We start from the raw sequence: 57290 nt of genomic DNA on the forward strand, positions 1-57290 counted from the left end.
GCACCGACTCCTACAGCGAGGCCCGCTGGGCCGTGGAGCGCAGGAAACGCATCGGGATCGTCTTCCAGTTCTTCAACCTGGTCTCCGACCTGTCGGTCGCGGACAACGTCGAGCTGCCCGCCCTGCTCGCCGGTGTGCCGCCGAAGCAGGCGCGGGCCGAGCGGGAGGCGCTGCTGGACGAGCTGGGCCTGACCGGCAAGGAGCGCAGCATGCCGGGCGAGCTGTCCGGCGGTGAGCAGCAGCGGGTCGCGCTGGCCCGGGCCCTGGTCAACCATCCGCCGCTGCTGCTCGCCGACGAGCCCGCCGGCAGCCTGGACAGCAAGGGCACCCGCGAGGTGATGCGCCTGCTGTCCCGCTTCCACCAGCGCGGCCAGAGCATCGTCCTGGTCACCCACGACGCCCGGCTGGCCAGCGCCGCCGACCGGGTGATCAGCTTCTTCGACGGGCGCATCGTCGACGACGCGGAACTCGACGGTACGCCGCCGCGCCGGGCCGGGGCCTCCGGCGTCTCCGGCGTGCTGGAGCTGAAGGACTGAGTGCGGTGCACGACCACCTGACCTGCTCGGGCGCCCTCCCGGGACCGAGGGACTGAGGCCGGTGCGAGCCACCTTGCGCTGGGCGCACTCCGATCTGCGCACGCACCGCGGCGAGGCCCTGTTCATGGTGCTCGCCACGGCCGGGATCGTCGCCTCCCTGCTGCTGGCCACGGCCCTGTTCGGGTACGCCACCAATCCCTGGCAGCGCATCTTCACGCAGGCGCGCGGAGCGCACGTGTGGATCCACACCGCGCGCTCCGCCGATGTGGCCCAGCTCACCCACCTGGACGGCGTCGAATCCGTCGCCGGGCCCTACGCGACCGAGTACACGACCCTGGCCTCCCGCGGCACCCGCGCCTCCGTCGAACTGCGCGCCACCACCGGGCAGCCCTCCATCGGCCGCCCACTGCTCACCTCGGGCCACTGGCTGGATCCGGCACACCCCGACGGTGTGGTGCTGGAGAGCCGGCTCGCCCGGGCGCTGCTGGCCGAGCCCGGGGACACCCTGACGGTGGCCGGTACGGCCCGGACGCTCACCGTGGTGGGCATCGCGGACAGCGCCGAGCCCCGCTACCGCCCCGGGGAACAGCCCGGACTCGTGTGGGCGCCGCCGTCCGCCGTGCGCGATGCCGACGGCCAGGTGACCGGGCTGCGCCTGACCGACCCCGGCGACACCGACTACACCGTCCAGCGCGCCGTCACCGTGCTGGGAGCCGGCGCGGTCAGCGAGGTCTCCACCTGGCAGCAGGCGCGGGCGGAGGCACAGGGCGACAACCGGCTGCTGGGACAGGTCCTCGGCCTGTTCGGTCTGGGTGCGCTGGTGGCGGCCGGGTTCGCCGTGCACGGGGCGATCGGCACCCGGGTGCGGGGGCACCTGCGGGACATCTCGGTGCTGAAGGCGATCGGCTTCACGCCCGGCCAGGTGGTCCGCGTCTTCCTGCTCCAGCACGTGGCGTACGCCCTGCTCGGCGCGGTGGCCGCGGCGGCGCTCACGCAGGGGCTGGGCCGCCGGGTGCCGGGGCGCTTCGGGGACGCGGTCGGTGTGTGGCAGGGCCTGCCGGGACACACCGTGGCGCTGTTCGCCGTTCCGGCCGGGGCGGTGCTGTTCATCGCCGCCACCACCGGGCTCGCGGCCTGGCGGGCGGGACGGGTGCCTCCGGTGCCGGTTCCACGGCCCGCGGCGCCGGCCGGCGGGCGTCTGACCGTCCTGGCGCGCGGCGCCCTCGGCCTGCGGCTGCCGCCCGCGCTGGTCCTGGGCTGGCACCGGGCGTTCGCACGCCGTCCACGGTCCCTGGCCACGGTCGCCCGGCTCGCCCTGCCGCTGCTGCTGATCGTGGTGGCGATGAGCGCGTGGACCACCATCGACCGCTTCCACTCCAGGCCCGACGAGGTCGGACTGGCCGCCGCCCTGACCGTCCGCCCCGACACCGGTCTCGGCGAGGCGGCCACCCGCGCCCTGCTGGCACGCGACCGGCAGGTCGCCGACGCGTACCCGGGCGTCGAGGTGGCCGCCCTGGTGCCGGGCCAGACGGCCACGATCGCCCTGCGCGGCCTGGGCACACGCCAGAACCCCTACCCCTACGCCCTCGCCGAGGGCCGTCCCGCGCGGGGCCCCGACGAGGCCGTGGCCGGGCAGGGGCTGCTCGATCTGCTGGATGTGCGGGTCGGCGACTGGGTGCGGATGACCGTGGGCGACCAGCCGCAGATCCTGCACATCGTGGGCCGCAGCATCGAGCCGGAGAACGTCGGCCGGGTCATCTCCACCTCGCTCGACACCCTGCGCGAGAACGACCCGGGCCTGCGCCCCACCCTGTACCAGCTCCGGCTGCGCCCGGGTGCCGACCCGCACCGCGTCGCCGACGACCTGGCCACGGCCGCCCACGGGCATCTGGACGTGCACCCGGTCGCGAACCCCGCGGACGGCCTCTCCCCGCTGCGCGGAGTCGTCGCCGGCCTGATCGCCGTCCTCGCACTGATCGGGATCGTCGAACTGCTGACCGCGATCGGCGGCACCGTCCGCGAGGGCGAACGGGACCTCCTGGCGCTCAAGGCGATCGGTCTGTCCCCGCGCCAGATCACGGCGATCACGGTCACGGCCACCGCCTGCACCGCCCTGGCCGCGGTGGTGGCCGGTACGGCGCTGGGTCTGCCCCTCGCCCACTGGCTGATCGACGCACAGGGCCGCTCCAGCGGTATCGGCGCGGGCCTGGCCCAGGGCCCCTCCCCCGTGCTCCTGTTGCTGTTCGGGGCCGCGGCCGTGGCGGGAGCCGCCGCGCTCGCCGCCCTGCCCGCGGCCCGTGCGGCCCGGCGCAGGCTCGCCGACACGTTGAGCGCGGTGGCCTGAGCGCAGAGCCGGAAGGCGGGCGGCCGGTGCCGCCCGCCCCCGCCGCCGCGGTCAACGTCCGCGCCACTCCCGGTACTTCGCGACCAGCGCCTTGCTGGACTCGTCCAGGCCCGGCACGTCAGCGCCCTCGGTCAGCGCGGGTTCGACGCGCTTGGCGAGGACCTTGCCCAGCTCGACGCCCCACTGGTCGAAGGAGTCGATGTGCCAGATCGCGCCCTGGACGAACACCTTGTGCTCGTAGAGGGCGATGAGCTGGCCGAGGACCGACGGGGTCAGCTCCTTGGCGAGGATGGTCGTGGTCGGGTGGTTGCCCTTGAACGTCTTGTGGGGCACCAGCTCCTCCGGCACGCCCTCGGCACGCACCTCCTGAGGGGTGTTGCCGAAGGCCAGCGCCTGGGTCTGGGCGAAGAAGTTCGCCATCAGCAGGTCGTGCTGGTCCTTCAGCTCGTCGGCGAGCTCGGCCACCGGCTCCGCGAAGCCGATGAAGTCGGCCGGGATCAGCTTGGTGCCCTGGTGGATGAGCTGGTAGTAGGCGTGCTGCCCGTTGGTGCCCGGGGTGCCCCAGACGATCGGCCCGGTCTGCCAGTCGACCTCGCGCCCGTCCCGGTCCACGTACTTGCCGTTGGACTCCATGTCCAACTGCTGGAGGTAGGCGGTGAACTTGGACAGGTAGTGCGAGTACGGCAGCACGGCGTGCGACTGGGCGTCGTGGAAGTTGCCGTACCAGATGCCCAGCAGACCGAGCAGCAGCGGCACGTTGGACTCCGCGGGCGCGGTCCTGAAGTGCTCGTCGACGATGCGGAAGCCGTCGAGCATCTCCCGGAAGCGGTCCGGGCCGATGGCGACCATCAGGGACAGGCCGATCGCCGAGTCGTAGGAGTAGCGGCCGCCGACCCAGTCCCAGAACTCGAACATGTTGGCCGTGTCGATGCCGAACTCCTCGACCTTCTCGGCGTTCGTCGACAGCGCCACGAAGTGCTTGGCCACGGCCTCCTGACCGGCCTTCAGCTCGCTCAGCAGCCACTTGCGGGCCGAGGTGGCGTTGGTGATCGTCTCGATCGTGGTGAACGTCTTGGAGGCGATGATGAACAGCGTCTCGGCCGCGTCCAGGTCGCGGGTGGCCTCGTGCAGGTCCGCGCCGTCCACGTTCGACACGAAGCGGACCGTCAGACCGCGGTCCGTGTAGGCGCGCAGCGCCTCGTACGCCATCGCCGGGCCCAGGTCGGAGCCGCCGATGCCGATGTTGACGACGTTCCTGATCCGCTTGCCCGTGTGGCCCGTCCACTCGCCCGAGCGGACCCGGTTGGCGAAGTCGGTCATCTTGTCGAGCACCGCGTGGACCTTGGGCACCACGTTCTCGCCGTCGACCTCGATCACCGCGTCGCGCGGCGCGCGCAGGGCGGTGTGCAGGACCGCGCGGTGCTCGGTGGTGTTGATCTTCTCGCCGCGGAACATGGCGTCCCTGAGGCCGAAGACGTCCCGTGCGGCGGCCAGCTCGCGCAGTAGCCGCAGGGTCTCGTCGGTGACCAGATGCTTGGAGTAGTCGACGTGCAGATCGCCGACCTGGAGGGCGTACCCGCCGCCGCGGCCCGGGTCCGCCGCGAACAGGTCGCGCAGCCGCACCTCGCCGAGCTCCTCGCGGTGCTTGGCCAGAGCGGTCCACTCGGGCGTCTGGTTGAGCCTGGTACGGCTGTCTGCGTTCATCTGAGACTTCAGCCTTCTTCCTTGCCTGTGCTGCTGCGTACCTCGCCCCGCTGCCGGTCCCAACCTAATTGATCCCGACGCGGCGTGACCTGTTGTCACGCCGTCCTGAGGGGCAACAACAGGTACGTCCGTCTTGCGCGCGCGTGTCAACGAGGTGACGGCGAGCGCGAAGAGCACGGCGGCGAGCAGTGCCGGCCCGTTCAGCCCGTACGTCCGTGCCACGGCCCCGCCGAGCAGGGCGCCGAGCGGGGCGCCGGAGGTGGAGGCCGTGCGGAAGGCGGCGGCTATGCGGCCCACCATGGCCTCGGGGCTGCGGTGCTGCATCAGCGTGACCTGGTTGACGTTCCACACCATGCCCATGGCGCCGAGCAGCAGCATCCCCGTGAGCAGCGCCCCGGTGTGACGGACCGTCCCGATGAGCAGCAGGCACGCCGTCTGGACGCCGCCGGCGACGAGCAGTGCGCGCAGGCGTCCGGTGCGCTGCGCGATCCGCTGGGCGGTGAACCCGCCGACGAGGCTGCCTGCCGAGTACGCCGTCATCGCGGCCGCGTATCCGGCGCTGCCCAGGTGCAGCCACTGCGTCACGTGCAGCACCAGCGTGGCGATCAGGGCCCCCATACCGATGTTGCACAGCAGCGTGGCCAGGCAGGCGGCGCGCAGCACCCGGTCGTGCCACAGGGCGCGCAGCCCTTCGCCGATCTCGGCCCGCAGGGTGCTGCCGGCCGGGCGCGGCTCCCGCTCGGCCGGTCCGGTCCGCAGGGAGGCGACGAGGGCGGCGGCCAGCAGATATGTGCCCGCGTCGGCCGCGTAGGGCATGAACGCTCCGGCGGCGATGAGCAGCGGCACGAACGGGCCCGCCAGCAGTCCGCCCGCGAGCTGCTGTCCGGTCATCAGCAGGGCGTTGGCGCTGCCCAGGGCTTCACGGTTGATCAGGGAGGGCAGCAGGGCGGTGGAGGCGTTGTCGAAGAGCGTCTGGAGAGTGGTGAGCGAGAAGGCGAGGACCAGCAGCAGCGGGATCGAGGCGTGCCCGAGCCCCACGGCGAGCGCGAAGGCCCCGACGAGCAGTCCGCGCACGGTGTCGACGGCCCACATCGCCCGCCGCTGGTCCACCCGGTCGGCCACGGCCCCGCCGAGCAACCCGAAGAGGAGCCAGGGGGCGTAACCGCAGGCGGTGACGGAGGCCACGACGAGCGGTTCGTCCGTGAGCCGCACGGCGAGCAGGGGCAGCGCGGCGGTCCGCAGCGCGTCTCCGTACCGGGAGACCACGGCGGCGGTCCACAACCGCCCGAACCCTCCCCGCCACGCGGGCCGCCGTACGGTGCCCGCGGCCTCGACCGTTGCCATCGTCCCCCCTCACGATTCGCCGATGCACAAACCGTAGAGGGCACCACTGACAATCGGGCTGAGCTGCGGAAACGGACCGCTCGAGGGCCTGGGCCCGCCCCTCGCCTCGCACGGCGGGGCCGCACGGGGGCACGCCCGCAGGCCACCCGCCGCGTCCGCGGAGTCGAACGGCACGAGCCCCCGGCGCCATCCCGTGAGGGGTGTCCCGTCGGCACGAGGCCCCGGCCCGCTCCGCGGGGCGGGACCGCGCGAGGCCAGGCCCCGGCCCGCACCCCGTCGGGATGTCCCGGCCGTACGGGGCATCGGCTCACGGCCGTGGGGTGCCGCCCCGGCGGCTCGCGCAACCGGGTACCGAACGCCCACCGGCCAGGTACCCGCAGGCACCCGGCCGGTTCAACTCCTAGATTTCGCCGCGCAGTTTGGCGAGCGCCTCGGCGAGGATCGCCTCGCCGTCCGCGTCGCTGCGCCGCTCCCGCACATACGCGAGGTGCGTCTTGTACGGCTCGGTGCGCGGCGGGTCCGGCGGGTTGTCCCGATCCTGTCCGGCCGGAAAGCCGCAACGGGGGCAGTCCCAGGTGTCGGGAACCTGCGCGTCGCTGGCGAAGCTCGGCTGTGTCTCGTGCCCGTTGGAGCACCAGAAGGAGACGCGCAGACGCGGCGCGGACTCGCCGCGCTCGGCCTCGCCCATCGGCCCCGCCCCGACCCGGCTTCCTCGGATCGCGTTGCCACTTGCCACGGTCGTAACTCCCTGCGTGATGGTGCCGCGAAGCGAGTCGGCGTTTCGCTTCGCTGCGAGCGCCTCAGTCTACGTAAGGCCCAACGCGCGTCCAGTGATGGGAGTTACCCCCGCCCCTAGACGCAAGCCCCATGATAGGCCGCGTCCGAAGACCCGTACCGAACATGGGGCGTTACGTGCTTTATGTGCGTTTTATGCGGTTTGCCGATGACGGTCGACGCTAGTGGCTGGTCTTCATCAGGATGCCGAGCACCACGATGCAGGCGAGCCAGAGCAGACCGATCACGATGGTGATCCGGTCGAGGTTGCGCTCGGCGACCGACGAGCCGCCGACGGAGGACTGCATGCCGCCACCGAACATGTCGGAGAGGCCGCCGCCCTTCCCCTTGTGCATCAGCACCAGCAGCATCAGCAGCAGGCTGAAGACGATCAGGGCGATCGAGAACCCCAAAACCACGGCTGGACCAACTTCCTCGGATTCGGATGGACGACGGGGGCAGGGTGGCGGACCACCTTGCCCCCGCAAGAGTACGACGGATCGCCCCCGGGAAGCACTTACTGGTCGCGGAAACGGACGATCTTGACGAACTCGTCGGCGTCGAGCGAGGCGCCGCCGACCAGCGCGCCGTCGATGTCCGGCTTCGCCATGATCTCGGCGACGTTCCCGGACTTCACCGAGCCGCCGTACTGGATGCGGACCTGGTCGGCCACCTCCTGCGAGTACAGCTCGGCGATCTTGCCGCGGATCGCCGCACAGACCTCCTGGGCGTCGTCGGCGCCGCAGACCTTGCCGGTGCCGATGGCCCAGACGGGCTCGTAGGCGATCACGATGGTCTCTGCCTGCTCGGCGGGGAGGTCCTTCAGGCCGCCTTCGACCTGGGCGAGCGTGTGGGTCACGTGCTCACCCGCCTCGCGGACCTCCAGCTCCTCGCCGACACACAGGATCGGGGTCAGGCCGTGCTTGAAGGCGGCCTTGACCTTGGCGTTCACCAGCTCGTCCGACTCGTTGTGATACTGCCGGCGCTCGGAGTGACCGATCACCACGAAGGTGCACTTCAGCTTGGCCAGCATGGAGCCCGAGATCTCGCCGGTGTAGGCACCGGAGTCGTGCGCCGAGAGGTCCTGGGCGCCGTACTTGATCTTGAGCTTGTCCCCGTCGACCAGGGTCTGCACGGAGCGCAGGTCGGTGAAGGGCGGCAGGACGGCGACCTCGACGGCCTCGTAGTCCTTGTCCGCCAGGGCGAAGGCGAGCTTCTGGACGTGGGCGATGGCCTCGAGGTGGTTGAGGTTCATCTTCCAGTTGCCCGCCATCAGCGGCGTGCGGGTGCTCAAGGTTCAGTCCTCCAGTGCGGCGAGGCCGGGGAGCGTCTTGCCCTCGAGGTATTCGAGGGAGGCGCCGCCACCGGTCGAGATGTGACCGAATGCCGACTCGTCGAATCCCAGGATGCGGACGGCCGCGGCGGAGTCGCCGCCGCCGACCACGGTGAAGCCCTGGGAGTCGACGAGGGCCTGGGCGACCGCCTTGGTGCCCTCGGCGAAGTCGGGGTGCTCGAAGACGCCCATCGGCCCGTTCCAGAAGACGGTGGCCGCGTCGGCGAGCTTCGAGGCGTACAGCTTGCGGGTCTGAGGACCGATGTCCAGGCCCTCCTGGTCGGCCGGGATCGCGTCCGCGGCGACGGTGGTGGGGTTGGCCGGGGCCTTGGTCTTCAGGTCCGGGAAGTCGGGCGAGACCAGCGCGTCGACCGGCAGCACCAGCTCGACGCCGGTCTTCTCGGCGCGCTCGATGTACTCGGTGACGGCCGGGATCTGGTCCTCCTGCAGCAGCGACTTGCCGACCTCGTAGCCCTTAGCCTTGAGGAAGGTGTACGCCATGCCGCCGCCGATGAGGAGCCGGTCGGCCTTGCCGAGCAGCTGGTCGATGACGGCCAGCTTGTCGGAGACCTTGGCACCGCCGAGCGCGACGACGTAGGGCCGCTGGACGTCCTCGGTGAGCTTCTTCAGGACGCCGACCTCGGTGGCGATGAGGTAGCCGGCGTAGTGCGGCAGCCGGGCCGGGAGGTCGTAGACGGAGGCGTGCTTGCGGTGGACCGCGCCGAAGCCGTCGCTCACGTACACGTCGGCGAGGGCGGCGAGCCGGTCCGCGAACTCGCCGCGCTCGGTGTCGTCCTTGGACGTCTCACCGGGGTTGAAGCGCAGGTTCTCGATGACCGCGACCTGGCCCGGCTGGAGGCCGTCGACCGCGTCGTGGGCGGCGGGGCCGACGGTGTCCTGGGCGAACGCCACGGGCGCGCCGAGGAGTTCACCGAGCCGCTCGGCGGCGGGAAGCAGGGAGAAGGCCGGGTCCGGGGCGCCCTTGGGGCGGCCCAGGTGGGAGGCGACGACCACCTTGGCGCCCGCCTCGGCGAGGGCCTTGACGGTGGGCAGAACGGCGCGGATGCGGCCGTCGTCGGTGATGAGGCCGTCGGCGAGCGGCACGTTGAGGTCGGCGCGGACGAAGACCCGCTTGTTGTCCACGCCTTCGGAGAGAAGTTCGTCGATCGTCTTCATGGGTCGGACTCCTGGGGAAGCTCTTGATCGTACGGGGCTGATCGATCCGGACGACCGATCGGCCGATCCATCCGTGGGCGCGCCTGGGCTCGCCGCACGTGCGTCAGGGCTCGGGCAGCGCGACCTTGCGCTGCCCGAGCCCTGCTACCGCATGAGATGCCTGCTGGAAGCGATCAGAGCTGGTTGCCGACGAAGACCGTCAGGTCGACGAGGCGGTTGGAGTAGCCCCACTCGTTGTCGTACCAACCGATGACCTTCACGTTCTTGCCCTCCTGGACCATGGTCAGGGAGGAGTCGAAGGTGCAGGACGCCGGGGCGTTGACGATGTCGGAGGAGACGATCGGGTCCTCGGTGTAGTCGAGGAGGCCCTTCAGCTCGCCCTCGGCGGCCTTCTGGAAGGCGGCGTTGACCTCTTCCTTGGTGACCTCGCGGGAGAGCTCGACGACCAGGTCGGTGACCGAGCCGGTCGGGACCGGGACGCGCATGGCGATGCCGTCCAGCTTGCCCTTGAGCTGCGGCAGGACCAGGGCGGTGGCCTTGGCGGCGCCGGTGGTGGTCGGGATGATGTTCTCGGCGGCGGCACGGGCGCGGCGCAGGTCCTTGTGCGGGAAGTCCAGGATGCGCTGGTCGTTCGTGTACGCGTGCACCGTGGTCATCAGACCCTTGACGATGCCGAAGTTCTCGTCGAGGACCTTCGCCATCGGCGCCACACAGTTGGTGGTGCAGGAGGCGTTGGAGATGACGTGGTGGTTCGCCGGGTCGTACTTGTCCTGGTTGACACCCATCACGATGGTGATGTCCTCGTCCTTGGCCGGAGCCGAGATGAGGACCTTCTTGGCGCCACCGGCGATGTGCTTGGCGGCGTCTTCCTTCTTGGTGAAGATGCCGGTCGACTCGATGACGATGTCGACGCCCAGCTCACCCCACGGGATGTCGGCGGGGTTGCGCTCGGAGAGCACCTTGATGGTCTTGCCGCCGACGGTGATGGTGTCCTCGGTGTGGGACACCTCCTCCTTGAGGCGGCCGAGGATGGTGTCGTACTTCAGCAGGTGAGCGGTGGTCGCGGTGTCACCCAGGTCGTTGACAGCCACGATCTCGATGTCTGCACCCTGCTCCAGCAGCGCGCGGAAGTAGTTACGACCGATGCGGCCAAAGCCGTTGATGCCTACGCGGATCGTCACGAACCGATCTCCTCGTTGGTACGCCGGGTTCGACGCCGGCGAGCTGTATGGGATGTCCCCGACCGCCTACGACCCTACCTCCCTGACGCCGCCGGAGTGACATCGAGATGCCCCATACACGGCAGGGCGGTCCGTACCCGCCAGTAGGGGTACGGACCGCCCGGGCACGAGGCCCCGGCCACTCGTTCCGGCGACACGGACCCAACTGCCGTTGACTACCGGCTGTCAGAGGCCGAGCGCGTTGAGTGCCTTGCCCATCAGGGTCGTCCGGCCGGCCGCGGAAGTCACGTGCTCCAGGCCGAAACCGAGCAGCACGGTGCGGTCCGTGGTGACCGCGCCGTAGGTGCTGAACAGCGTCCGGGTGCGCGCCCAGTCCTTGGGGACGGCCGGGCTCCCCGCGGGCGGTCCGGCCACGTGCCAGGCTCCGAGGGACGTCTCGAACCCCTCCGTCTCGACGGCCGTGCCGCCGACCACGAGCGAGGCCTCGTCGGCGAGGACGCCGTGGCCGCCGCTGCTCGAGTCGGTGATGTAGCTCAGCGAGACCTCGACCGTCTTCCCCGCGTACGCGCTCAGATCGAAGCTCACCTGCTGCCAGCCGCTGGAGGCGCCGGTCAGGCTGTGCCACGCGCCGGTGGTGCCTTTCGCGGCGCAGCCGCCGGACGCCACGGTCAGATAGTGCTTGAGCCAGGGGTGCTCGGCCACGAGGAACCCGGCTCCGCAGTCCGCCGGCACGGCGTCGTTGGTGGCGCCGCCGGCCTCCGGCAGCGTGGTCCAGTCGTCGGCCCCGACGGTGTGCGCCTCGACCACGGCGTGGTCGTAGCCCGGTTCGGTGTCCCACAGCAGCCGGGTGCGCAGGGCGGGTTGACCGGCCGCGGTCACCTTGGTGAGGTCGACGGTGCGGGTGAGCCGCTTGTAGGCGTTGTCGGTGTGGGCGGCCGCGGCCATGTACGAGCCCGCGTAGGGCTGGTACGGGTTGGCCGTCCCGGTCAGCAGGCCCGCGCCCGCACCGGCGAACTGGGGGTACTTGTCGGCGGGCAGTTGCTCGGAGGTGACGCCGTACGCCCCGGCCTTGTCCAGCGGGTTGCCGGGCGCGTCGCCGAGCGCGCCGGTGAACCCGCCGAGCTTCCCGGAACCGGTGAAGCCGGTGACCCCCGGGGTCGACGTACGCGAGTAGGCGCCCAGGTAGTACTGGCTGAAGTCGTCCGAGAGGTTGCCGCCGCCGAGGTCGACGACGCCGCCGGCCTGCTCGCCCGCCTCGATCAGCTTGCCGCCCTCGTTGAGGAAGGCGCGCAGTTGGAGCTGGGTGGCGTTGCCCGGGACACCCGCACCCGTGTAGTGGACGACCGCCTTGAAGTGGTCGAGGACGCCCAGGGCGTCGGGCGGGCCCTGGGTGGCGACGTCCCAGACCATCGCCCTGCGGCCCGCCGCCTTCAGGGCATCGGTGTAGGTCCGGGCCTGCGTGGCCTTGGCGCCCTCCTCGGCGACCACGAGGACGTCCGCCCGCGGCCGCTCGGCCACGGTGTAGGTGAAGTGCCCGCTGGAGGTCTTCCGGCCGCCGCGGTTCTCGCCCGTGAACCACACCTCGACCTTGTCGCCCGGGTCCGCGCCGCGGACCTTGGCCCGGTACTCGTCGAAGTAGAGGTTGTCGTCGCCGCCGTAGGTCCTGCCGCCCTTCCAGGGCCTGAGCGCCCGGCTCTGGACGCGGCCGCCGTTGACGCGGTACTTCAGCTCCTTGTCGCGTACGGACTTGCGTACGACGACCGAGACCTCCTGGTCGGCGCCGCGGGCGTAGGAGGTGGAGAACGTCCCCGGGGTGAAGTCCGGTGCGTGGATGCCGACCGACGAGGACGGCCGGTCGGGGTGCGAGGCGGTCTCGGCGACGGAGAGCGCGAACGGGATGTTCTTCCGGAACTCCTGCTGGATCAGCTTCTCGTCGTCGGGGAAGTTGAAGACGGACTCGCAGTCGGAGGCGTTCCAGGCGTCGTTCGGGTCGATGTCGGACGCGGTCTGGCAGGTCGACATCTCCGGGGTGAACATCGCCATGCCGTTGACGTTGGACGCGTGGCCGTCCGCCTCGCCGTTGGTGGTGTACAGCTCCGAGGACACCTGGGAGCGGTAGCCGGGGATGGCCGGGTTGTCCGGCGTGCCGGCCAGCGCCTTGTACAGGACGTCGTCGGGGGTCGGGGTCGCCACCTGCCAGCCGACGCCGTAGAGGAGCAGTTCGGCCGCGGAGTGGTAGTTGATCCCGTAGCTGAATCCGATGCGCCTCTCGAAGCTGTCGAGCGCCCGGGTCTCGGGTTCGGACTCCGGGCTCGCGCCGCGGTAGGTCTCACTGGTGGGGAGGGGGGACGAACCCTCGTCGTCGTAGCCCCACTTGTAGGCGAAGTTGCGGTTGAGGTCGACGCCGTCGCCGAGGCCGATGACGCCGTCGCCGTCGACGTCCCGCAGGTTCTTGCGCCACAGCCGGGTGTCCGGGTTCTTGAAGGTGTAGTCGTAGCCGTCCGGGTTGGCGGACAGGACGAACCACAGCTCGGTGGAGTCGACGATCTTCTTGATGCGCCGGTCCGTGCTGTAGTGGTCCAGGTAGTAGTGCATCAGCCGGCGGGTCATCTCGGGAGTGATCCACTCGCGCGCGTGCTGGTTGGACACGTACAGCACGGCGGGCTTGGAGCCGTCCCCGGACTTCTTCGCGTTCTTGGTCAGTTTGAGCGCGAGGATGTCCTGACCGTTGATCGTCTTGCCGATGGAGACGACCTTGGTCAGACCGGGGTGGGCCTGACCGGTTCTGACGATCTCCTCCTTGAGGCCGCCGCTCCCGCTGTACGGGCGGAACACGCCCTGGGCCGCGTTCTCGACGCGCGTCTCGGCCTTCGCCGACAGCGTGTGTTCGGTGAGGCGGACACCCTGTTTTCTGAGTGCTCCGGCCTGTTTCTCGGTGAGGTAGACCTCGACGGTGCTCCTCCCGCGGCCGGTCGCCTGCTCGCCGAGTTCGTGGCCGTCCTGACCCGCCTCGAGCAGCAGCGGTATCTGTTTCTGGGTGACCTCGGCGCGGAAGACCCGGACTTCGTCCGGGGCGGACCGGGAGGACGTCCCGCTCTGTGCCTGGGCGACGGGTGCGAGACCCGCTCCACCGAGCAGGAGTGTGCCGACAGCGAGGATCGATCTCGCTCTGTGTCTCATGGATCCCCCTAGCGATGGTTCGCCACAGCGGCGAATCAGGTGCCAGGCTCATGACAATCCATGATCGAGTCAAGGGCGCATCAAAGACGGACAAAGGCCGGTGCCGACGCCCGAAGTGGGCGCCCGCACCGGCCTGTTGGGCTTGCGGGAGTCACCCCGCCAGGTTGTCCGCCATCTCCTCGGTGAGGTTGGACTCCGTGCCCGGGATGCCGAGGTCCGCGGCGCGCTTGTCGGCCATCGCCAGCAGCCGACGGATTCGGCCGGCGACCGCGTCCTTGGTCAGCGGCGGGTCGGCGAGGGCGCCCAGTTCCTCCAGGGACGCCTGCTTGTGCTCCATGCGCAGCCGCCCGGCGGCCGCGAGGTGCTCGGGGACCTCGTCGCCGAGGATCTCCAGGGCGCGGGCGACCCGGGCTCCGGCGGCGACCGCGGCGCGGGCCGAACGGCGCAGGTTCGCGTCGTCGAAGTTGGCGAGGCGGTTCGCGGTGGCTCGGACCTCGCGACGCATCCGCCGCTCCTCCCAGGCCAGCACGGACTCGTGCGCGCCGAGGCGAGTCAGCAGGGCGCCGATCGCGTCGCCGTCCCGTACCACCACCCGGTCCACGCCCCGCACCTCGCGGGCCTTCGCGGCGATCGACAGCCGCCGGGCGGCACCCACCAGGGCGAGCGCGGCCTCGGGACCGGGGCAGGTGACCTCCAGGGACGACGAGCGGCCGGGTTCCGTCAGCGAGCCGTGCGCCAGGAACGCGCCGCGCCACGCCGCCTCGGCGTCGCAGGTGGCCCCCGAGACCACTTGCGGGGGCAGACCGCGGATCGGCCGGCCCCGGCCGTCGACGAGACCGGTCTGGCGGGCCAGCTGGTCACCGCCGGCGACGACCCGCACCACGTACCGGGAGCCGCGGCGCAGACCACCGGGGGCCATCACGATCAGCTCGGAGCTGTGGCCGAAGATCTCCAGAATGTCGCGCTTGAGCCGCCGGGCCGCCATCGCGGTGTCCAGCTCCGCCTCGATCACGATGCGACCGCTGACCAGGTGGAGTCCGCCCGCGAACCGCAGGATCGCCGAGACCTCCGCTTTCCTGCAGCAGGTCCGGGTGACGGGAAGCCGGGAGATCTCATCCTTCACCGCTGCCGTCATCGCCATGGGCCGATCCTTCCATGCATCCGAAAAATACGGTCGTACGCGGCGGCCAAGAGCTCCGGGTCGTGCCGCGGGGTTCCGTCGGTACGGGCCACCGGGGCCAGCTCGACCGCGGCACCGAACCGCTGGGCGGCCTCGGTGAGCAAGGCGCGGTCGGGCACGGCGGCCTGGTCGGCCAGCACCACATCCAGGGCGAGTTTAGGGGCGTGTCGTCCCAAAACCTCCAAATGACGCTGCGGGGAGAACCCCTCGGTCTCTCCGGGTTGTGGAGCGAGGTTCAAGGAGAGGACCCGGCGCGCCTTCGTCTCGATGAGGGCGTCCAGGAGCTCGGGCACGAGCAGATGCGGGATCACGGAGGAGAACCAGGACCCGGGCCCGAGCACCACCCAGTCGGCGTCCAGAACCGCTTCGACGGCCTCGGGGACGGCGGGCGGGTCGTTCGGCACCAGGTGCACGGACTGCACCTCGCCGGGGGTGAGCGCGACGGTCGCCTGTCCCCGTACGGTGACGGTCTCGTCCGGGCGCTCCAGGTCGTGGCCCTTGACCAGCGCCTGGAGCTCCAGCGGCACGGCGGACATGGGAAGCACCCGGCCGTGGGCACCCAGCAGCTTGCCGACCAGGTCCAGGGCCTGGACATGGTCGCCGAGCTGCTCCCACAGGGCCACGATCAGCAGGTTGCCGACCGCGTGGTCGTGCAGGTCGCCCTGGGACTGGAAGCGGTGCTGGATGACGCGGGCCCAGGTCTGGCCCCAGTCGTCGTCGCCGCACAGCGCGGCCAGTGCCTTGCGCAGGTCCCCGGGCGGGAGCACGCCCAGTTCGTCGCGCAGGCGCCCGCTGGAGCCGCCGTCGTCGGCGACGGTGACGACGGCGGTGAGGTCGCCGGTGATCCGGCGCAGCGCGGCGAGCGAGGCGGACAGGCCCATGCCGCCGCCGAGGGCGACCACCTTGGGCTGGGTGCCCCGGCGGCGCGCCCGACCGCCGCGTCCCTCGGGCACGACTCGGCGCAGCCTGCTCAGCCGCAGAGTACGTCCGGTCACTCGCGCCCCATGTCCCGGTGCACGACCACGGTCTCCACTCCCTCGGCCGCCAGGCGGGCGGCGAGCTTCTCCGACACGGCGACGGAGCGGTGCTTGCCGCCGGTGCAGCCGATGGCGATGGTCACATAGCGCTTGCCCTCGCGGCGGTACCCGGCCGCGATGAGCCGCAGCAGTTCGGCATAGCGGTCGAGGAACTCCTTGGCGCCGGGCTGGTTGAAGACGTACGCGGCCACCTCCTCGTTGAGCCCGGTGTACGGGCGCAGCTCCGGGACCCAGTGGGGGTTGGGCAGGAAGCGCATGTCGGCGACGAGGTCGGCGTCGACGGGGAGGCCGTACTTGAAGCCGAAGGACATGACGGTGGCCCGCAGCTCGGGCTCCTCCTCCCCGGCGAACTGGGCGTCCATCTTGGCGCGCAGCTCGTGCACGTTCAGGCTGGAGGTGTCTATCACCAGGTCGGCGTCGCCGCGCAGCTCGCGCAGCAGCTCCCGCTCGGCGGCGATGCCGTCGACGATGCGGCCGTCGCCCTGGAGGGGGTGCGGGCGGCGCACGGACTCGAAACGGCGCACGAGTGCCTCGTCGGAGGACTCCAGGAAGACGATCCGCCGGGTGACGTTCTTCGCCTCCAGGTCCGCCAGGGACTCGCGGAGGTTGTCGAAGAAGCGGCGGCCCCGGACGTCGACGACGACCGCGATCCTCGCGACGTTGCCCTGGGAGCGGGCGCCCAGCTCCACCATGGTGGGGATCAGCGCCGGCGGCAGGTTGTCGACGACGAACCAGCCGAGGTCCTCCAGACACTTGGCGGCCGTGGAACGGCCGGCGCCGGACATGCCGGAGATGATCACCAGCTCGGGGATGGCCGCGTCGGGGATCCCGGCCGTTTCACTGCCCGTACTCACCTGTGCTCCGTTGTTCTGAGCGGCCTGCTGCCGCCCCTGCTCCTCGCCCGGTTCCGTGTGATCCGGGCGATCCGGCCGGTTCTGCGCCGGTCGTTCTTCTGAGTGCTGGTCGTGCTCGGTCATGTCTCCTGCCCCCGTCGCTCGTGCGGGGCTCCCGTGGACACGGGTTCCCCGGAGGAACCCGCCGTCGTCCCGGGTTCCTCCTCTTCCATGATCTCTCCAGTCGCCGTGTTCACGGCGGGTGCGGCCGGGGCCGCCTGGGCGAGGGCCACGGCGATGGTCTCGGCCGTCTTGCGGCCGATGCCGGGAACCTCCTGAATCTGGTCGACCGTCGCGGAACGCAGTCTCTTCACCGAGCCGAAGTGCTTGATCAGCGCCTGCTTGCGGCTCTCGCCGAGGCCCGGCACGTCGTCCAGGGGGCTGGACCTGAGGCGCTTGGTCCGCTTGCTGCGCTGGTAGGTGATCGCGAAGCGGTGGGCCTCGTCCCGGACCCGCTGGAGCAGGTAGAGACCCTCGCTGGTGCGGGGCAGGACCACCGGGTCCTCCTCGTCCGGCAGCCACACCTCCTCCAGGCGCTTGGCGAGGCCGCACACGGCGATGTCGTCGATGCCGAGCTCGTCCAGGGCCCGCTTGGCGGCGGCCACCTGCGGCTGCCCGCCGTCGACGACGACGAGCTGCGGCGGGTAGGCGAACCGCTTGGGCCGCCCGTCGTCCTCGGTGAGCACCTCGCCGTCCGCCCACTCCCCCGTCTTCTCCTTCTCGGCCAGGTAGCGCCGGAAGCGGCGGGTGATCACCTCGTGCATGGACCGGACGTCGTCCTGCCCCGCGAAGCCCTTGATCTGGAAGCGGCGGTACTCGCTCTTGCGCTGCAGCCCGTCCTCGAAGACGACCATGGAGGCCACGACGTCCTCGCCCTGGAGGTGCGAGATGTCGTAGCACTCGATCCTGAGGGGGGCGCTGTCCAGCTCGAGGGCCTCGGCGATCTCCTCCAGGGCGCGCGAGCGGGTGGTCAGGTCGGAGGCGCGCTTGGTCTTGTGCAGTGCCAGCGCCTGCTGGGCGTTGCGCTGCACGGTCTCCATCAGCGCCTTCTTGTCGCCGCGCTGCGGGATGCGCAGCGACACGTTCGACCCGCGTCGGCCGGTGAGCCAGTCCTGGACGGGCTCTATGGGGTCGGGCAGCGCGGGGACGAGGACCTCCTTGGGCACCGAGTCGCCCGTCTCCTCGCCGTAGAGCTGCTGGAGGGCGTGCTCGACCAGGGCGCCGGTGGTGATCTCCTCGACCTTGTCGGTCACCCAGCCGCGCTGGCCCCGTACCCGGCCGCCGCGCACGTGGAAGATCTGCACGGCTGCTTCGAGTTCGTCCTCGGCGACCGCGATGAGGTCGGCGTCGGTCGCGTCCGTGAGCACGACCGCGTTCTTCTCCATGGCCTTCTTCAGGGCCTCTATGTCGTCGCGCAGTCGGGCGGCCCGCTCGTACTCCATCTCCTCGGCCGCCTCCGTCATCTGCTTCTCCAGACGACGGAGGTACGTCCCCGTGCGGCCCGCCATGAAGTCGCAGAACTCCTCGGCCAGTTCGCCGTGGTCCTCGGGGGAGATGCGGCCCACACAGGGTGCGGAGCACTTGCCGATGTAGCCGAGCAGGCAGGGGCGGCCGGTGCGGGCCGCGTTCTTGAAGACGCCGGCCGAGCAGGTGCGCACGGGGAAGACGCGCAGCAGCAGGTCCACGGTGTCACGGATCGCCCAGGCGTGCGAGTACGGCCCGAAGTACCGCACGCCCTTGCGTTTCTGGCCCCGCATCACCTGCACGCGCGGGAACTCCTCGTTCATCGTCACCGCGAGGTACGGGTAGCTCTTGTCGTCGCGGTACTTGACGTTGAACCGGGGGTCGAACTCCTTGATCCAGGTGTACTCCAGCTGCAGGGCCTCGACCTCCGTGGACACCACGGTCCACTCCACGGACGCGGCCGTGGTGACCATGGTGCGGGTACGCGGGTGGAGGTTCGCCAGGTCCTGGAAGTAGTTCGCCAGGCGCTGACGGAGGCTTTTCGCCTTTCCGACGTAGATCACCCGGCGGTGCTCGTCACGGAACCTGTAGACCCCGGGAGAGTCCGGGATCTCTCCTGGTTTGGGGCGGTAGCTGGAGGGGTCGGCCATGTCTCACACCCTACTGGCGGGGGCCGACAGCGCGGCGACCCTGTGGACAGCGGCCCGGGTCGGCCGGCGGGCCGGGGTGAGCGCGGGCACCGGGGCCGCGGGCACCGCACCGCGCCGGCCGGGAGCGGTCGGGGGCGGCGGCATTGGGGGCGGCCGTGGGCGTGGGACACCGGGCGGCGCCTGTCGGGCCCGGCGGGCGCTCGCCGGTGGCGGCGCCCGGAGGAGCCCCGGGCCCGCGACGGGTGGGGCAGGCAGGCAGGCAGGCAGGCAGGCAGGCGGATCGTACGGCGGTTCGACCGCGCGGGGCCCGGCACGCGACGGACGGCCGGGTCCTGCGTGGTACGGGCGTGCCGTGGTACGGCACGTCCGGCGACGCCCGCCGATGCCCGCCCCACCGAGTGCGATCCGGACACCGGTCGGCGAGGGGAGGGCGTCAGGTGTTGTCGGGGCTCGGTCAACACGCTTCAATGCGGGGAAACTTCGGGCCGCCACCGGAGAGGTTCGCTTGTGAACGAGCCTCGCACGCCCCGGGCGCCCCGGCACGACCCTGCGCACGGTCTGACCAGCCATCGCGCACATTCACAGAAAGGCCCCCCGGTATGCGGCACGGCACACAGCATGCGGACGTCGTCCCGGCGGAGTTGGAGGCGGCCCTGCGCGGCGGCCCCTTCCACGTCGCACTGCGCGCCGCGATCGCCGCCCGAGGACTGCCGCTGCAGCGCGTACAGCACCACCTGTCGCGGCACGGGGTCAGGGTCGGGGTGACGAGCCTGAGCTACTGGCAGCAGGGCGCGCGCCGCCCGCAGCGCCCCGAGTCCCTGCGCGCGGTGCGCGCCCTTGAGGAGATACTGCAGCTGCCCGAGGAGTCCCTGATCCGGCTGCTCGCCACCTCCGACGAGCGGCCCGGTACCGACCGTCCCGCGGGCCGTTCGTACCGCGCTCTGGTGGAGGCCTCCGGTGCCCTGGAACAGCTCCTCGCCGAGCTGGAGGCGCCGCTGGACGACGGACTGCTGACCATCGGCCACCACGACCGCGTGCGCATAGGACCGCGCCGGGAACTGCTGGCGCGCGAGTCGCATCACATCGTGCGCGCCGACAGGGACGGCGTGGACCGCTACATCGCCGTCCACCACGGCGACCCGGGGTGCGCCCCGGAGCGGATGGCGGTGCACGCCCTCGAGAACTGCCGCCCGGGACGTCTGCGCCGGCACCACGAGACGGGCCTGCTGGTCGCCGAGCTGCTGTTCGACACCCGGCTCCACTCCGGCGACACGTTCCTCTTCCGTTACGCCTTCCAGGACGGCACCGCGGGCACCTCCTGCGAATACGTCCGGGGGTTCCGCGTGCCGGGCGGGCAGTACGCGCTCCAGGTGCGCTTCGACGAGACGGCGCTGCCGGTGCGCTGCCACCGGTTCGCCCAGCAGTCCCCGGCCGCCCCGCGCACCGGCCGACAGGAGCTGAGGCTGAGCGGGCACCACCACTCGGTGCACCTGGTGGAGCCGAGGGTGCGGGCCGGGCTCGTGGGGATCGGCTGGGACTGGGAGTGACCGGGACCGGGTGAGCGGTCAGGCCGCCGGGCCCGCCACGATCCTGCCGCTCTTCACCTGGACGGGCAGCTCGTGCAGCGGCTCGGTGGCCGGGTCCCGCACCACCTTGCCGGTGAGGGCGTCGAACTCGCTGCCGTGGCAGGGGCACACGAGCGTCGTTCCCGAGAGCTTGTTGATCGGGCACCCGGCGTGCGTGCAGATCGTGCTGTACGCCTTCAGGGAGCCGTCCGCCGCGCGGCTCACCACCACGTTCTCGTCCCGGTAGAGCTTCGCGCCGCCCCTGGGGATCTCGCTCTCGGCACCCAGCGCGACCGGCGCGGTCGGGGTCGCGGCGGGCCCCGCACCACCGCTGCCGCCCGGTGAACAGGCCGTGAGGCCGAGCCCGGCGACCGGGGTGAGAGCCGCCCCGCGCAGGACGGTGCGACGGGTCGTGGAGGGACGGTTGGGCATGGCTTCTCCACTGGATCATGGCCGGCCTCGCCGGGGCGACGGGGCGACGGGGCAACGGGGCAACGGGGCACACCGACGATACCGGTATCAACCATTCCGCTTTCGGCCGGGGCAGTGTCCTCCGCACGGACACCGGCGGTATCGGGCGGCGACCGCAGGGCCGAGGCGCGGAGCGGTAACCGCCCCGGAGGGACGTAAACGCTTGCGCAAGCGTTTACGTCAGCCGCCGAATGGGATACCTTCGCGGCCGGACCTCCAAGGAGGGAAAGCGTCCGAGGAGGGGCTCGATGGCAACCATGGCCGATGTCGCACGGAGTGCGGGCGTGTCCGTCGCGACCGTCTCGCACGTCCTGAACGGCACCCGCCCGGTGCTGCCCCACACCCGCCAGGCGGTGCTCGATGCCATCGACGAACTGGGCTACACCCCGAACTCCCTCGCCCGCTCCCTGGTGACCTCGCGCACCCGGTCGATCGGGCTCGCCGTGTCGGCCATCAGCAACCCGTACTTCACGGAGATGCTCCAGGGCGTGGAGGCCGCCGCCCTGGAGCACGGCTACAGCCTGCTCATCGCGGACCCGCACGACGACCCCGAGCACGAGCGCAAGGTCGTCCAGTTGCTGCACGAGCGCCGCGTCGACGGCCTGATCGTCGCTCCCTCGGCGGACCCGAGCGCCCTTGTCGCCCTCCTGGGACGGCACGGCGTACCGACCGTGTTCCTGGACCGGCTGGTCGACGCCGTCCCCGACCCCACGGGTGATGCCCGGGACGCGAACGACGCCCGGGACCCCACTGACGCCCAGGACGCCGAGGACGCCGCCGAGCCGGACGATCCCTCCTCCGGGGCCTTCCTCTTCGACCAGGTCTGCGCCGAGAACGCCGAACCGATGGCCCGCCTCGTCACGCACCTCGCTCAGCTCGGCCACCGGCGCATCGGACTCGTCGCGGGCCTGCCCGGTCTCAGCACCACGACCGAGCGGATCAGCGGCTACCGGCACGCCCTCGCGGCCGCCGGGCTGCCGTACGACGAGCGGCTGGTCGTCCACGGCGACTCCGCGGCCGAGGGCGCCGAGCGCGCCACCGCCGCCCTGCTGGCGCTCGGGGCGCCGCCCACCGCGCTGGTCACCGCCAACAACGCGATGACCATCGGAGCGCTGCGCGCCCTGCGCGCGCGGGGCCTGTCCGTACCGGGCGACATGGCGCTCGCCTGCTTCGACGACTTCCCGTGGGCGGATCTGTTCTCGCCCCGGCTGACCGCGGTCTCCCAGCCGAGCAGGGAAATCGGCGCCCAGGCCGTACGGCTCCTCCTGGAGCGGCTCCAGGCTCCGGCCCGCCCGCCCCGCACCCTGCGGCTGCCCTGTGCGTTCGTCCACCGCACCTCGTGCGGCTGCTCCGACACCCCGTCCCAGAAGGGAACGCTCTCGTGATCGTCGTCGCCGGTGAGGCCCTGATCGACCTGGTCCCCCAGGACCGCGGCGCGCTCGCCCCGTTGAAGCCGGCGCTGGGCGGAGGCCCGTACAACACGGCCGTCGCGCTGGGCAGGCTCGGCTCCCCCACCGCCTTCTGCTCCCGCACCTCCCTCGACGCGTTCGGCGAGGCCCTGCTCGACGGGCTGCGCCAGGCGGGCGTGGACGTGTCGGCCGTGCAGCGCGGCACCGAGCCGACCACCCTGGCGGTCGCCACGATCGACGAGCACGGCTCCGCCAGCTACTCCTTCTACGTCGAGGGCACCGCCGACCGGCTCTTCACGGCACCGGCGCGCCTTCCCGAGGGAACGCGCGCCGTGTCGTTCGGCACGTGCTCGCTGGTCCTCGAACCGGGGGCGAGCGCGTACGAGGAGCTGATGCGCAGCGCCGCGGCGCAGGGCGTGTTCACGAGCCTCGACCCGAACATCCGCACAGGCCTGATCCCCGACCCCGACGCCTATCGGGCCCGTTTCAAGAACTGGCTGCCCTCGGTGTCACTGCTCAAGCTCTCCGCGGAGGACGCCGCGTGGCTGGGCGGCAGCCCGCGGGAATGGCTCGCCTCCGGCCCCGCCGCCGTGGTGATCACCCATGGTGGCGACGGGATCACGGCGTACACCAGGGACGGGGCGGAGCACTCCGTGCCCGGGGTGCGGGTCGATGTCGTGGACACGATCGGCGCCGGCGACACCGTGAACGCGGCCCTGCTGCACGGCCTGGCCGCCCGCGACGCCCTCTCCCCCGCCGCCGTGGCGAGCCTGGGCACCGAGGGCTGGACGGAACTGCTGGGCTTCGCGGCCCGCGCCGCGGCGATCACCTGTTCCCGGCCCGGCGCCGAACCGCCCTACGCGTCGGAACTCGCGGACGCCTAAGCCGAGTTCAGCCGCACATGCGGTTCGTGGGGCCTCGGGATCCTGCGGCCCCCTGTACAACGTGCGGTGCCCCGCGGGGAGATCCCGCGGGGCACCGCACGTTTCGGGATGTGTCAGGCCTTGCGTGTCCGCGTGGTCTTCTTCGCGGGTGCCGCCTTCTTCGTGGTGGCGGCGGCCTTCTTGGTCGCCGTGTTGTTGGCGGTCGTCACCGCCCTGGCCGTCGCGGTCTTCTTCGCCGTCGAGCCGGCCGCGACCGCCTTCTTGGCCGCCGTCCTGCGCGGCGCCTTCACCGAGGCCGCGTCGCTGATGCGCTCGGCGCCCAGGACCTCGCGCAGGAACTTGCCGGTGTGGCTGGCCGGGATGCCGGCGACCTCCTCCGGCGTGCCCTCGGCGACCACGAGGCCGCCGCCCGCGCCGCCCTCGGGACCCATGTCGACAACCCAGTCGGCGGTCTTGATGACGTCGAGGTTGTGCTCGATGACGATGACCGTGTTGCCCTTGTCGACCAGGCCGCCGAGCACCTTGAGCAGCTTGCTGATGTCCTCGAAGTGCAGGCCGGTGGTCGGCTCGTCGAGCACGTAGACGGTGCGTCCGGTGGACCGCTTCTGCAACTCGCTGGCCAGCTTCACGCGCTGTGCCTCGCCGCCCGAGAGGGTGGTCGCGGACTGGCCGAGCCGGACGTAACCGAGACCGACGTCGTTCAGCGTCCTGAGGTGACGGGAGATCGCCGGGACCGCCTCGAAGAAGTGCATGGCCTCCTCGATCGGCATGTTCAGGACGTCGGCGATGGACTTGCCCTTGTAGTGGACCTCCAGGGTCTCCCGGTTGTACCGGGCGCCGTGGCAGACCTCGCACGGGACGTAGACGTCCGGCAGGAAGTTCATCTCGATCTTGATGGTGCCGTCGCCGGCGCAGTTCTCGCAGCGGCCGCCCTTGACGTTGAAGGAGAAGCGGCCGGGCTGGTAGCCGCGGACCTTCGCCTCGGTGGTCTCGGCGAACAGCTTGCGGATGTGGTCGAAGACGCCGGTGTAGGTCGCCGGGTTCGAGCGCGGGGTGCGGCCGATGGGCGACTGGTCGACGTGCACGACCTTGTCGACGAGGTCGTCGCCGTCCACGCGCGTGTGCCGCCCCGGCACGTTCCGCGCGCCGTTCAGCTCGCGGGCCAGGTGCGTATACAGGATGTCGTTGACCAGCGTCGACTTGCCGGAACCTGACACGCCCGTGACCGCGGTGAACACGCCCAGCGGGAAGGAGACGTCGATGTCCCGCAGGTTGTTCTCCCGGGCACCGTGCACCGTGAGCTGCCGCGAGGGGTCGTGGGGGCGCCGGATGTCGGGCACCGGGATCGCCTTCTTGCCCGACAGGTACTGACCGGTCTGCGACTCCTCGTTGGCGAGCAACTCCTTCAGGGAGCCGCTGTGCACGACCTTGCCGCCGTGCTCGCCCGCGCCGGGGCCGATGTCGACGACCCAGTCGGCGGTCTTGATGGTGTCCTCGTCGTGCTCGACGACGATGAGCGTGTTGCCCATGTCGCGCAGCCGGACCAGCGTCTCGATCAGCCGGTGGTTGTCGCGCTGGTGCAGGCCGATGGACGGCTCGTCGAGCACGTACAGCACACCGACGAGGCCGGAGCCGATCTGGGTGGCCAGCCGGATGCGCTGGGCCTCGCCGCCGGAGAGGGTGCCGGCCGCGCGGTTCAGCGAGAGGTAGTCCAGGCCGACGTCGACCAGGAACCGCAGTCGCTCGTTGACCTCCTTCAGAACCCGCTCGGCGATCTTCTTGTCGCGGGCGTCGAGCTTCAGCTCGCGCAGGAAGTCCGCGCAGTCGCTGATGGACATCGCGGAGACCTCGGCGATCGACTTGCCCATGATCGTGACCGCGAGGACGACCGGCTTCAGACGGGTGCCCTGACAGCCGGGGCAGGGCACCTCGCGCATGTAGCCCTCGAAACGCTCACGGCTCGCGTCGCTCTCGGCCTCGCTGTGCCGGCGCCGTACGAAGGGCACCGCGCCCTCGAAAGGCGTCGTGTACACGCGCTCGCGCCCGTACCGGTTGCGGTAGCGGACCTCGATCTGCGTCTTGTGGCCGTAGAGGAGGGCCTTCTTGGCGCGCTGCGGCAGGCCCGCGAAGGGGATGTCCGTACGGAAGCCCAGTGCGTCCGCGAGGGCGCCGATGAGGCGGCCGAAGTAGTCCTTGGTGTGTCCGTGCGACCAGGGGTGGATGGCGCCCTCGTCGAGCGTCTTCTCCTCGTCGGGGACGATCAGCTCGGGATCGACCTCCATGCGCGTGCCGATGCCGGTGCACTCGGGGCAGGCGCCGAAGGGCGAGTTGAAGGAGAAGGAGCGGGGTTCCAGCTCCTCGAAGGACAGGTCGTCGTACGGGCAGTACAGGTGCTCCGAGTACATGCGCTCGCGCTCGGGGTCGTCCTCGGGAAGGTCGACGAAGTCGAGCACGACCATGCCGCCGGACAGACCGAGCGCGGTCTCCACGGAGTCGGTGAGGCGGCGCTTGGCGGAGTCCTTCACCGTCAGGCGGTCCACGACCACCTCGATGGTGTGCTTCTCCTGCTTCTTCAGCGCGGGCGGGCTGGACAACTGGATCGTCTCGCCGTCCACCCGGGCGCGGCTGTAGCCCTTGGTCTGGAGATCGGCGAAGAGGTCGACGAACTCACCCTTGCGCTCGCGCACCAGCGGCGAGAGCACCTGGAATCGGCTCCCCTCCGGCAGCTCCAGGACCTTGTCGACGATGGCCTGCGGGGACTGGCGCGAGATGGGGCGGCCGCACTCGGGGCAGTGCGGCTTGCCGATGCGCGCGAACAGCAGGCGCAGGTAGTCGTAGACCTCGGTGATCGTGCCGACCGTGGAGCGGGGGTTGCGCGAGGTCGACTTCTGGTCGATCGAGACGGCCGGCGACAGCCCCTCGATGAAGTCGACGTCCGGCTTGTCCATCTGCCCGAGGAACTGCCGGGCGTACGAGGACAGCGACTCCACGTAACGGCGCTGCCCCTCGGCGAAGATGGTGTCGAAGGCCAGCGAGGACTTGCCCGACCCCGACAGGCCCGTGAAGACGATGAGCGCGTCGCGTGGCAGGTCGAGCGAGACATTCTTCAGGTTGTGCTCGCGCGCTCCACGGACGATGAGACGGTCGGCCACGCCGGTCCGCACCTTTCTTGAGAGAAGCGACAGGGGCGAGGCCCCCGCTTTCCCAGACTAGGGGGAGCCACTGACAACGCCGGTCGGATTCCTGGGTTCACAACAACCCCCGGCCATCCAGCATGCCCGACGCCGCACTCGACCATATAGCACGCGCATTCGATTAGCGGCCCGGGTTCGCTTCCTTCACCCGAAGGAGTGGCCGGACTAAGGTCGGCCGCATGATGGATCACGCGCGCGACCTGGCGTCTGTACGTGACGCGACCGACCGGCTGCTCACCGCAGCCGCCGAACTGGACAACGCCGCCGTGGCCGAACCGTCACGGTTGCCCGGCTGGACCCGCGGCCATGTCCTCGCCCACCTCGCCCGCAACGCGGACGCCCTCGTGAACGTGCTGCAGGGGCGTCCCATGTACGCCTCGGCCGAGGCCCGGGACGCCGACATCGAGCGGGACGCCCGGCGGCCCCTGGACGCCCACCTCGCCGACCTGCGCGAGAGCGCGGACCGCTTCCAGGAGGCGGGGGCCGCGCCCGCGGACTGGTCGCGCACGGTGGAGCTGCGCAACGGGGTCACCGACTCGGCGTCCCGGGTGCCGTTCAGGCGCTGGGTCGAGATCGAGCTGCACCATGTCGATCTCGGCATCGGCTACGACCTCGAGCACCTGCCGCCGGAGTTCGTCGAACGGGAGATCGGCTTCCTCGCGGAGCGGTTCACCGGACACCCCGGGGTGCCGCCTACGCGCGTCACCGACGGCACGCGCGCGTGGAGCACGGGCCGGGAGGCGGCCGAGCCCGAGGTCACCGTCCGGGGCGCCGCACCCGACCTGCTCGGCTGGCTCGCCGGCCGCCGCGGCGGATCCGCACTCACCGCCCACGGAGGAGGGCTGCCGGCGCTTCCGCCGCTGTAGGTCACGGACGGCCATCGGCCCCCTCGCCGCTATAGGCTGCCGACATGACGTACAGCGGAGAGGTGACGGTCGGCGGCCCGGCGGACGTGCACGAGCTGAAGGACCTGATGATCACCAAGATCGCGGTCGGCCCGATGGACAACAACGCCTATCTGCTGCGCTGTCGCGCCACCGACGAGCAGCTGCTGATCGATGCGGCCCACGACGCCGGCAGGCTTCTCGGAATGATCGGTGACGACGGCGTCGCGTCCGTCGTCACCACCCACCGGCACGGCGACCACTGGCAGGCGCTCGCCGAGGTCGTGGCGGCCACGGGTGCGCGGACGTACGCGGGCCGGGACGACGCCGAGGGCATTCCGGTGCCGACGGACGTGCTGGTCGACGACGGCGACACGATCCGGGTGGGGCGCGTGGAGCTCACCGCCCGCCACCTGGTGGGCCACACGCCCGGTTCGATCGCCCTGGTCTACGACGACCCGCACGGCCACCCGCACGTGTTCACCGGGGACTGCCTCTTCCCGGGAGGTGTGGGAAACACGCACAAGGACCCGAAGGCCTTCGCCAGTCTGATCCACGACGTCGAGACGAAGATCTTCGACGTGCTGCCGGACGAGACCTGGGTCTACCCCGGGCACGGCAACGACACCACGCTGGGTGACGAGCGCCCGCACCTGCCGGAGTGGCACGCGCGCGGGTGGTGAGCGGCCCACCCGGTCGCGCGGGGCGTGACAGCCGGGCGCGCGCACCCCGTGTGAACGATTCGCACACGCTGGTCCCCTGCGCGCGCTCCCGGCGCACGTGGTGGTGCAGTCCACTGGAGACAGCCCCGCACAGGATGACGGCTCCTGCGCGGTGACGGGCCGCCGGTCCCCCGATCCCCGCCCTCGACCGGCGGCCCCGGCCCGCGTCCGGCCGGGCGTTCACAGGAATGCAACACTCGTTCCCATCATGCGGACAGTTGCTGACCTGACCTCGACAAAGAGGGCGTTGCGCTGCCAATCTCCCGCCATGCACCTTGCCCAACGCGCCCTGCGCCGCGCCGTGTCCGGCGCCACCGTCGCCCTGCTCGCCCTCGCCGTGGGCTGCGCCCCGCAGCCGGAGAGCAACGCTTCCGCCAAGGCCTCCGGGACGAGCACCGAGTCCTGCGCGAAGGGCAAGTTGGCCACCAAGACGTCGGGGAAGCTGACGATCGCGACCGACGAGCCCGCCTACGAGCCCTGGTTCAAGGACGACAAGCCGTCCAACGGCAAGGGCTTCGAGTCGGCCGTCGCCTACGCCGTGGCGCAGCAGCTCGGTTACGGCGAGAGCGCCGTCGTCTGGCAGTCCGTGCCCTTCAACAAGGCCTTCGCGCCCGGGGAGAAGACCTTCGACTTCGACATCAACCAGGTGTCGATCAGCGCCGAGCGCAAGAAGGCCGTGGACTTCTCCTCCGGCTACTACGACGTCCGCCAGGCAGTCATCGCCCTGAAGGGTTCCAAGGCCGCGAAGGCGAAGAGCATCGCGGATCTGAAGGGCCTCAAGCTGGGCGCACAGGTCGGCACCACGAGCCTCGACTACATCACCGACGTGGTGAAGCCGAACCAGCAGCCGGCCGCGTACGCCAAGAACGACCAGGCCAAGTCCGCGCTGAAGAACGGTCAGGTGGACGCCATCGTCACCGACCTGCCCACCGCCTTCTACATCACCGCGGCGAGGTGACCGACGCGAAGATCGTCGGCCAGTTCGAGAACCAGGGCGGGACGCCGGAGCAGTTCGGCCTCGTCCTGGACAAGGGCAGCACGCTCACACCGTGCGTGACCTCCGCCGTGGACGCCCTGCGCAAGGACGGCACCCTGGCGAAGCTGGAGAAGCAGTGGCTGTCCGACGCCGTCGACGCCCCGGTGCTCAAGTGACGGTCACCAAGGAGGAGTTCGGAGAGGGCTCCGACGACGCCGGCATGCCGGGCACGGACGGTGCGCCAGGTCGGGACGGCGCGTACGTCCCCTCACAGCGGCGGATCGAGCGCGAGCGCCACAAGCGTGCCCGCGCCCGGCGCGCCACCGCGATCGCGTCGCTGTCGACCCTCGTCACCGGCGCCGTCGTCTATCTGATCGTCGTCAACGCGCCCGGCTGGCCGCGTACCGAGGAGACGTTCTTCAACGCGCAGTACGCGCGCGAGGCGCTCCCGAAGGTCCTCGACGGGCTGTGGCTCAATGTGCGTCTGCTGCTGGTGTGCGGCGCCGCGGTCCTGGTCCTCGGCATGCTGATCGCCGTCGCCCGCACGCTGCGCGGGCCGGTGTTCTTCCCGCTGCGCGTCCTGGCCGCCGCGTACACGGACTTCTTCCGCGGACTGCCCCTGATCATCAACCTGATGATCGTGGTCCTGGGCGTGCCCGCGCTGCGGCTGCAGGGCGTGACCGTCGACCCGGTGCTGCTCGGCGGAACGGCGCTCACGCTCACGTACTCGGCGTACGTGGCGGAGGTGTTCCGAGCGGGGATCGAGTCCGTCCACCCCTCGCAGCGCGCCGCGGCCCGCTCCCTCGGTCTGACCAACCGCCAGGCGCTGCGCTACGTGGTGCTCCCGCAGGCCGTACGCCGCCAGGTGCCTCCCCTGCTCAACGATCTGGTGTCCCTCCAGAAAGACACCGGGCTGGTCTCGATCGGCGGCGCGGTGGACGCCGTCCGGGCCTCCGACATCATCGTGGGCCGCAGCCTCAACTACACGCCGTACATCGTCGCGGGGCTGGTCTTCGTGGCACTGACCATCCCGATGACCCGTTTCACGGACTGGGTGACCGCCCGGATGGACCGGCGGCGGGCGCAGGGAGGGAACCTGTGAGCGACATCCTCGAGAAGTCCGGGGCCACACCTGGCGCGCCGGGCGACGCCCCCGTGCTGCGCATGGAGTCCGTCCGCAAGACGTTCGGCGACGCGGTCGTCCTGCGAAACGTCGATCTGGAGGTCGCCCCGCACACGGTGACGGCCCTGATCGGCGCCTCCGGCTCGGGCAAGTCGACGCTCCTGCGCTGCGCGAACCTCCTGGAGGAGATCGACGACGGCGCCATCTGGCTGGACGGCGAGGAGATCACCGACCCCCGTGTCGACCAGGACGCCGTACGGCGCCGGATCGGTGTGGTCTTCCAGGCGTACAACCTCTTTCCGCACATGACCGTCCTGGACAACATCACGCTCGCCCCGCGCCGGGTGCACGGCGTGGACCGGGCGACGGCCGAGGAGCACGCCCGCGAGTTGCTGGAGCGGCTCGGACTCGCCGCCAGGGCGACGGAGTTCCCGGACCGGCTCAGCGGCGGGCAGCAGCAGCGCGTCGCGATCGTGCGCGCGCTGGCCGTACGCCCGCGGCTGCTGCTCCTGGACGAGATCACCGCGGCCCTGGACCCGGAACTCGTGGGCGAGGTCCTCACCGTCGTCCGGGATCTCAAGGACGACGGCATGACCATGGTGCTCGCCACCCATGAGATGGGCTTCGCACGGGAGGTCGCGGACCAGGTCTGCTTCCTGGACGGCGGCGTGGTCCTGGAGCGCGGTACGGCCGGGCAGGTCTTCGGCGATCCGCAGCACGAGCGCACGCGGCGCTTCCTGCGCCGGATCGTGGAGGCGGGGCGGCTCTGAGGCACGGGGCCGCCGGAGTCACGTCTCCGTCCGCCCCGCCCCCGCGAGCGTCGCGACCCGCTCCACTCCGAACGCGTACCCCTGCACCCCGCATCCGGCGATGACACCGTCGGCCCTCAGGGAGACGTAGGAGTGGTGCCGGAACTGCTCACGCTGGTGGATGTTGGAGATGTGGACCTCCACCACCGGCAGCCCGTCACAGGTGTTGAGGGCATCGAGGATCGCCACGGAGGTGTGCGAGTAGGCGGCCGGATTGATCACGATCCCGGCGTGGTTCAGGCGGGCCTCGTGGATCCACTCCACCAGCTCGCCCTCGTGGTTGGACTGGCGGAAGTCCACCATGCCGCCGTACGCGGCCGCCGCCTTCACACACAGCGCCTCGACGTCCGCGAGCGTGTCGGAGCCGTAGATCTCCGGCTGGCGCTGCCCCAGAAGGTTCAGGTTGGGGCCGTTGAGGATCATGATCGGGGCGTCGGCGAGGGTGCGGGGCACGGTTCCTCCGGTCCGTTCAGGTCGTCCGGCCCTTGGCGGACCGCTGATCAGCCCCCGGTTTATCACGACGCGTCAAGGGCGTGACGGTCCGTACCTCCGGCCATGACGCCACCGGTCCACCCGGGGTGGAGACGCACCGTGACGCGTGACGGTGCCGCCCGGCGCATCACAGGCATCCGCTGGGCACGCCGTTCGCCCGGGCGCACGCCCGCCCCTTCCGTCGCAGCGCCGAGCCCCCGTGCGCCCCCATAGCCGACGGTTACGCTGGGTAGCTGATCAAGCATGCGCGATGTACGCACGGTAAGGCCCTCTTCCATGTTCCGGCTCGCGGCCGCCTCGCTCGCCGGAACCGCCATCGAGTTCTACGACTTCTTCGTCTACGGGACCGCGGCCGCCCTCGTCCTCGGCCCGCTGTTCTTCCCGACCTTCTCTCCGGCGGCGGGCACGCTGGCGGCATTCGGAACCTTCGGGGTCGGCTTCGTGGCGCGGCCGCTGGGCTCGGTGCTGTTCGGGCACATCGGGGACCGCCGCGGGAGACGGCCGGTTCTCATCGCCTCCCTGGTGCTGACCGGCGCGGCGACGGTCGCGGTCGGCTGCCTTCCGACGTACGGGGCGATCGGTACGGCGGCTCCCGTGCTCCTTCTCGTACTGCGCTTTCTGCAGGGTCTCGGGCTCGGCGGGGAGTGGGGCGGTGCCGTGCTGCTGACCACCGAGCACGCGCCCGCCGGGCGGCGCGTGCTGTGGTCCAGCTTTCCGCAGATCGGCCCGTCGCTGGGTTTCCTGCTGGCCAACGGCATGACGCTGGGGCTGTCGGCGACGCTGTCGGACGCGCAGTTCGCGTCCTGGGGGTGGCGGATTCCCTTCTGGGCAGCGGGGGTGCTCGCCACGACGGGGCTGTGGCTGCGCAGTGCGCTCGCCGAGAGCCCCCTCTTCCTGGACCTCGACGACCACGCGCGCGTGCCGCTCGTCGAGGTCATGCGCCGCCACGGGCGGCTCGTGCTGCTGACGGCCGGCGCCATCGCGATCGGGTACGCGGTCTTCTACACCATGACGACCTGGTCCCTGGCGTACGCGACGGAGCGGCTCGGCGTGAGCCGCACGGTCATGCTGGCCTGCGTCATGGCCACCGTCCTGGTGCAGGGGATCCTGACCCCGCTGCTCGCCCTTGTGGGTGACCGCTGCGGACGGCGTCCGCTGTGCCTGACGGGCTGCGCCGGCACCGCGTTGTGGATGTTCCCCATGGTCGCGCTGCTCGCCACGGGTGAGCCGCTGCTGATGTTCCTGGGTTTCCTGGGGGCGGCGCTCGCCCTCATCACGATGTTCGCCGTGATCGCGGCGTATCTGCCGGAGTTGTTCGAGCCCCGGGTGCGCTGCACGGGAGCCGCGGTGGGCTACAACCTGGGCGGGGTGCTCGGCGGCGCCCTCACCCCGCTCGTGGCGACCACGCTGGCCGAGCACGGGGGCCGGGTGCCCTGGGGTGTCGGCGCCTATCTGACGGCCCTGGCCCTGCTCAGCCTGGGCTGCTTCGCGCTGCTGCCGGAGACCCGCCCGGTACCGGTGCCCGTGTCGGAGCCGGCTCCCGGATGAGGCACCGAGCCGCGACCACGCGGCGGTCACACGTGCACGGCTACGGATTGACCGCCAGTTCCAGGTAGGCCGCGAACACCACCAGGTGAACACCGCCCTGAAGCGGTGTGGCCCGCCCGGGCACCACCGTCAGAGAGCTCACGGCCACGGTCAGCGCCAGCAGCACCATGTGCACCGGGCCGAGACCGAGGACGAGCGGCCCGGAGAGCCATACGCTCGCCAGGGCGACTGCGGGGATGGTCAGGCCGATGCTGGCCAGCGCGGAGCCGAGAGCGAGGTTGAGGCTGGTCTGCACCCGGTCGCGCCGCGCCGAGCGCAGCGCGGCTATGGTCTCGGGCAACAGCACGAGCAGCGCGATGACCACGCCGACGACCGCCTGCGGCATCCCGGCCGCCGTCACACCGGATTCGATGGCGGGCGACACGCCCTTGGCGAGCCCGACGACCCCGATGAGGGCGAGCCCGAGCAGGCCCAGGCTGAGGGCCGCGGTACGGGCGGACGGCGCTTGCGCGTGGTCGTCCGCCTGGATCACCTCGCCCTGCCGGGTGAGGGGGAGGAAGTAGTCACGGTGGCGCACGGTCTGGGTCGCCACGAACAGGCCGTACAGCACGAGCGAGGAGACTGCGGCGAAGGTGAGCTGGGCCGGGGAGAACTCCGGGCCGGGCTTGCTGGTGGTGAAGGTCGGCAGGACCAGGCTGAGGGTGGCGAGCGTCGCGACGGTGGCTAGGGCGGCGCCGGTGCCCTCGGGGTTGAAGACCGCGATTCCGTGGCGCAGTGAGGCGACGAGCAGGCAGAGGCCGACGACGCCGTTACAAGTGATCATCACGGCCGCGAAGACGGTGTCCCGGGCCAGGCTCGCGCTCTTGGGACCACCGTCCGCCATCAGGGCGACGATGAGCCCGACTTCGATGATCGTGACGGCGAGGGCGAGAACGAGTGAGCCGAACGGCTCACCGACCCGGTGAGCCACCACTTCGGCGTGGTGGACCGCCGCCAGCACCGCCCCAGCGAGGACGAAGGTGATCAACGCGACGACAGCGCCGGGCACAGCTCGGCCCCAGGTGAGGGCGAGCAGTACCACGGCAGCCACCGGCACGACGGCCGCCCAACTCGCCGCGAGCGACCGAAGCCCCACGGTCATGCGGCGATCGTCGCAGACACGCCCCGAGCGCGCATTGCGGATCATGCGCACCGTATCGCCCCCGCGGCGGCGGTCTGTTCGAACATCGCCGTGTGGCTCATGACACCTCCCGGGTGCGACCCCGCGCCGGGAACGCTCCGCACCTCGCACAGTCAGCCGCAGGGGTGCCCGGCAAGGTGCAGGGCACCCCCTGTCGGCCGCGTCACGTTGCCGACGCTTCAGGTCTCGACGCTGTCCTTGGCAGTCCTCTCCGCGGCCTTGTGCGTCGTGCCGGCTGCGGCCTCCTGTTTCCGGGAGGCCATCAGACTGGTGATGGTCGTGACGATCAGGACGGCGCAGATCACACCGAGCGAGACCGGGATGGAGATCTCGGGGACATGGACCCCGGACTCGTGGAGCGCGTGCAGCACCAGCTTGACGCCGATGAAGCCGAGGATGATCGACAGGCCGTAGGACAGGTGGACCAGCTTCTTGAGCAGGCCGCCGATGAGGAAGTACAGCTGCCTCAGACCCATCAGCGCGAACGCGTTGGCCGTGAAGACGATGTACGGGTCCTGCGTCAGGCCGAAGATCGCCGGGATGGAGTCGAGGGCGAACAGTACGTCGGTGGTGCCGATCGCGAGCATCACGACCAGCATCGGCGTCATGACCCGCTTGCCGTTCTGCCGTATCCACAGCTTGGTGCCGTGGTAGCGGTCGGCCACGCCGAAGCGGCGCTCGACGGCCTTCAGCAGCTTGTTCTCCTCGTACTCCTCGTCCTCCTCATCGGCCGTGGCCTCCTGGATCAGCTTCCAGGCCGTCCAGATCAGGAACGCGCCGAAGAGGTAGAAGACCCAGGAGAAGGACGCGATGATCGCGGCGCCCGCGGCGATGAAGGCCGCCCGCAGGACCAGGGCTATGAGCACGCCGACGAGGAGTACGCGCTGCTGGTACTGCGAGGGCACCGCGAACTTCGCCATGATCAGGACGAAGACGAAGAGGTTGTCGACGCTCAACGACTTCTCGGTGATGAAACCGGCGAAGAACTCCCCGGCGGGCCGGCCCCCGCCGAACACGAGCAGACCCAGCCCGAACAGGCAGGCGAGGGCGATCCAGACGATCGTCCAGATCCCGGCTTCCTTGATGGATACGTCGTGCGGCTTGCGGCCGATGAAGAAGTCGACCGCGATGAGGGCGGCAAGGCCCACGATGGTCAGGCCCCAAAGGGTCATCGAAACATCCACTGCGCCTCCGGCAATACGTACGTCACGGCAAATGTCGGCGTCGTCGCCACCGGAGGTCTCTTCCACCCACCGTCGCAGGCGCGTGATGCGCCTGGTGCCGTGGGCCGACGCCCCGGGATCTGGCCTGATCCGTACTGACGGGTGCGCCGCAGCAGACAGGGAGTACTCCCCTCCGTGTCAGCAACAGTACCCGAATCACCAAGGAAAGGTAAAGTATTTGGCAAAAGAAAGGTCAAGCTGCCTGGTGAGAGTAGTCGTTGCGTTGACGGGCCGGAGGTGGACCCTCAGTGGTTCCAGGAGCGACGGGCCTCGGCGACCTGCGCGAGCACCCGATCGAGCACCTGGCTGCCCTTCGGGAGCCGTGGCGGCTCGTAGGTCCAGGCGTGGCCTACCCACGGGTCGGCGAGGTGGTCATCGGGCGCGGGGGTGAGTCGCAGCAGTGAACGCCAGAGCGGGTCGAGCAGCGGTCCGTAGGCGGCGGCGTCCTCCCGGTCGGCGACCATCATCAGATGGACGCCGACGTCGGGGCCCTCGTCCGCGAGGTAGCGCAACTGGTTCACGGCCCGGTCGTCGAAGCCGTGCGGGAAGTCGTTGACGACCAGCAGTTGCCGGGCCGTGTCGACGCCGGGGGGCAGGGAGTCGGACGCGCCGCCGCGCACCGCCATCTGCACCAGGTCGACGCGCCGGGTGAGCCGGGTCAGCGCGTCGGCCACCCCCGAGGCACCGGCGGCGGGTGGCGTGGCGAGCGTCCCGGAGCGCACGAGGGGCGCCAGGGCGGGAGCGCCCGAGCCCGCCGGGTCGATGACGTGCACCGCGAACTCGCCGGGCGGGTAAGCGGCAAGCAGCCGCGACGCGTGTGTGACCGCCACATCCATGGCGAGGCGGTGCAACTCGTCCGTGTCCGCGAGCGGGTCGAGGGATCCGGAACGTCCGCTGTCGATCCACAGACCGCGTTCCAGCGGCAGTCTGACGAGCATGGGGATGCGGAGGCTCTCGCTCTCGGGCAGGTGCAGGTCGCCGAGGCGCACGGCCATGGGGCTCTCCATCGGCGCCCGGTAGCCCTGCCAGACCGGGCTGTCCCAGCGTGCGAATGCCGGAGGCAGTGCCGGTTCGACGACGTCGGACTCGGCCATGAGCTGGGTGAGGTCACGGTCGAGCGCGGCCCTCGCCTGGTTGACGAGGTGGGCGTGCTTGGCCTGGGCCGCGTCGCGTGCGGCGTCGCTCTGGCCGCCGAGGCGGGCGCGCGGATCGGACAGGACCTTGTCCAGCTCCTGCTCCAGGCGCGAGTCGGCGAAGTCCACGGCACTGCGGTACGCGGCCACGGTGCGCGCCAAGTCCTCGAACATGCCCCACACCTGGTTGTACAGCCGCTCCTCCATGGACCACCCGGTCGCGTCGCCCGCGATGGGCTGCCCGGCCGGGGCGGCCGCGGCGGCCTGCGGTGTGGTCTGCCGGCCCGGGTGGTGGTAGTCGACCGGCCCGCCGGGGGCGGGTTGTGCGACAGGGATCGGCGCGTCGGTGACGTCGTAGGGGGATCCCTGCTGCGTTGTGCCGGGCGGCCCCTGGTGCGGCGGCGTCGCGGTGCCGGGCGGTCCCTGGGGGGAGGCTGGGGTGGTCGCCTGCCGTGTGCGGTCGCCTTCCGCCAGACGCGGCGGAGGCGCGGCGACCGAGCGGGCCAGTCCCTGAACCACCGCTTCGTTGATGCTGCCCGCGAGCTGCCCGGCCCCGGGCAGGCCCTGGTCCGTGAAGAGCGCGGCGAGGCCGCCCGCGTACCCCTGGCCGACCGCACGCACCTTCCAGCCGCCCTGCCTGCGGTAGAGCTCCAGTGCGATGACGGCGGACTCGGAGTCCAGGCCGGTGATGCTGTAGGTGGCGACCCGGGAGCCGTCGAGGACCGTGACGGCGACGAAGGGGGCGGCGACGGCGCCGAAGCGCACCGGGCCGCCGATGCCGACCGGCAGGGCGAGCAGCACCGTGACCCGATGCACGCTCTCCGGCAGGGCGTCCAGGTCGAAGGCGAGGCGGTGGTCGGCCGCCGCCTGCCTGGAGACCTCCAGGCCCGGCAGGACGGGTTTGCCGGGATGGGCCACCCACTCGGTGCCGGGCACTGTGCCCTGTTCGTCGCTGAGCGTGGCCCCGGCCACGATCGGCGTGCCGGCCGACACCCGGACCTCAAGTCGGACCTGGGGAAGCGGATGGTTCTGCCCCCGGACCAGCTCGGCCGTCATCGCCTCGTCCCCCTGCGTCGCTTCGTGTGCCGTGCGTCCCTACAGGTGCGGCAGGATCGCCGGCATCAGGTCCTGGAAGGTGCGGCCGTTGGCCGGGGTGCCGAGGGCCGTCATCGTCCAGCCCCCGCCCGAACGGTGCACCTTCGCCATGATCTGCGCCGTGTAGGCGCCGCCGCCGGCGAGCGTGTAGCGCGCCAGTTCCTGGCCGTTGGTCTCGTCGACGAGGCGGCAGAACGCGTTCTGCACCTCCTGGAAGGTCTGGCCCGTGAACGAGTTCACGGTGAAGACGATCTGGTCGATGTGGACCGGAACGCGCTGCAGGTCGACGAGGATCGCCTCGTCGTCGCCGCCCTGGCCCGCGCCGCCCACGAGGTTGTCACCGGTGTGCCGGACGGAGCCGTCGTCGCTCACGAGGTGGCGGAAGAAGACCACGTCCACGGGCTGCTTGTCCGCGAACAGGACCGCGGACGCGTCGAGGTCGATCTCCCGGGTGCGCGAACCGAACAGCCCGCGCCGGGGAGCGGCCTGCCAGCCGAGCCCCATGCGCACCGCGGTCAGCGTGCCTCCGTCGTTCTTCTGCAGACTGATGGCCTGACCCTTGGTCAAGTTGACGGTCACGCGCCGTTCCCCTCTCGAGCGTCCCCTGTTGACCGCGGACTCCGCGGATGCCAAAACCCTACGCAGCGGCACTGACAGTGCCGAACCCCGGCTCGCGCTTTGTGTCGGTCTTGCAACACACCGCGCGCGTGCCGGGGCCCGGCAGGGCGGTGGGACGTCAGGCCAGGCCCGCCTCCCTCATCTGACGCAGCTCCTTCTTCATCTCGGAGACTTCGTCGCGCAGCCTGGCCGCGATCTCGAACTGCAGGTCCGCCGCGGCGGCCCGCATCCGCGCGGTCAGCTCCTCGATCTGCTCGGCCAGTTCGGCGGCGGGGCGGTCGGTGGGGACCGTCTCCTTCGTCTTGGCCTTGCCCTTGGCCGGCTTGGTCCCCTTGACGGCGTGGTCGGCGAGTGAGGGAACCGGGCTCTTGGCGCCCTTGCCGTCCTTCGTCTTGCGGTAGCCCGTGCCGAGCAGTTGCTCCGTGTCGACGTCCTCGCGGGCGATCTGCGCCACGATGTCGTTGATCTTCTTGCGGAGCGGCTGCGGGTCGATGCCGTTCGCCTCGTTGTACGCGATCTGCTTCTCCCGGCGGCGGTTGGTCTCGTCGATGGCCTTCTCCATCGCCGGGGTGATCTTGTCGGCGTACATGTGTACCTGGCCGGAGACGTTGCGCGCCGCGCGGCCGATGGTCTGGATGAGCGAGGTGCCCGAGCGCAGGAAGCCTTCCTTGTCGGCGTCGAGGATCGCCACCAGGGAGACCTCCGGAAGGTCGAGGCCCTCCCTGAGGAGGTTGATGCCGACGAGGACGTCGAACTCGCCCGAACGCAGCTCCCGCAGCAGCTCGACGCGGCGCAGCGTGTCGACGTCGCTGTGCAGGTAGCGCACCTGGATGCCCAGTTCCAGGAAGTAGTCCGTGAGGTCCTCGGCCATCTTCTTGGTGAGGGTGGTGACGAGGACGCGTTCGTCCTTCTCGGTGCGCTTGCGGATCTCGTGCACCAGGTCGTCGATCTGGCCCTCGGTGGGCTTGACGACGACCTCCGGGTCGACGAGGCCGGTGGGGCGGATGATCTGCTCCACGACGCCGTCCGAGCGGGAGAGCTCGTACGGTCCCGGCGTCGCCGACAGGTACACGGTCTGCCCGATGCGCTCCTGGAACTCCTCCCACTTCAGCGGACGGTTGTCCAGTGCGGAGGGCAGCCGGAACCCGTGCTCGACCAGGGTGCGCTTGCGGGAGGCGTCACCCTCGTACATGGCACCGATCTGCGGCACGGTGACGTGTGACTCGTCGATGACGAGCAGGAAGTCCTCCGGGAAGTAGTCCAGCAGCGTGTTGGGCGCGGAGCCGGGCTCGCGGGCGTCGAAGTGCATCGAGTAGTTCTCCACGCCGGAGCAGGTGCCGATCTGGCGCAGCATCTCGATGTCGTACGTCGTGCGCATCCGCAGCCGCTGGGCCTCGAGGAGCTTGCCCTGCTTCTCCAGCTCGGCGAGGCGCTCCTCCAGCTCCTTCTCGATGCCCCTGATGGCCCGCTCCATGCGCTCGGGGCCGGCGATGTAGTGGGAGGCCGGGAAGACGTAGAGCTGCTGGTCGTCGCTGATGACCTCGCCGGTCAGCGGGTGGAGGGTGGACAGCGCCTCGATCTCGTCGCCGAACATCTCGATCCGGACGGCCAGCTCCTCGTAGACCGGGAAGATCTCGATGGTGTCGCCGCGCACCCGGAAGGTGCCGCGTGTGAACGCCATGTCGTTGCGCGTGTACTGGATGTCGACGAAGCGGCGCAGCAACTCGTCGCGGTCGATCTCGTCGCCGACTCTGAGGCTGACCATCCGGTCCACGTACTCCTGGGGAGTACCGAGGCCGTAGATGCAGGAGACGGACGCGACCACCACCACGTCACGGCGGGTGAGCAGCGAGTTCGTGGCCGAGTGGCGCAGGCGCTCCACCTCCTCGTTGATCGAGGAGTCCTTCTCGATGTACGTGTCCGACTGCGGAACGTACGCCTCGGGCTGGTAGTAGTCGTAGTACGAGACGAAGTACTCGACCGCGTTGTTCGGCAACAGCTCGCGGAACTCGTTGGCCAGCTGCGCGGCCAGCGTCTTGTTCGGCGCCATCACGAGGGTGGGGCGCTGAAGCCTCTCAATCATCCACGCGGTGGTCGCGGACTTGCCGGTGCCGGTCGCGCCCAGCAGGACGACATCCTTCTCACCTGCCTGGATGCGCTTTTCCAGGTCGGCGATGGCCGTGGGCTGGTCACCGCTCGGCCGGTAGGGGCTGACGACCTCGAAGGGCGCCACCGTGCGTTCGATCTGTGAAACGGGCCGCATGGAATCCACCGTACGACCCCGCACTGACAACGGGGGCCGGTCACCAGTCCTGCGGGGTGCGAGAGCCCCGGTGTCCGGCGCGCGGGCCGCTGCGGGAGAGCGGACGGCGGCCCGCGCCCGCGGGGCGGAGCTCCGGGTGGGCCGGTACGCCGGGCTTGCGCTCGACGCGGACCCGGTCGGGCCTGCCCATGACCATGAGCGGGTCGAACAGCACCACCACGCCGGCCAGGCCCAGGAAGACGACCGGGCCGATCATCATGGGCGCCAGCAGGGTCGCCGGCGAGTCACCTGCCGGGCTGCCGGCGGCACCGTGCAGGTGGACGCTGACGGCGGCCATGCCGGTGTAGTGCATGCCGCTGACAGCGAGCCCCATGACGAGGCTCGCGAGGATGCTCCAGAGGAATCCGCGGACCTGTCCGGCGGCCCACAGGGCGGCGGTCGCAGCGACGACCGCGATGACGACGGAGGCGGCGACGGTGAGGGTGTTGTACTGGAGCACGCCGTGCAGGCGCATTCCGGCCATGCCCAGGTAGTGCATCGAGGCGATGCCCAGGCCGGTGATGGTGCCGCCGGTGAAGAGAGCCACTCCGGTCGCGCCCCGGTAGCCCACGATGAACACGCCCACGCCCACCATGACGATCGCGACGCCGAGGCTCGCGAAGGTGATCACCCTGTCGTAGTGGACGGGGGTCTCCTTCACGGTGAACCCCATCATCGCGACGAAGTGCATGGTCCATATGCCGGACCCGATGGCGGCCGACCCCAGGGCGAGCCAGCCGGCCCGCCAGGACTGGGCGACCAGCATCGATCTGGTGGTGCAGCGCAGACCGAGCGCGCCGCCGAGGCAGGCCATGAGGTACGCCACCACCGGTGTGACGAGTCCGTAGCTGAAGCCGTCGACGGTGCCCTGCATGCGCGGCTGCCCTTCCCACCCTGTGGTTCCTGAATCCGGGAGTCCCCCCATCCCCGAAGCCGTGACGACGGTCAGGGGTGAGGCAGAGAGTATGACCCTCACCGGGGTGGTCGAACGATTTTCCGGCAAAGAATCACGGCGCTCCCGCACTTGTGCGGCGCATGTGCCGGCGTCGGGCGACTCCGGTCCCATTGTGCCCTTGCCGCGCAGGAACCACCGGGCTTCAGCGGCCCCCTGCTGCCATTCTTGTGCTGTACGTAACCGGATCGGCACCAGGAGTGAGCATGAACGCGCGCGCTGCCGCCGCCACGATCATCGCGCTGTTCGGACTCGGCGTCGCCATACTGCCCACCCTCCACGCCCGCGCCACCGGCGATGGCGGCCCGGTCGTCATCGCCCACCGCGGTGCTTCGGCGTACGCACCGGAGAACACGCTGGCCGCCATCGACAAGGCCGCCGCCATGGGCTTCAGCTGGGTCGAGAACGACGTGCAGCGCACCAAGGACGGCCGGCTGGTCGTCATCCACGACGCCACGCTGGAGCGCACGACCGACGTCAAGAAGTTGTTCCCCGGCCGGTCGCCCTGGCGGGTGAAGGACTTCACCGCCGAGGAGATCGCACGCCTGGACGCGGGAAGCTGGTTCGGCCCCCGGTACGCGGGCGTACGCGTCCCGACGCTGCGGCAGTACATGGACCGTGTGTCGCACAACCACCAGAACCTGCTGCTGGAGGTCAAGAACCCCGAGCTGTACCCGGGCATCGAGGGGGAGATCCTCAAGCTGCTCGGCAACGAGGGGTGGCTCGACCCGGAGCACCTCGCGAACCGGCTGATCGTCCAGAGTTTCAGCGCGGACAGTGTGCGGATCGTCCATGACCTGCGCCCGGGTATCACCACCGCTTACCTGGGTACGCCCCCGGTGACGGAGCTGCCGCTGTACGCGCGGTTCGCCGACCAGATCAACTCGGCGCAGAGCAAGCTCTCCGCCGGCTACGTCTCCGCCGTCCACGCCCTGAAGGGACCGCACGGCCGGCCGATGAAGGTCTTCGCCTGGGACGTCGACACCCCGGAGGCAGCCCGACGGGTGTCCGGCTTCGGTGTGGACGGCATCATCACGAACGCGCCCGACGTGGTGCGGACCGCGATCGGCGCCCACTGAACCGGCTCCGCGGTGCTCCCGCGACACCGCGCTGCCCGGTCCGTTCCCGGGACCGTTGTCAGTGCCGCGCCGTACGGTGGGCACATGGACAGTCATGGGCAGTTCGAGCAGCAGTTGGTGTGGACCGTCGTCCCCACCGACATCGGCCCTCTGCTGCTGGCCGCCACGCGCGAGGGCCTGGTGAACGTGGTGTTCCACGCCACGGACGCCGTGCGCGACAAGGCTCTGGAGCGGCTCGCGTCCCGGCTCGGCACACAGCCCGTGGAGGACGCCCGCACACCGCTGCTGGCAGAGGCGATACGCCAGGTCAGGGCGTACTTCGCGGGCAAGCTGCACAACTTCGCGCTGCCCCTGGACTGGTCCCTGATCACCGGCTTCAACCGCCAGGTGCTGCGAGAGCTGGCATCCGGTGTGCCGTACGGCACGGTGGTGGGGTACGGCGACCTGGCAGGCCGGGTCGGTCAGCCGGGCGCCGCCCAGGCCGTGGGTGTGGCGATGGGATCGAACCCGCTGCCGGTGGTGGTGCCGTGCCACCGCGTGGTCGAGAGCGGCGGCGGCATCGGTGGGTTCGGAGGGGGTCTGGAGACCAAGCGGAAGCTGCTGGCGCTCGAGGGGGTCCTGCCGGAGCCGCTGTTCTGATCCGGCCCGCGGCGCACGCGGGTCGCCCCGATCGCGCGCAGGCCCTGGTGTTCCCTCTCCCACCTCGCAGGGGTTTGGCCGGGTGCGCCGCCCGCCAGAGATGAGGGAAAAGCCGGAGACAGGAGGCAGGCGCGTGCTGGTGGTGTCCGAAGAGGTACGGGAGGCGCTCGCCGCCCGCCGGCCGGTGGTGGCTCTGGAGTCGACGATCATCGCGCACGGGCTGCCGCGTCCACGCAATCTCCAGGTCGCGCTGGAGCTGGAGGACGTGGTCCGGCAGGAGGGCGCGGTACCGGCGACGATCGCCGTACTGGACGGGCGGGCTCATGTCGGGCTCGGCAAGGACCAGGTGGAGCGGGTCGCGAACGAGGAAGGGATCCGCAAACTGGGCCATCGTGATCTGCCCCTGGCAGTGGCCGGGGGCGTCAGCGGGGCGACGACGGTGTCGGCGACGGCGCTGCTGGCCTCCCTCGCAGGCGTACGGGTGTTCGCGACGGGCGGGCTCGGCGGGGTCCACCGGGAGTGGACGGTGACCCAGGACGAGTCCGCCGACCTGGGCCTGCTGGCGCGCACCAGGATCACCGTGGTGTGCGCGGGCGTGAAGTCGATCCTGGACGTGCCGGCCACGCTGCAGCGCCTGGAGACGCTCGGCGTGGCCGTCGCCGGGTATCGCACGCACCGCTTTCCGGGCTTCTACCTGTCGGACTCCGGGCATCCGGTGGAGTGGACGCTGGAGTCGCCCGGGCAGGTGGCCGACGTCATGCGAGCCCAGGACACGCTCGGCGCCCCGCAGTCGGCGCTCATCGTCGCCAACCCGGTGCCGGAGGAGGAGCAGCTCGATCCGGAGCTTCACGCGCGCGTGCTCGCCGACGCACTGACCGCGTGCGGCGAGGAAGGGATCACCGGTCAGGCGGTCACACCCTTTCTGCTCGACTATCTGGTGCGGCACACGGACGGCGCGTCGCTCAGCGCCAATCTGGCGGCGGTGCGGGGGAACGTGCGGCTGGCGGCGCGGATCTCGGCGGCCTGGGCGGGGGCGTGAGCGGGGCTCTGCTCGTCGTCGGGGACGTCGTCACGGATGTCGTCGCCCGTCATCACGGCCCGCTCGCCCCGGGGACGGACACGGCCGCCGTCATCCGGACGCTGCCCGGTGGTGCGGGCGCGAACGTGGCGTGCTGGGCGGCTGGGTGCGGGTGTCCGGACGTGCGGCTGCTCGGGCGCGTCGGGGCGGAGTCAGCCGTCTGGCACGAGCGGGAACTGACGGAGTCGGGCGTACGGCCCCATCTGGTCGTCGACCCCGAGGCGCCCACAGGAACCGTGATCTGCCTGGTGGACACGAGCGCCTCGGCGGAGCGGACGTTCCTCACGGACAGTGGGGCGTCCCTGCGGCTGGCCCCCGGCGACTGGTCGGACGAACTGCTGGACGGGGTCGCACGGCTGCACCTGTCGGGCTATCTGCTGTTCTCCGAGCCGAGCCGGGCGCTGGCGACGGTGGCCCTGGAAGCGGCACACTCGCGTGGAGTGCCGGTGAGCCTGGATCCCGCGTCTGCGGGGTTTCTCGGCGGGCTGGGCGTGGACCGTTTCCTGGCGTTCGCCGAGGGCATCGACCTGTTGCTGCCCAGCCGGGACGAGGCGTGCCTGCTGACCGGGCTGCCCGACCCGGCGGACGCGGCGGCCAAGCTGAGCCGTCACGTGCCTGTGGTGGTCGCCAAGCAGGGTGCGGAGGGGGCACTGGTGGCCGCGTCGGGAGCGATCGTGGCGCGGATCCCGGCGGCCCCGGCCACGCCTCGGGACACGACGGGCGCGGGGGACGCGTTCACCGGGGCTTTCCTGGCGGCGCTGCTCGCGGGGGCCGACCCGGAGGAGGCGGCGACGCAAGGGTGCAGGGCGGGGGCGATGGCCGTGGAGACGGTGGGAGGGAGACCCGTGAGGGACGTGCGGTAGCCTCCGGCCGCGGCTCCGCCGTACCGGGCGGCGGCCCTTCCCCCGCATCTGCCGTCGCTTACTCCTTGCGGCCCCATGCCGAGATCATCGGGGCGGTCGCCAGGTCCATCGCGCCCGAGGCGACATGGGTCAGGTGACGGTCGATGTCCTCGTCGGTGGCGAGGCCGGCCGAGACCAGTTGGTCGCGGATCTGCCGGATCGTCGCGGACTCGAGGGCCGCGCAGGCCGGTGAGGTGAGGGGGAAGTAGGCGTCGGCCTCCACCTGGCTGAGGCCCGCCTCCCGCAGCAGACGCGGCAGCCTGCGGCCGTAGGAGAGGTCGGCGCCGCGTTCGGCGAGCAGCGTGCGGAAGCCCTCGCGCAGGCGGTTGGCGAGCCGCTGCTCGGGGCCGTACTCGTCCGGACAGCTCAGGGGCTGCAGCGCCGGGTCGGCGTCCTCGACCAGCAGACGTCCGCCGGGGCGCAGCGCCTTGATCATGGACTGCAACGCCCTGTCCCTGTCCGGGACGTGCACGAGGACGAGCCGGGCGTGCACGAGGTCGAAGTCCTCGCCGGGGGGTTCTTCGGCGCCCACGTCGTGGGTGCGGACCTCGATCGGCGGTTGCGCGGCCTGGGCCGCCCACGAGGTGTCGATGTCGGTCGCGATGACCTGCCCGGTCGGACCGACCTTCCTGGCGAGCCAGGAAATCACGGAGGTGCCGCCCGCGCCGACCTCCCAGCATCGCCAGCCGAGTCCGATGCCGAGCCCCTCGATGTGACGGAAGGTCGTGGGGTCGAAGAGGGCGGACAACGCCTCGAAACGGCGGCCGGCCTCGGTCTGCCGGTTGTCGAGGAGGTACCCGTCGTTGTGCGTCATGCCGAGATCATCGCACCCGGCCTGCCGGCCCGTGGGGGGCGACGCTCCGCAGGGCCTCGTCGGCCCGCCCTGAGCGGCGGGCACGGCCAGGCGCCCCAGCGGTGGGCCCGCCATGCGTCAGAGCGGAATGTTCCGTTTCCCCAGGCCCCTCCGGCGCTCCCCGACGGACTGGCAGACTGGCTCGCGACGGCGCAGAGTGCGGCGCGGGGAGATCCACGCAAGGAGATCCAGATGTCCATGGCAGGGAATCTGCGGAGGGTCACGAGTCTCGGCAGGGTCGGCGGCCTCCGCAAGGTGGCACGGTTGGGGCGGCGCCGTGCGCGCGTCGATCTGAGCCACCCCGCCCGGTCGCCGCTGGGCTCCGCGGTGGTCAACTGCGTGACCTATCAGGACGGCGTGCGCGTTCCCGGAGCCGGCGATCTCGTCGAGGCCGTGGAACGGGTCCGTAAGAGTGACGGCGGTTTCGTCTGGCTGGGGCTGCACGAGCCGACGGACCAGGAGTTCGCGGGCATCGCCGAACTCTTCGACCTGCACCCGCTGGCGGTCGAGGACGCGGTGGAGGCGCATCAGCGTCCGAAGCTCGAGCGGTACGGGGACACGCTGTTCGCCGTGTTCAAGACCGTCTGCTACGTGGAGCACAAGGAGTTGACGGCGACGAGCGAGGTGGTGAACACCGGCGAGATCATGGTGTTCATCGGTCCCGCCTTCGTCATCACGGTGCGCCATGGCCGGCACGGTTCGCTCGGTCCGCTGCGCGAGGAACTGGAGGCCGATCCGCGGCAGCTCGCGAAGGGCCCGGCCGCGGTGCTGCACGCCATCGCCGACCATGTGGTGGACGACTATCTCAACGTCACGGACGCGGTGCAGCAGGACATCGACCAGGTCGAGACGGACGTGTTCGCGGAGAACGGCGTGCGGCTGGATCCGGGGCGCATCTACCAGCTCAAGCGTGAACTCCTGGAGCTGAAGCGTGCGGTGGCACCGCTGGACCGCCCCATCCAGGAGCTGGCCACCCGGCCCATACGGGTGATCGCCCCGGAGATACAGGCCTACTTCCGGGACGTCTCCGACCACCTGCTGCGCGCCACCGAGCAGATAGCCGCATTCGACGAACTGCTCAACTCGATCCTGCAGGCTCATCTCGCCCAGGTGAGCGTCTCCCAGAACGAGGACATGCGGAAGATCACGGCCTGGGCCGCGCTCATCGCGGTGCCCACCATGGTCACCGGGGTCTACGGCATGAACTTCGCGTACATGCCGGAGTTGCACTGGAAATTCGGCTACCCGCTGGTCCTCGTCGTGATAGCCGTGGCCTGCGTGGTGCTCTACCGGGGGTTCAAGCGCAACGACTGGCTCTGACCCCGGCGCGGCTCCTGCCGGTCGCCCGGGTCAGCGCGAGGCCGTCCTCGCGTAGACGCTCTCGACCCAGGTGGCCAGCTGATCCTCCGTCAGGTGCCCGGCCAGGTCGGACTCGCTGATCATGCCGACGAGGCGCTTGTTCTGGATGACGGGAAGCCGGCGGATCTGGTGCTCCTCCATCTCCTGGAGCACTTCGTCGACATCGGCGTCCGCGTCGATCCAGCGCGGTGTGCCCTTGGCCATGTCGCCCGCGGTCACGCGTGAGGGGTCGTGGCCCATGGCCACGCAGCCGACGACGATGTCGCGATCGGTGAGGATGCCGCAGAGCCGCTCGTTCTCGTCGCTGATGGGCAGGGCGCCGACGTTGAGTTCGCGCATGAGCTGGGCGGCGCGGTCCAGGGTCTCGTGGGCGGGGATCCACTGGGCACCCCGGTGCATGATCTCTCCGGCGGTGGTCATGGCTACCTCCCGGTCCCGGAAGGCCGGCGCGGCACGGGACGCACCGCAGGTCCCGGCGCACTTCAATTCTCGCCGGGCCATCGGGGAAACGCACCTGGAAGGACCGGAGGGCGGTGGCCCGTCGCCGAACCACGCCGAGGGCACCCGGGCTCGGGCCGAGAGGGGGTTGGAACGGGGGGCGCGGCGCAGATCCCCCACCTTCCGGGGGCCGTCGACCGGGAGGACGGGACGGTGTCGCCCCGGAGCTCGATCCGGACGGCCGAGTTCCGCGGGAACGCCGTGGCGGTCGACGATCGACGCGTCTGCACGGAAAGCGGCGTGTGATCAGCCGTTCCAGGCCGGGTGGCGGGGATCGTCCGCGCGGATCAGTACATCCGCGACGGCGCCCGGGTCCGTCTCCGCCTCGTAGCGCTCGAAGGCGGGGAGTGTCCAGTGTTCCGACTCGGGGGTGCGGCGGCGGAGCGCGCCCGCTGAGAGGAGCACATGGACGGTCAGGTCGAAGGGGAACCAATGGCGCAGGAGGAGAGGGCCGTGGAGCAACAGCAGGCCACCGGGCGGAAGGTGGACGTAGGGACTGCGGGTGGCGCGGTCGGTGACGGGGTCCCACAGGTCGGGCAGGACGCGGCCGTCGCCGCCGGGTTCGAGGGGGCCGAAGACCTCGCGCCACAGGGCACCGGTGTCGAGCCAGCCGTCGTAATAGGAGTCCACGTCCCGGTGGCCGTGCTCCAGGCGGACCGACGCGGGCCGCAGAAAGCCCTGCGCAGCGATGACGAGCGAGGGCCGGCCGCGGGTGCGCAGCGCGTCGGACACGCGCTGGGCGAGCTCACCGGGGCGCGCGGCCGGGGCTCCGTCGAACGCGATGCGCGGCCAGGGGCTGCCGTCGTCGGGCTTCAGATCGAGCAGCCGGTCGGCGAGGAGGTCGCCGAGCCGTTCCCAGGTGATCGCTTCGAGTCGCACACGGCCCATGATGCCGCGCCACGCCGGCAGGCCGGCTTCCCGGCCCGTCGGGCCGGCGGTACCGCCCCCGGCCGGGGACGGGGCGCGGAAGCCGGCCCGGGCAGCCGACGTCACCTGCGATGCCGGGTCGGAGACGGCCACCGGGCCGGCGGCGCCTGTTACGGTCGGCGCCCGGACGGACGGGGAAGGAGACGGGTATGGCACCTGCCCCAACTCCCGGGCCCCGCAGCGCCCTTCTGGTCTTCCAGCCGATCAGGCGGCGGCACTGTGCCGAGTGCCGGACAGGGCCGTTGTCGTTGCTGGTGCTGGAGGAGGGGAAGCCACGGTGCCTGGAGTGCGCGGACCTCGGGCATCTGGTGTTCCTGCCGCGGGGTGATACGGCGCTGACCCGGCGGGCACGGGAGGCGAGCGGCCTGTCGGCGGTGGTGGTGCGGTTCAACCGGCGTCGCGGCCGGTACGAACGACAGGGCGTGCTCGTCGAGGAGGCGGCCCTCGCCCTGGCCGAGGAGCGCTGTCTGGCGGACGCGGAGGCGCGGCGCAGGCGGCGGGCACGGGATGCACGGCGGCGGGCGGCGGAGGACGTGCGGTTCACGGAGGCGTTCGCCGCGGAGATCCGGCGGCTGTTTCCCGGATGCCCGGCCGAGCGGGCACGGGCGATCGCAGCGCATGCGTCGGCGCGCGGCAGCGGACGGGTCGGGCGCAGCGCGGCGGGACGGGCCCTCTCGCCGGAGGCGGTCACGGCGGCGGTGCGGGCGTCCGTACGGCACCTGGAGACGCCGTACGACCAGTTGCTGATGGAGGGTGTGGCGCGGCCCGATGCGCGACGGCGCATCGCGGGGCACGTGGAGACGGTGTTGCGGGAGTGGAGGCTCCGGGAGGCGGCATGAGCCGGGGCCCCGGCAGCCCGCCGGGGGGACTGATCACCGGCCGGCGGTGTGGCTGGAGCGGCGGCGTGGGCGGTTCCGTACACGGCTGCGCGGCCCGCCCATGGCTATCGGCCTCTTCACTCGCTTCACTTGGTGTGACCGGGAGTGGCTGAGGATCTCCGGGTTCGGGGGAAAGGATGCGGAAACCGACATGATCGATGGGCCTTACTTCGTGCTGATCACGGTCGGGGCGCTGGCGGCCGGGCTGGTGGCGGGAGTGTGCTACGCGTTCTTGGCGTTCGTGATGAGGGGGCTCGGCTCACTGCCGCCGACGCAGGGGGTCGCCGCGATGAACGCGATCAACAGGGCCGCGACGACACCGGCGTTCATGATTCTTTTCATGGGGGCGGCAGTGCTGAGCGCCGTTGCGGCCGTGGTGACGTTGGTGGTGTGGCCGGACGACGGCAAGGCGGTGCTGCTGGTGGGCAGCGCCCTGTACCTCATAGGTGTCCTGGGAGTGACCGCCCTGGCGAACGTCCCCCGCAACGCCGCGCTGCTGCGCCTGGACCCCGGCTCCCCCGCGGGGGCCGTGTACTGGCGCAGGTACCTCAGGGAGTGGACGTTGTGGAACCACGTCCGGGTGGTCGCCGCGGCCGGCGCCGCGGTGTCGTACGTCCTGGCCCTGACCTGACACACCGGCCGTCGCGGGGCCCGGACGGCGGGGCGCGCACGGGACCGCGGCGTCGTATCGTGGCACGAAACGGTCCCGTGTGTGCAAGGGAGACGGCGATGGCCGATCCCAAGGGTTTCATGACCACGCCCCGCGAGGAATGGCCCCGCAGGCCGGTCGAGGAACGGGTGCGGGACTGGAACGAGGTGTACGTCCCCGGTGCGCTGCTGCCGATCATCAGCCGGCAGGCGAACCGGTGCATGGACTGCGGGATCCCCTTCTGCCACGACGCCTGCCCGCTCGGGAACCTGATCCCCGAGTGGAACGACCTCGTCTCGCGTGAGGACTGGCGGGCGGCGAGCGACCGGCTGCACGCCACGAACAACTTCCCCGAGTTCACGGGGCGGCTGTGCCCGGCTCCCTGCGAGGCGGGCTGCGTGCTCGCCATCAACCAGCCCGCGGTCACCATCAAGAACGTCGAGGTGGCCATCGCCGACCGGGCCTGGGAGGAGGGGTTCGCACCACCGCGCCCGCCCGAGCGGTTGTCGGGGCGCACCGTCGCGGTCGTCGGGTCGGGGCCCGCGGGGCTCGCCGCGGCCCAGCAGCTCACCCGGGCCGGACACACGGTGGCGGTGTACGAGCGCGCGGACCGGATCGGCGGGCTGCTGCGCTACGGGATACCGGCGTTCAAGATGGAGAAGCGGCATCTCGACCGCCGACTGGAGCAGATGCGTGCGGAGGGGACGAAGTTCCGTACGTCGACGGTCATAGGGAGGGACATCGGGGCAGCGGAACTGCGGTCGCGGTACGACGCCGTGGTGATCGCGACGGGCGCGACGGCGTGGCGTGAACTGGAGGTGCCGGGACGGGAGTTGGCCGGGATCCATCAGGCGATGGAGTACCTGCCGCTGGCGGACCGGGTGTGCGAGGGGGACCTGGAGGTCTCGCCGCTGTCGGCGGCCGGGAAGCATGTGGTGATCGTGGGAGGTGGGGACACCGGGGCCGACTGTCTGGGGACGGCGGTGCGCGAACGGGCCGCGTCCGTGACCCAGCTCGACATCTATCGGCAGCCGGGGCCGGAGCGGAACGAGGACACCGAACCGTGGCCGACGTATCCGAAGATCTACCGGTTGTCCGCGGCGCACGAGGAGGCGCGCGATCTGCGTACGGCGCCGGCGGCGGACGCGGACGCGCGGCTGTTCGCGGCGTCCACCCTGCGCTTCACGGGGGACGCGGACGGGCACGTGCGGGCGCTGCACCTGGTCGAGGTGGACGAGCGGCGGCGACCGCTGCCGGGCTCGGAGCGGACCCTGCCCGCCGACCTCGTACTGCTCGCCCTGGGTTTCTCGGGGCCCGACCGGGAGGACGGACTCGTCGAGCAGCTCGGGCTCGCGCTCGACGCACGCGGCACGATCGCGCGGAACGAGGACTTCGAGACGAACGTGCCCGGTGTGTACGCCGCCGGGGACGCGGCGCGCGGGCAGTCCCTGATCGTGTGGGCGATCGCGGAGGGCCGGGCCGTGGCGGCGGCGGTGGACCGGCGGCTGTCCGGCGGGACATCAGGCCTGCAGGCCCCGATCGGGCCGTACGACCGTCCGATGACGGCGTGAACCCGGTGGGCGACCGAAGCGGGCCCATCGGCCGCCCACCGGTCGTGGCCGCTGCGGTGCCAACCGGGGCACATCAGGTGCCCCGGCCCTGTCGGCGCCCTATTCCTTGCGCCCCACCGCCCCATAGCCCGGAATGACCCCGTCGTCCTGGCCCGGGACCGGTTCACCGAGTTCCGGGTGCCATTTGTGGACCACCTCGACGCCGGGGTCGACGAGGTGGAGGCCGTCGAAGAAGCGGGCGAACTCCTCCCGCGACCGGAGCGCCAGCGTCACCCCGGCCGCCTTGAGCTTCTCCGTGGCCGCCGCCGACTCCTCGGGGGTGAAGTCGGCCGTGGCGTGGGTCATCACCAGGTAGCTGCCGGACGGCAGTTCGGACAGCAGCCGGTCGACCAGGTCGTGCGCGCCGTCCTCGTCGGAGACGAAGTGCAGCAGCGCGACGAGGGACAGCGCCACGGGCCTGGAGAGGTCCAGGACCTTCCCGGCCCCCTCGAGGATGGTGGCGGGGTCCCGCACGTCGACCTGCAGGTACTCGGTCACGCCCTCGGGCGTGCTGCGCAGCAGGGCTGCGGCGTGGGCCAGCACGATCGGGTCGTTGTCGCAGTAGACGACGCGTGCGTCGGGCGCAATCTGCTGGGCTATCTGGTGCAGGTTCGGTTCGGTCGGGATGCCCGTGCCGATGTCCAGGAACTGCCGCACGCCGGTGTGGGCCAGCCAGCGTGTGGCCCGGTGCATGAACGCGCGGTTGACGCGTGCCATCACCGGGACCCTCGGGTCGAGGGCGAGCATCTGCCGGCCCATCTCCTCGTCGACGGGGTAGTTGTCCTTCCCGCCGAGGTACCAGTCGTACATGCGCGCGGGGTGCGGCTTGCTCGTATCGATGACGACGGCGTCCTGGGCGGGGTCCTGCCCGGTCATGAGGAACTCCGTAGGTGTCTGGGGAACTCAGTGGTCAACTGAACGCCAAGTTGGTGGTGCGGACGACGACATGGGGGGACAGCGTGGGGGGACAACAAGGTGGTTACGACAGCAGGAAGTCCGCCTCGCCCGCCTTGGCCCCCTCGATGAACGCGGTCATCTCGTCGGAGGTGTAGATCAGCGCGGGCCCGTCCGGATCCGTGGACTGGCGGACGGCGATCCGGCCGTCGGCGAGCTTCATCGCCTCCAGGCAGTTGCCGCCGTTGCCCCCGCTCCACGGCTTGTGCCAGCCCTCGCTGCCCAGTTCCCGGGCGGGCATGCCGTTGTAGACGCGGTTGCGCGGCATGATGCGGTCCATTCACAGCTCCTTGCGGAGATCCTCGAGGATCTCCTTCGTGCGTTGTGCAGGGGCGGCCTGGGCCGCCATGCGGTCCATGACCTCGAGGTGGGTCGCCACCTCGCTGCGCGCGTCCAGGTAGACGGCGCCGGTCAGGTACTCGCTGTAGACCATGTCCGGCAGTTCTGGCATGGCGAACCGGAACAGGACGAAGGGCCCGTAGGTGCCGGGGTGCGGCCCCGAGGAGAACTCCAGTACCTGGAGCGTCACATGGGGCAGCTGCATGACCTCCAGCAGCCGTTCGACCTGGGCTCGCATGACCGCCGGGCCGCCGACCGGACGGCGCAGCGCGGTCTCCTCCATCACGGCCCAGATACGCGGCGCGTTCTCGCGCGTGAGCAACTCCTGACGCTGCATGCGCAACGCCACGTGACGCTCGATGTCCTCGGGTCTGGTCTGCCCGATGGCGCCCGACTTCAGGACGCCTCGGGCGTACTCCTCGGTCTGCATGATGCCGGGTACGAAGTGGGGCTCGTACTGGCGGATGAGCGCGGCCGCGCCCTCCAGGCTGACGTACATCGAGAACCAGCCCGGAAGAATGTCGTGAAACCGCTGCCACCAGCCCGGCCTGTTGGCCTCCTCGGCCAGTTGGACGAAGGCCTCGGCCTCCTCGTCGCTCACCCCGTAGGCCTTCAGCAGGAGCTGCAGATAGGGGATTTTGAGGGCGACCTCGGCCGTCTCCATGCGGCGGACGGTGGCGGGTGCGACACGCAGGATGCGCGCGGCCTCCTCCCGCTTGAGACCCGCACGTTCCCGCAGATCCAGCAGGCGTCGGCCGAGGACGACCTGACCGACCGTAGGCGCCGAGCGCGGCTCGCTCACCTCGCACCTCCTCCCGCCCTTCCGGGCGCTGACTGCCCCAGCGGCGCCGTTCGCATTGTTTCCGCACCGCTGCCCACTCAGGTTCGATTTCGTGCCATGGGCCTTCGACGCAGGTCACGGACTCGGACGTCCGTATCCCGGACACCAACTGGCGCCACCCGGCGCGCCGTTGCGAGAAGTGTGCCATGCACATCCCTCGAGTCACACAGCACTCTGCAATTTTCAGAGTGACCCTTGCCAAGTGTTCATGTCACGGCGATAGTGGCAGGCGTGATTCCGTCCGCGTCGTTAGGAACAGACGCCTCCGCAGACCGGTCCGGTCTGGTCGGCCCCTCAGGGCTGCACCCCGGCGCGGCGGCCGAACGCCGGTTCCGCTTCGAGTTGGCCGCACACCCGGGCTCCGTCGCACGGGCCCGGCGGCTGACACGTGCCCGGCTGGCCGGCTGGGCGGTGTGCGAAGACACCTGCGACACGGCCGCGTTGGTCGTCTCCGAACTGGTCACCAACGCGATCGTGCACACCGCCGGGGAGTACGTCGTCTGCGAACTGCACGACGAGGACGACCTGGTGCGCATAGCCGTGCGCGACGAGGGATGCGCCCCCGGCGAACCGCGGCCCGCGCCGCAGCGCCCCGAGGAGGAGCACGGGAGGGGATTGCTTCTCGTCGCGGCTCTGTGCCGTGCCTGGGGAGCTCAGGAGGCGGGACCGGGCCTGCTGGTGTGGGCCGAACTGGCACGCGAGGCCGACCGGTCGGCGCCCGACCGACTCCCCCGCCCGACGCAGCCGTCCCGGGACCTGTCGTGTTCCGGCGACAGGTCCCGGGCGCCGGAGGAGACGACGCGACGGCCCGGTCCCACCGAGGAGGCCGCGACGGCGCGGTCCGACCCGGGCTGGAGCGCCAAGAAGCCGCCCGCGGACGGCGGCGCGCGCTCCACCCTCGGCTGGAGTGCCAAGCGGCGGCCGGCGGACGGTCGGGGCCCCAGGGTGGAGCCGCCCCTGGGAACGGGTACCGCATGGCTGTGAGGGGACCGCAGGCCGCAGGCCCCGGGACCGGGCGGGTCCTGACCCTGGACTCGCTGATCCGCCTGGACCGGGCGCGGCGGGTGTCCGGTTCGACGGCGCCCAGGCGGCTCCCCCTGCCCGACGGAATGACGGCCCGGCTGGGCTGTGACGCGGTGGCCGTGCCCGCCCGCTACGGACCTCTGCTGCTGCCCAGACTGCCGCGGGTGGGCTGTGTGTACGCGGACCGGTCCGACTGGTGGTGGATCGTGCCGTCCGACTCCGACGTCGCCCTGGACTGGCCGGCACCCGCCCGCTACGCCGGCGGCGCCCTCGTTCCGGACACGCGAGCCGTCCCCGAGCTCCTGCACCGGCCGGACGACGGTGTGCCGTACACCCCGCCGATCCCCTTCTACCTGGCGCTGTGCTGGATCACCGGCACCACTCCGGGATGGGCACGTCCGATCAGCGCGTGACCGTACGCCGGTCTCAGGACACGGGGCTGCCCGCGTCATGGAGCGGCGCACGCGCGGGTGCCCCTCACGCTTGCCGGCACGCGCGCTTTTGACGTTTGCCAGCACGCGTGCCGCTCACGCTTTCCAGCACGCATGCCGCTCACGCTTTCGAGCACGCATGCCGCTCACGCATCCACGCACGCGTGCCGCTGCCCCCCACGCATCCGTGCCGATGGCTGCCGGTGCGGTCACTCGGCGGCGTCGGCCCCCCGCACGACCACCAGGAACGCGTCCGTCACGAGGTCCATCACGACCTCCGCGGGCTGCCCCTCCAGGCGCCGCGCCTGCGCGAACTCCTCCGCCGGCCACGAGCCCCGCGGCCCGCCGGCGGGAAAGCGCGCCAGCACTGTTCGCCCGTTCACCCTGCACCTCCTTGCCACGCCGTGTTTCGGCGAGCCGATCACGGTCGGCTCGTAGAGTTAAACGCATGCCCGTAGGTGAACGGCGCGTTAAGTGACGCGACTGAGACGCATTTGACACGCAGTGAATGCGAAAGCGCGGTGAATTCACCGGAACAGATCGATTTGCCCCAGGTGGGGATTCCCCGCGCGACAGGGCGGGGTCGCGGGCAGTGACACGGCCGGGTGGCACGGCGACGACGGCACCAGGGCCTCGGGTTCCGGCGGAGAGCCGGCATCCTTTCCGCTACACCGCCAGGGGCAGCCGCGGGGCCGCCTTGGTGCCCAGTCCGGCCTGCGCGCGGCGCTCGGCGAGTTCGTCCAGGAGTTCGGCGAGCCGTTCGCGGTGGCGGGTCGTGAGGCGCCCGCTGTCGTCGAGGTGCACGGCACAGGCCGTGGTGGTGTCGACGAGCCGTTCGAGCGTGGCGGCCACCTCGTCCGTGCCCTCGGTGTGCCGGGCCAGGGAGGGGTGCTCGGCGGCGGCCAGGTCGATCGCGAGGCGGGCCTCGGCGAGCGCCCGGTAGGCCTCGCGGCGCAGCGCCCAGCGCCCGGCCCGGTCGTCCTCCCGGGTCAGGACGTGCGCGAGGTACGCGTGTGCGGCGTCCACCGCACGGACCAGCCGCGCCCGAACGGTGCCGCCACGCTGCCCCGGCGCCGGCAGGTGCCCGACGAGCAGCACGATCCCGCAGGCCAGCAGCGTTTCCCCGATCCGGCTCCAGGAGGCCTCCGACTCGCCGCCGACCATGACCAGGGCGAGGACGAGGACGGTGACGACGGCGGTCTGCGCGGCGAAGTGCCGTGTGGCGACCGGAATGAGCGCCCCGCACAGCGCCACGATCGTGACGAGTCCCATGGGCCGGGGCACGACGGCGGCGAGAGCGGCGAAGACGACGGCACCCAGCACCGTCCCGGCCGCCCGGCACAGCACACGGGAGACCAGCGGCCCGAGGTCGGGCTTGACGAGGAAGACGGCGGTGGCGGGCAGCCAGTACCAGTGGGTGTGCTGCCCGTACCAGTGGGTGCGATGCAGGGCCTGCGCGATGGCGGCGGCCGCGCCGAAGCTCAGGGCCACGCGCACTCCGTACTCGCGTCCCCCGGCGCCCAGGACGGTGCGCAGTACGGAGGCGGCGGTGCGTCGCCGGACGTGCAGGCCGTGGCCGTCGCCTCCCCGGTCGAAGGCGTCGGCGGCGTGCAGGAGGGCGTCGTCGAGGGCGCGCAGCGCGGGGGCGCTGCGGGTCGGGGCGGGCAGGGGTCCGGTGTGCGTGTTGCCGCGCACGGCGGCGGCGAGCCGGCGAGGCCCCTCCGCGGCCCGTGCGGGAACGGGTTCTCCGGCCCAGGCGAGCGCGGTGGCGGCCTCGGCGAGGGGCAGGGCGGCGGCGTACTGCGCGTGCAGGCGCCGCTCGGCGGAGGAGGACGCGTAACGGCGCAGCCGGGG

General features: G+C 71.2%; 48 protein-coding genes and 2 pseudogenes (2 of these 50 running past the window's edge). 21 read left to right on the forward strand and 29 right to left on the reverse strand.

The features are described 5' to 3' along the window. On the forward strand, positions 1 to 536 hold the 3' portion of the coding sequence (locus tag ACZ4SW_RS04840; protein WP_468237976.1) for an ABC transporter ATP-binding protein. Its footprint begins 223 nt before the window's first position; the window shows 536 of its 759 coding nt (coding positions 224–759); its start codon lies beyond the left edge, outside the window; the stop codon is at positions 534 to 536. Positions 537 to 597: 61 nt separating this feature from the next. Continuing rightward, entirely contained in the window at positions 598 to 2880 is a 2283-nt protein-coding gene (locus ACZ4SW_RS04845; protein ID WP_468237978.1) for an ABC transporter permease, read from the forward strand. Between the two features lie 51 nt (positions 2881 to 2931). Here ACZ4SW_RS04845 and pgi read toward each other — a convergent pair whose 3' ends face one another. From pgi to uvrC, 12 genes and pseudogenes are all read right to left on the reverse strand, one after another. Further along, the gene (pgi, locus tag ACZ4SW_RS04850; protein WP_468238504.1) at positions 2932 to 4584 is read right to left on the reverse strand and encodes a glucose-6-phosphate isomerase; all 1653 of its coding nucleotides are present in this window, start codon (positions 4582 to 4584) and stop codon (positions 2932 to 2934) included. 150 nt (positions 4585 to 4734) lie between these two features. After that, positions 4735 to 5928: pseudogene (locus ACZ4SW_RS04855) on the reverse strand (MFS transporter); the annotation flags it as partial. Between the two features lie 400 nt (positions 5929 to 6328). Beyond that, positions 6329 to 6664 (reverse strand): RNA polymerase-binding protein RbpA, encoded by a 336-nt coding sequence (locus tag ACZ4SW_RS04860; RefSeq protein ID WP_078066843.1) that lies wholly within the window; start codon positions 6662 to 6664, stop codon positions 6329 to 6331. A 220-nt stretch (positions 6665 to 6884) separates the two neighbouring features. Further along, a complete protein-coding gene (secG, locus tag ACZ4SW_RS04865) occupies positions 6885 to 7121 on the reverse strand; it encodes a preprotein translocase subunit SecG (protein WP_468237980.1) in 237 nt (78 codons plus the stop codon). Positions 7122 to 7219: 98 nt separating this feature from the next. Then, positions 7220 to 7996: a triose-phosphate isomerase gene (tpiA, locus tag ACZ4SW_RS04870; RefSeq protein WP_468237983.1), complete on the reverse strand. Its 777-nt coding sequence runs from the start codon at positions 7994 to 7996 to the stop codon at positions 7220 to 7222. Between the two features lie 3 nt (positions 7997 to 7999). Further along, positions 8000 to 9211: a phosphoglycerate kinase gene (locus tag ACZ4SW_RS04875; RefSeq protein WP_468237986.1), complete on the reverse strand. Its 1212-nt coding sequence runs from the start codon at positions 9209 to 9211 to the stop codon at positions 8000 to 8002. 173 nt (positions 9212 to 9384) lie between these two features. Beyond that, on the reverse strand, positions 9385 to 10392 hold the full coding sequence (gene gap, locus ACZ4SW_RS04880) for a type I glyceraldehyde-3-phosphate dehydrogenase (RefSeq protein ID WP_468237988.1): 1008 nt from the start codon (positions 10390 to 10392) through the stop codon (positions 9385 to 9387). Between the two features lie 225 nt (positions 10393 to 10617). Further along, positions 10618 to 13572, reverse strand: coding sequence for a M14 family metallopeptidase (locus ACZ4SW_RS04885; RefSeq protein ID WP_468237991.1), 2955 nt, complete (start codon positions 13570 to 13572; stop codon positions 10618 to 10620). 151 nt (positions 13573 to 13723) lie between these two features. After that, positions 13724 to 14713 carry a DNA-binding protein WhiA gene (gene whiA, locus ACZ4SW_RS04890; RefSeq protein ID WP_351232792.1) on the reverse strand — a complete coding sequence of 330 codons (990 nt, stop codon included), beginning with the start codon at positions 14711 to 14713 and terminating at the stop codon, positions 13724 to 13726. Next, on the reverse strand, positions 14704 to 15747 hold the full coding sequence (locus tag ACZ4SW_RS04895) for a gluconeogenesis factor YvcK family protein (RefSeq protein ID WP_468237995.1): 1044 nt from the start codon (positions 15745 to 15747) through the stop codon (positions 14704 to 14706). Before ACZ4SW_RS04895 ends, whiA begins: the two co-directional genes overlap by 10 nt. Next, the gene (gene rapZ, locus ACZ4SW_RS04900) at positions 15744 to 16766 is read right to left on the reverse strand and encodes an RNase adapter RapZ (RefSeq protein WP_468237998.1); all 1023 of its coding nucleotides are present in this window, start codon (positions 16764 to 16766) and stop codon (positions 15744 to 15746) included. The genes ACZ4SW_RS04895 and rapZ overlap by 4 nt, the downstream gene beginning before the upstream one ends. Next, positions 16763 to 18796: an excinuclease ABC subunit UvrC gene (gene uvrC / locus ACZ4SW_RS04905; RefSeq protein ID WP_468238000.1), complete on the reverse strand. Its 2034-nt coding sequence runs from the start codon at positions 18794 to 18796 to the stop codon at positions 16763 to 16765. Before uvrC ends, rapZ begins: the two co-directional genes overlap by 4 nt. 599 nt (positions 18797 to 19395) lie before the next feature. Between uvrC and ACZ4SW_RS04910 the strand changes: the two genes are divergently transcribed. Continuing rightward, entirely contained in the window at positions 19396 to 20343 is a 948-nt protein-coding gene (locus ACZ4SW_RS04910) for a hypothetical protein (protein ID WP_468238003.1), read from the forward strand. A gap of 18 nt (positions 20344 to 20361) precedes the next feature. Here the strand turns inward: ACZ4SW_RS04910 and ACZ4SW_RS04915 are convergent, their stop codons facing one another. Continuing rightward, complete coding sequence (locus ACZ4SW_RS04915) at positions 20362 to 20793, reverse strand: Rieske (2Fe-2S) protein (protein WP_468238005.1); 432 nt, start codon at positions 20791 to 20793, stop codon at positions 20362 to 20364. A 287-nt stretch (positions 20794 to 21080) separates the two neighbouring features. Between ACZ4SW_RS04915 and ACZ4SW_RS04920 the strand changes: the two genes are divergently transcribed. Both ACZ4SW_RS04920 and ACZ4SW_RS04925 read left to right on the forward strand, forming a co-directional pair. Continuing rightward, positions 21081 to 22217 carry a LacI family DNA-binding transcriptional regulator gene (locus ACZ4SW_RS04920; RefSeq protein WP_468238008.1) on the forward strand — a complete coding sequence of 379 codons (1137 nt, stop codon included), beginning with the start codon at positions 21081 to 21083 and terminating at the stop codon, positions 22215 to 22217. Next, entirely contained in the window at positions 22214 to 23125 is a 912-nt protein-coding gene (locus ACZ4SW_RS04925; protein ID WP_468238011.1) for a carbohydrate kinase family protein, read from the forward strand. The genes ACZ4SW_RS04920 and ACZ4SW_RS04925 overlap by 4 nt, the downstream gene beginning before the upstream one ends. A 113-nt stretch (positions 23126 to 23238) precedes the next feature. Here ACZ4SW_RS04925 and uvrA read toward each other — a convergent pair whose 3' ends face one another. Then, entirely contained in the window at positions 23239 to 26277 is a 3039-nt protein-coding gene (uvrA, locus tag ACZ4SW_RS04930) for an excinuclease ABC subunit UvrA (protein ID WP_468238014.1), read from the reverse strand. A gap of 221 nt (positions 26278 to 26498) precedes the next feature. On the opposite strand from uvrA, the gene ACZ4SW_RS04935 reads away from it, so the two are divergent. The 5 genes and pseudogenes from ACZ4SW_RS04935 to ACZ4SW_RS04955 all read left to right on the forward strand — a co-directional run bounded on the left by ACZ4SW_RS04935 (position 26499) and on the right by ACZ4SW_RS04955 (position 30794). After that, positions 26499 to 27185, forward strand: coding sequence for a maleylpyruvate isomerase family mycothiol-dependent enzyme (locus tag ACZ4SW_RS04935; protein ID WP_468238016.1), 687 nt, complete (start codon positions 26499 to 26501; stop codon positions 27183 to 27185). A gap of 44 nt (positions 27186 to 27229) precedes the next feature. Then, complete coding sequence (locus ACZ4SW_RS04940) at positions 27230 to 27886, forward strand: MBL fold metallo-hydrolase (protein WP_468238019.1); 657 nt, start codon at positions 27230 to 27232, stop codon at positions 27884 to 27886. A gap of 307 nt (positions 27887 to 28193) precedes the next feature. Further along, positions 28194 to 29077, forward strand: a pseudogene (locus ACZ4SW_RS04945) (ABC transporter substrate-binding protein). Beyond that, the gene (locus ACZ4SW_RS04950; RefSeq protein ID WP_468238021.1) at positions 29074 to 30003 is read left to right on the forward strand and encodes an amino acid ABC transporter permease; all 930 of its coding nucleotides are present in this window, start codon (positions 29074 to 29076) and stop codon (positions 30001 to 30003) included. Before ACZ4SW_RS04945 ends, ACZ4SW_RS04950 begins: the two are co-directional and overlap by 4 nt. A 62-nt stretch (positions 30004 to 30065) precedes the next feature. After that, positions 30066 to 30794 carry an amino acid ABC transporter ATP-binding protein gene (locus ACZ4SW_RS04955; RefSeq protein WP_468238506.1) on the forward strand — a complete coding sequence of 243 codons (729 nt, stop codon included), beginning with the start codon at positions 30066 to 30068 and terminating at the stop codon, positions 30792 to 30794. An 18-nt stretch (positions 30795 to 30812) separates the two neighbouring features. Here ACZ4SW_RS04955 and aroQ read toward each other — a convergent pair whose 3' ends face one another. After that, positions 30813 to 31286 (reverse strand): type II 3-dehydroquinate dehydratase, encoded by a 474-nt coding sequence (aroQ, locus tag ACZ4SW_RS04960; RefSeq protein WP_468238024.1) that lies wholly within the window; start codon positions 31284 to 31286, stop codon positions 30813 to 30815. 315 nt (positions 31287 to 31601) lie between these two features. On the opposite strand from aroQ, the gene ACZ4SW_RS04965 reads away from it, so the two are divergent. Continuing rightward, positions 31602 to 32873, forward strand: a complete 1272-nt coding sequence (locus ACZ4SW_RS04965; RefSeq protein ID WP_468238026.1) for an MFS transporter — start codon at positions 31602 to 31604, stop codon at positions 32871 to 32873. Between the two features lie 40 nt (positions 32874 to 32913). Here ACZ4SW_RS04965 and ACZ4SW_RS04970 read toward each other — a convergent pair whose 3' ends face one another. From ACZ4SW_RS04970 to ACZ4SW_RS04995, 6 genes are all read right to left on the reverse strand, one after another. Beyond that, positions 32914 to 34014 (reverse strand): calcium:cation antiporter, encoded by a 1101-nt coding sequence (locus ACZ4SW_RS04970; RefSeq protein ID WP_468238028.1) that lies wholly within the window; start codon positions 34012 to 34014, stop codon positions 32914 to 32916. 218 nt (positions 34015 to 34232) lie between these two features. Then, positions 34233 to 35237 (reverse strand): TerC/Alx family metal homeostasis membrane protein, encoded by a 1005-nt coding sequence (locus ACZ4SW_RS04975; RefSeq protein ID WP_468238031.1) that lies wholly within the window; start codon positions 35235 to 35237, stop codon positions 34233 to 34235. A 284-nt stretch (positions 35238 to 35521) separates the two neighbouring features. Further along, positions 35522 to 37465 (reverse strand): TerD family protein, encoded by a 1944-nt coding sequence (locus ACZ4SW_RS04980; protein WP_468238034.1) that lies wholly within the window; start codon positions 37463 to 37465, stop codon positions 35522 to 35524. A 39-nt stretch (positions 37466 to 37504) separates the two neighbouring features. Further along, positions 37505 to 38083: a TerD family protein gene (locus ACZ4SW_RS04985; RefSeq protein ID WP_468238036.1), complete on the reverse strand. Its 579-nt coding sequence runs from the start codon at positions 38081 to 38083 to the stop codon at positions 37505 to 37507. Between the two features lie 157 nt (positions 38084 to 38240). Continuing rightward, positions 38241 to 40385 (reverse strand): excinuclease ABC subunit UvrB, encoded by a 2145-nt coding sequence (gene uvrB, locus ACZ4SW_RS04990; RefSeq protein WP_468238039.1) that lies wholly within the window; start codon positions 40383 to 40385, stop codon positions 38241 to 38243. Between the two features lie 40 nt (positions 40386 to 40425). Continuing rightward, entirely contained in the window at positions 40426 to 41298 is an 873-nt protein-coding gene (locus ACZ4SW_RS04995) for an MHYT domain-containing protein (protein WP_468238041.1), read from the reverse strand. 284 nt (positions 41299 to 41582) lie between these two features. Here ACZ4SW_RS04995 and ACZ4SW_RS05000 point away from each other — a divergent pair, with 284 nt between their 5' ends. The 4 genes from ACZ4SW_RS05000 (at position 41583) to ACZ4SW_RS05015 (ending at position 45035) form a co-directional block, all read left to right on the forward strand. Continuing rightward, positions 41583 to 42455 (forward strand): glycerophosphodiester phosphodiesterase, encoded by an 873-nt coding sequence (locus tag ACZ4SW_RS05000; protein ID WP_468238044.1) that lies wholly within the window; start codon positions 41583 to 41585, stop codon positions 42453 to 42455. A gap of 84 nt (positions 42456 to 42539) precedes the next feature. Continuing rightward, the gene (locus ACZ4SW_RS05005) at positions 42540 to 43094 is read left to right on the forward strand and encodes a methylated-DNA--[protein]-cysteine S-methyltransferase (protein ID WP_468238047.1); all 555 of its coding nucleotides are present in this window, start codon (positions 42540 to 42542) and stop codon (positions 43092 to 43094) included. Positions 43095 to 43194: 100 nt separating this feature from the next. Next, positions 43195 to 44133, forward strand: a complete 939-nt coding sequence (locus ACZ4SW_RS05010; protein ID WP_468238049.1) for a pseudouridine-5'-phosphate glycosidase — start codon at positions 43195 to 43197, stop codon at positions 44131 to 44133. Further along, positions 44130 to 45035 (forward strand): carbohydrate kinase family protein, encoded by a 906-nt coding sequence (locus tag ACZ4SW_RS05015; RefSeq protein ID WP_468238051.1) that lies wholly within the window; start codon positions 44130 to 44132, stop codon positions 45033 to 45035. The genes ACZ4SW_RS05010 and ACZ4SW_RS05015 overlap by 4 nt, the downstream gene beginning before the upstream one ends. Positions 45036 to 45093: 58 nt before the next feature. On the opposite strand, the gene ACZ4SW_RS05020 is transcribed toward ACZ4SW_RS05015, so the two are convergent. Then, positions 45094 to 45888: a methyltransferase domain-containing protein gene (locus ACZ4SW_RS05020; protein ID WP_468238053.1), complete on the reverse strand. Its 795-nt coding sequence runs from the start codon at positions 45886 to 45888 to the stop codon at positions 45094 to 45096. Between the two features lie 231 nt (positions 45889 to 46119). On the opposite strand from ACZ4SW_RS05020, the gene corA reads away from it, so the two are divergent. Beyond that, positions 46120 to 47247 (forward strand): magnesium/cobalt transporter CorA, encoded by a 1128-nt coding sequence (gene corA / locus ACZ4SW_RS05025; RefSeq protein ID WP_468238056.1) that lies wholly within the window; start codon positions 46120 to 46122, stop codon positions 47245 to 47247. A gap of 30 nt (positions 47248 to 47277) precedes the next feature. On the opposite strand, the gene ACZ4SW_RS05030 is transcribed toward corA, so the two are convergent. Together ACZ4SW_RS05030 and ACZ4SW_RS05035 are read right to left on the reverse strand one after the other, a co-directional pair. Next, positions 47278 to 47706: a CBS domain-containing protein gene (locus ACZ4SW_RS05030; protein ID WP_468238059.1), complete on the reverse strand. Its 429-nt coding sequence runs from the start codon at positions 47704 to 47706 to the stop codon at positions 47278 to 47280. 324 nt (positions 47707 to 48030) lie between these two features. Beyond that, on the reverse strand, positions 48031 to 48672 hold the full coding sequence (locus ACZ4SW_RS05035; protein WP_468238061.1) for a nucleoside/nucleotide kinase family protein: 642 nt from the start codon (positions 48670 to 48672) through the stop codon (positions 48031 to 48033). A 188-nt stretch (positions 48673 to 48860) separates the two neighbouring features. Here ACZ4SW_RS05035 and ACZ4SW_RS05040 point away from each other — a divergent pair, with 188 nt between their 5' ends. From ACZ4SW_RS05040 to ACZ4SW_RS05050, 3 genes are all read left to right on the forward strand, one after another. Beyond that, positions 48861 to 49550: a DUF2293 domain-containing protein gene (locus ACZ4SW_RS05040; RefSeq protein ID WP_468238064.1), complete on the forward strand. Its 690-nt coding sequence runs from the start codon at positions 48861 to 48863 to the stop codon at positions 49548 to 49550. Between the two features lie 190 nt (positions 49551 to 49740). Continuing rightward, the gene (locus ACZ4SW_RS05045) at positions 49741 to 50220 is read left to right on the forward strand and encodes an anthrone oxygenase family protein (RefSeq protein WP_468238066.1); all 480 of its coding nucleotides are present in this window, start codon (positions 49741 to 49743) and stop codon (positions 50218 to 50220) included. Positions 50221 to 50318: 98 nt separating this feature from the next. Further along, positions 50319 to 51809, forward strand: a complete 1491-nt coding sequence (locus tag ACZ4SW_RS05050) for a glutamate synthase subunit beta (RefSeq protein WP_468238069.1) — start codon at positions 50319 to 50321, stop codon at positions 51807 to 51809. A gap of 99 nt (positions 51810 to 51908) precedes the next feature. On the opposite strand, the gene ACZ4SW_RS05055 is transcribed toward ACZ4SW_RS05050, so the two are convergent. The 3 genes from ACZ4SW_RS05055 to ACZ4SW_RS05065 form a co-directional block, all read right to left on the reverse strand. After that, positions 51909 to 52724 (reverse strand): SAM-dependent methyltransferase, encoded by an 816-nt coding sequence (locus ACZ4SW_RS05055; RefSeq protein WP_468238071.1) that lies wholly within the window; start codon positions 52722 to 52724, stop codon positions 51909 to 51911. 103 nt (positions 52725 to 52827) lie between these two features. Beyond that, positions 52828 to 53082 carry a DUF397 domain-containing protein gene (locus ACZ4SW_RS05060; RefSeq protein ID WP_468238074.1) on the reverse strand — a complete coding sequence of 85 codons (255 nt, stop codon included), beginning with the start codon at positions 53080 to 53082 and terminating at the stop codon, positions 52828 to 52830. After that, positions 53083 to 53943, reverse strand: coding sequence for a helix-turn-helix domain-containing protein (locus ACZ4SW_RS05065; RefSeq protein WP_468238077.1), 861 nt, complete (start codon positions 53941 to 53943; stop codon positions 53083 to 53085). A gap of 261 nt (positions 53944 to 54204) precedes the next feature. Between ACZ4SW_RS05065 and ACZ4SW_RS05070 the strand changes: the two genes are divergently transcribed. After that, positions 54205 to 54966 (forward strand): ATP-binding protein, encoded by a 762-nt coding sequence (locus ACZ4SW_RS05070; protein WP_468238080.1) that lies wholly within the window; start codon positions 54205 to 54207, stop codon positions 54964 to 54966. After that, complete coding sequence (locus ACZ4SW_RS05075) at positions 54957 to 55418, forward strand: hypothetical protein (protein ID WP_468238083.1); 462 nt, start codon at positions 54957 to 54959, stop codon at positions 55416 to 55418. Before ACZ4SW_RS05070 ends, ACZ4SW_RS05075 begins: the two co-directional genes overlap by 10 nt. A gap of 227 nt (positions 55419 to 55645) precedes the next feature. Here the strand turns inward: ACZ4SW_RS05075 and ACZ4SW_RS05080 are convergent, their stop codons facing one another. Both ACZ4SW_RS05080 and ACZ4SW_RS05085 read right to left on the reverse strand, forming a co-directional pair. Then, entirely contained in the window at positions 55646 to 55819 is a 174-nt protein-coding gene (locus ACZ4SW_RS05080; RefSeq protein WP_388563003.1) for a hypothetical protein, read from the reverse strand. A gap of 283 nt (positions 55820 to 56102) precedes the next feature. Further along, on the reverse strand, positions 56103 to 57290 hold the 3' portion of the coding sequence (locus ACZ4SW_RS05085; protein ID WP_468238086.1) for an FUSC family protein. The gene runs 678 nt beyond the window's last position; the window shows 1188 of its 1866 coding nt (coding positions 679–1866); its start codon lies beyond the right edge, outside the window; the stop codon is at positions 56103 to 56105.

This window comes from Streptomyces sp. NPDC028331 (assembly GCF_055565775.1).

Excerpts from the sequence above, each read along its gene's own strand:
- ACZ4SW_RS05005 (WP_468238047.1), top strand. The coding sequence starts at position 42,540 with ATGGACAGTCATGGGCAGTTCGAGCAGCAGTTGGTGTGGACCGTCGTC.
- ACZ4SW_RS05000 (WP_468238044.1), top strand. The coding sequence starts at position 41,583 with ATGAACGCGCGCGCTGCCGCCGCCACGATCATCGCGCTGTTCGGACTC.
- ACZ4SW_RS05020 (WP_468238053.1), bottom strand. The coding sequence starts at position 45,888 with ATGACGCACAACGACGGGTACCTCCTCGACAACCGGCAGACCGAGGCC.
- ACZ4SW_RS05040 (WP_468238064.1), top strand. The coding sequence starts at position 48,861 with ATGGCACCTGCCCCAACTCCCGGGCCCCGCAGCGCCCTTCTGGTCTTC.
- ACZ4SW_RS05050 (WP_468238069.1), top strand. The coding sequence starts at position 50,319 with ATGGCCGATCCCAAGGGTTTCATGACCACGCCCCGCGAGGAATGGCCC.
- ACZ4SW_RS04935 (WP_468238016.1), top strand. The coding sequence starts at position 26,499 with ATGATGGATCACGCGCGCGACCTGGCGTCTGTACGTGACGCGACCGAC.
- ACZ4SW_RS04875 (WP_468237986.1), bottom strand. The coding sequence starts at position 9,211 with ATGAAGACGATCGACGAACTTCTCTCCGAAGGCGTGGACAACAAGCGG.
- ACZ4SW_RS05010 (WP_468238049.1), top strand. The coding sequence starts at position 43,195 with ATGAGGGAAAAGCCGGAGACAGGAGGCAGGCGCGTGCTGGTGGTGTCC.
- ACZ4SW_RS04980 (WP_468238034.1), bottom strand. The coding sequence starts at position 37,465 with ATGACGGCCGAGCTGGTCCGGGGGCAGAACCATCCGCTTCCCCAGGTC.
- ACZ4SW_RS05055 (WP_468238071.1), bottom strand. The coding sequence starts at position 52,724 with ATGACCGGGCAGGACCCCGCCCAGGACGCCGTCGTCATCGATACGAGC.
- ACZ4SW_RS05035 (WP_468238061.1), bottom strand. The coding sequence starts at position 48,672 with ATGGGCCGTGTGCGACTCGAAGCGATCACCTGGGAACGGCTCGGCGAC.
- ACZ4SW_RS05030 (WP_468238059.1), bottom strand. The coding sequence starts at position 47,706 with ATGACCACCGCCGGAGAGATCATGCACCGGGGTGCCCAGTGGATCCCC.
- ACZ4SW_RS05060 (WP_468238074.1), bottom strand. The coding sequence starts at position 53,082 with ATGGACCGCATCATGCCGCGCAACCGCGTCTACAACGGCATGCCCGCC.
- ACZ4SW_RS04920 (WP_468238008.1), top strand. The coding sequence starts at position 21,081 with ATGGCAACCATGGCCGATGTCGCACGGAGTGCGGGCGTGTCCGTCGCG.
- ACZ4SW_RS04910 (WP_468238003.1), top strand. The coding sequence starts at position 19,396 with ATGCGGCACGGCACACAGCATGCGGACGTCGTCCCGGCGGAGTTGGAG.
- ACZ4SW_RS05075 (WP_468238083.1), top strand. The coding sequence starts at position 54,957 with ATGGCTGTGAGGGGACCGCAGGCCGCAGGCCCCGGGACCGGGCGGGTC.
- whiA (WP_351232792.1), bottom strand. The coding sequence starts at position 14,713 with ATGGCGATGACGGCAGCGGTGAAGGATGAGATCTCCCGGCTTCCCGTC.
- ACZ4SW_RS04970 (WP_468238028.1), bottom strand. The coding sequence starts at position 34,014 with ATGACCGTGGGGCTTCGGTCGCTCGCGGCGAGTTGGGCGGCCGTCGTG.
- ACZ4SW_RS04940 (WP_468238019.1), top strand. The coding sequence starts at position 27,230 with ATGACGTACAGCGGAGAGGTGACGGTCGGCGGCCCGGCGGACGTGCAC.
- pgi (WP_468238504.1), bottom strand. The coding sequence starts at position 4,584 with ATGAACGCAGACAGCCGTACCAGGCTCAACCAGACGCCCGAGTGGACC.
- ACZ4SW_RS04965 (WP_468238026.1), top strand. The coding sequence starts at position 31,602 with ATGTTCCGGCTCGCGGCCGCCTCGCTCGCCGGAACCGCCATCGAGTTC.
- uvrB (WP_468238039.1), bottom strand. The coding sequence starts at position 40,385 with ATGCGGCCCGTTTCACAGATCGAACGCACGGTGGCGCCCTTCGAGGTC.
- ACZ4SW_RS04995 (WP_468238041.1), bottom strand. The coding sequence starts at position 41,298 with ATGCAGGGCACCGTCGACGGCTTCAGCTACGGACTCGTCACACCGGTG.
- ACZ4SW_RS04955 (WP_468238506.1), top strand. The coding sequence starts at position 30,066 with ATGGAGTCCGTCCGCAAGACGTTCGGCGACGCGGTCGTCCTGCGAAAC.
- ACZ4SW_RS04885 (WP_468237991.1), bottom strand. The coding sequence starts at position 13,572 with ATGAGACACAGAGCGAGATCGATCCTCGCTGTCGGCACACTCCTGCTC.
- ACZ4SW_RS04915 (WP_468238005.1), bottom strand. The coding sequence starts at position 20,793 with ATGCCCAACCGTCCCTCCACGACCCGTCGCACCGTCCTGCGCGGGGCG.
- corA (WP_468238056.1), top strand. The coding sequence starts at position 46,120 with ATGTCCATGGCAGGGAATCTGCGGAGGGTCACGAGTCTCGGCAGGGTC.
- ACZ4SW_RS05045 (WP_468238066.1), top strand. The coding sequence starts at position 49,741 with ATGATCGATGGGCCTTACTTCGTGCTGATCACGGTCGGGGCGCTGGCG.
- rapZ (WP_468237998.1), bottom strand. The coding sequence starts at position 16,766 with ATGACCGAGCACGACCAGCACTCAGAAGAACGACCGGCGCAGAACCGG.
- uvrC (WP_468238000.1), bottom strand. The coding sequence starts at position 18,796 with ATGGCCGACCCCTCCAGCTACCGCCCCAAACCAGGAGAGATCCCGGAC.